At 60.0% G+C, this 56,336-nt stretch carries 56 protein-coding genes (2 of these 56 cut by a window edge); 24 read left to right on the top strand and 32 right to left on the bottom strand.

Annotation, left to right across the window (positions count from 1 at the left end):
* Positions 1–226, bottom strand: the 5' portion of a protein-coding gene (locus AC50YL_RS31535; RefSeq protein WP_494837295.1) for a hypothetical protein. The gene continues 890 nt to the left of window position 1, outside the view; the window shows 226 of its 1,116 coding nt (coding positions 1–226); it begins with the start codon at positions 224–226; the stop codon falls past the left edge of the window.
* Between the two features lie 184 nt (positions 227–410).
* The gene (locus AC50YL_RS31530; RefSeq protein WP_494837436.1) at positions 411–938 is read right to left on the bottom strand and encodes a sigma-70 family RNA polymerase sigma factor; all 528 of its coding nucleotides are present in this window, start codon (positions 936–938) and stop codon (positions 411–413) included.
* A 210-nt stretch (positions 939–1,148) separates the two neighbouring features.
* On the opposite strand from AC50YL_RS31530, the gene AC50YL_RS31525 reads away from it, so the two are divergent.
* From AC50YL_RS31525 to AC50YL_RS31510, 4 genes are all read left to right on the top strand, one after another.
* Positions 1,149–1,505, top strand: coding sequence for a DUF3243 domain-containing protein (locus AC50YL_RS31525; protein ID WP_494837293.1), 357 nt, complete (start codon positions 1,149–1,151; stop codon positions 1,503–1,505).
* Between the two features lie 332 nt (positions 1,506–1,837).
* Positions 1,838–2,776: an aldo/keto reductase family protein gene (locus tag AC50YL_RS31520; RefSeq protein ID WP_494837292.1), complete on the top strand. Its 939-nt coding sequence runs from the start codon at positions 1,838–1,840 to the stop codon at positions 2,774–2,776.
* A gap of 34 nt (positions 2,777–2,810) precedes the next feature.
* Positions 2,811–3,662, top strand: a complete 852-nt coding sequence (locus AC50YL_RS31515) for an NAD-dependent epimerase/dehydratase family protein (protein WP_494837290.1) — start codon at positions 2,811–2,813, stop codon at positions 3,660–3,662.
* Positions 3,663–3,726: 64 nt separating this feature from the next.
* Entirely contained in the window at positions 3,727–4,698 is a 972-nt protein-coding gene (locus AC50YL_RS31510) for an aldo/keto reductase (RefSeq protein WP_494837289.1), read from the top strand.
* Positions 4,699–5,097: 399 nt separating this feature from the next.
* On the opposite strand, the gene AC50YL_RS31505 is transcribed toward AC50YL_RS31510, so the two are convergent.
* Positions 5,098–5,700 (bottom strand): TetR/AcrR family transcriptional regulator, encoded by a 603-nt coding sequence (locus AC50YL_RS31505; protein ID WP_494837288.1) that lies wholly within the window; start codon positions 5,698–5,700, stop codon positions 5,098–5,100.
* A gap of 182 nt (positions 5,701–5,882) precedes the next feature.
* Between AC50YL_RS31505 and AC50YL_RS31500 the strand changes: the two genes are divergently transcribed.
* Both AC50YL_RS31500 and AC50YL_RS31495 read left to right on the top strand, forming a co-directional pair.
* Positions 5,883–6,242: a DoxX family protein gene (locus AC50YL_RS31500; RefSeq protein ID WP_494837287.1), complete on the top strand. Its 360-nt coding sequence runs from the start codon at positions 5,883–5,885 to the stop codon at positions 6,240–6,242.
* A gap of 153 nt (positions 6,243–6,395) precedes the next feature.
* Positions 6,396–6,833, top strand: a complete 438-nt coding sequence (locus AC50YL_RS31495; RefSeq protein ID WP_494837286.1) for a VOC family protein — start codon at positions 6,396–6,398, stop codon at positions 6,831–6,833.
* A gap of 237 nt (positions 6,834–7,070) precedes the next feature.
* Here the strand turns inward: AC50YL_RS31495 and AC50YL_RS31490 are convergent, their stop codons facing one another.
* On the bottom strand, positions 7,071–8,702 hold the full coding sequence (locus AC50YL_RS31490; RefSeq protein ID WP_494837285.1) for a helix-turn-helix domain-containing protein: 1,632 nt from the start codon (positions 8,700–8,702) through the stop codon (positions 7,071–7,073).
* Complete coding sequence (locus tag AC50YL_RS31485) at positions 8,695–9,726, bottom strand: ABC transporter substrate-binding protein (protein WP_494837284.1); 1,032 nt, start codon at positions 9,724–9,726, stop codon at positions 8,695–8,697. The genes AC50YL_RS31490 and AC50YL_RS31485 overlap by 8 nt, the downstream gene beginning before the upstream one ends.
* Before the next feature lie 280 nt (positions 9,727–10,006).
* Between AC50YL_RS31485 and AC50YL_RS31480 the strand changes: the two genes are divergently transcribed.
* Positions 10,007–12,946, top strand: a complete 2,940-nt coding sequence (locus AC50YL_RS31480) for an S-layer homology domain-containing protein (RefSeq protein WP_494837282.1) — start codon at positions 10,007–10,009, stop codon at positions 12,944–12,946.
* Positions 12,947–13,255: 309 nt separating this feature from the next.
* On the opposite strand, the gene AC50YL_RS31475 is transcribed toward AC50YL_RS31480, so the two are convergent.
* Positions 13,256–14,242: an aldo/keto reductase gene (locus AC50YL_RS31475; protein WP_494837280.1), complete on the bottom strand. Its 987-nt coding sequence runs from the start codon at positions 14,240–14,242 to the stop codon at positions 13,256–13,258.
* A gap of 210 nt (positions 14,243–14,452) precedes the next feature.
* Here AC50YL_RS31475 and AC50YL_RS31470 point away from each other — a divergent pair, with 210 nt between their 5' ends.
* A complete protein-coding gene (locus tag AC50YL_RS31470; protein WP_494837278.1) occupies positions 14,453–15,271 on the top strand; it encodes a helix-turn-helix domain-containing protein in 819 nt (272 codons plus the stop codon).
* 119 nt (positions 15,272–15,390) lie between these two features.
* Positions 15,391–16,479 carry an ABC transporter substrate-binding protein gene (locus tag AC50YL_RS31465; protein ID WP_494837276.1) on the top strand — a complete coding sequence of 363 codons (1,089 nt, stop codon included), beginning with the start codon at positions 15,391–15,393 and terminating at the stop codon, positions 16,477–16,479.
* An 80-nt stretch (positions 16,480–16,559) separates the two neighbouring features.
* Here the strand turns inward: AC50YL_RS31465 and AC50YL_RS31460 are convergent, their stop codons facing one another.
* On the bottom strand, positions 16,560–16,748 hold the full coding sequence (locus AC50YL_RS31460) for a hypothetical protein (protein ID WP_494837275.1): 189 nt from the start codon (positions 16,746–16,748) through the stop codon (positions 16,560–16,562).
* A 41-nt stretch (positions 16,749–16,789) separates the two neighbouring features.
* A complete protein-coding gene (locus AC50YL_RS31455) occupies positions 16,790–17,170 on the bottom strand; it encodes a hypothetical protein (RefSeq protein ID WP_494837273.1) in 381 nt (126 codons plus the stop codon).
* A 281-nt stretch (positions 17,171–17,451) separates the two neighbouring features.
* On the opposite strand from AC50YL_RS31455, the gene AC50YL_RS31450 reads away from it, so the two are divergent.
* Positions 17,452–17,775, top strand: a complete 324-nt coding sequence (locus AC50YL_RS31450) for a 2Fe-2S iron-sulfur cluster-binding protein (RefSeq protein WP_494837272.1) — start codon at positions 17,452–17,454, stop codon at positions 17,773–17,775.
* 134 nt (positions 17,776–17,909) lie between these two features.
* On the opposite strand, the gene AC50YL_RS31445 is transcribed toward AC50YL_RS31450, so the two are convergent.
* Positions 17,910–18,746, bottom strand: coding sequence for an RMD1 family protein (locus AC50YL_RS31445; protein ID WP_494837271.1), 837 nt, complete (start codon positions 18,744–18,746; stop codon positions 17,910–17,912).
* 180 nt (positions 18,747–18,926) lie between these two features.
* On the opposite strand from AC50YL_RS31445, the gene AC50YL_RS31440 reads away from it, so the two are divergent.
* Positions 18,927–20,360, top strand: coding sequence for a cytochrome P450 (locus AC50YL_RS31440; RefSeq protein WP_494837270.1), 1,434 nt, complete (start codon positions 18,927–18,929; stop codon positions 20,358–20,360).
* Between the two features lie 65 nt (positions 20,361–20,425).
* Here AC50YL_RS31440 and AC50YL_RS31435 read toward each other — a convergent pair whose 3' ends face one another.
* The 7 genes from AC50YL_RS31435 to AC50YL_RS31405 all read right to left on the bottom strand — a co-directional run bounded on the left by AC50YL_RS31435 (position 20,426) and on the right by AC50YL_RS31405 (position 26,271).
* The gene (locus tag AC50YL_RS31435) at positions 20,426–21,127 is read right to left on the bottom strand and encodes a tyrosine-protein phosphatase (RefSeq protein WP_494837269.1); all 702 of its coding nucleotides are present in this window, start codon (positions 21,125–21,127) and stop codon (positions 20,426–20,428) included.
* 347 nt (positions 21,128–21,474) lie between these two features.
* A complete protein-coding gene (locus AC50YL_RS31430) occupies positions 21,475–22,347 on the bottom strand; it encodes an AraC family transcriptional regulator (RefSeq protein WP_494837268.1) in 873 nt (290 codons plus the stop codon).
* A gap of 103 nt (positions 22,348–22,450) precedes the next feature.
* The gene (locus tag AC50YL_RS31425) at positions 22,451–22,981 is read right to left on the bottom strand and encodes a DinB family protein (RefSeq protein WP_494837267.1); all 531 of its coding nucleotides are present in this window, start codon (positions 22,979–22,981) and stop codon (positions 22,451–22,453) included.
* Positions 22,982–23,182: 201 nt separating this feature from the next.
* On the bottom strand, positions 23,183–24,085 hold the full coding sequence (locus tag AC50YL_RS31420; protein WP_494837265.1) for an aldo/keto reductase: 903 nt from the start codon (positions 24,083–24,085) through the stop codon (positions 23,183–23,185).
* A gap of 25 nt (positions 24,086–24,110) precedes the next feature.
* Positions 24,111–24,803, bottom strand: coding sequence for a M50 family metallopeptidase (locus AC50YL_RS31415; RefSeq protein ID WP_494837264.1), 693 nt, complete (start codon positions 24,801–24,803; stop codon positions 24,111–24,113).
* Between the two features lie 307 nt (positions 24,804–25,110).
* Positions 25,111–25,560 carry a YdeI/OmpD-associated family protein gene (locus AC50YL_RS31410; RefSeq protein ID WP_494837262.1) on the bottom strand — a complete coding sequence of 150 codons (450 nt, stop codon included), beginning with the start codon at positions 25,558–25,560 and terminating at the stop codon, positions 25,111–25,113.
* A 99-nt stretch (positions 25,561–25,659) separates the two neighbouring features.
* Positions 25,660–26,271, bottom strand: coding sequence for a hypothetical protein (locus AC50YL_RS31405; protein ID WP_494837261.1), 612 nt, complete (start codon positions 26,269–26,271; stop codon positions 25,660–25,662).
* Positions 26,272–26,444: 173 nt separating this feature from the next.
* Here AC50YL_RS31405 and AC50YL_RS31400 point away from each other — a divergent pair, with 173 nt between their 5' ends.
* Complete coding sequence (locus AC50YL_RS31400; protein WP_494837259.1) at positions 26,445–27,899, top strand: serine hydrolase domain-containing protein; 1,455 nt, start codon at positions 26,445–26,447, stop codon at positions 27,897–27,899.
* Between the two features lie 308 nt (positions 27,900–28,207).
* Here AC50YL_RS31400 and AC50YL_RS31395 read toward each other — a convergent pair whose 3' ends face one another.
* Together AC50YL_RS31395 and AC50YL_RS31390 are read right to left on the bottom strand one after the other, a co-directional pair.
* Positions 28,208–29,167 (bottom strand): D-2-hydroxyacid dehydrogenase, encoded by a 960-nt coding sequence (locus tag AC50YL_RS31395; RefSeq protein WP_494837258.1) that lies wholly within the window; start codon positions 29,165–29,167, stop codon positions 28,208–28,210.
* A gap of 241 nt (positions 29,168–29,408) precedes the next feature.
* Positions 29,409–30,260: a helix-turn-helix transcriptional regulator gene (locus tag AC50YL_RS31390; RefSeq protein WP_494837256.1), complete on the bottom strand. Its 852-nt coding sequence runs from the start codon at positions 30,258–30,260 to the stop codon at positions 29,409–29,411.
* Positions 30,261–30,407: 147 nt separating this feature from the next.
* Here AC50YL_RS31390 and AC50YL_RS31385 point away from each other — a divergent pair, with 147 nt between their 5' ends.
* Positions 30,408–31,139, top strand: a complete 732-nt coding sequence (locus AC50YL_RS31385) for an SDR family oxidoreductase (protein ID WP_494837255.1) — start codon at positions 30,408–30,410, stop codon at positions 31,137–31,139.
* A 243-nt stretch (positions 31,140–31,382) separates the two neighbouring features.
* Here AC50YL_RS31385 and AC50YL_RS31380 read toward each other — a convergent pair whose 3' ends face one another.
* The 4 genes from AC50YL_RS31380 to AC50YL_RS31365 are packed head-to-tail and all read right to left on the bottom strand — an operon-like array spanning position 31,383 to position 34,157.
* Positions 31,383–32,150 carry an ABC transporter permease gene (locus AC50YL_RS31380; protein WP_494837254.1) on the bottom strand — a complete coding sequence of 256 codons (768 nt, stop codon included), beginning with the start codon at positions 32,148–32,150 and terminating at the stop codon, positions 31,383–31,385.
* The gene (locus AC50YL_RS31375) at positions 32,151–32,912 is read right to left on the bottom strand and encodes an ABC transporter ATP-binding protein (RefSeq protein ID WP_494837253.1); all 762 of its coding nucleotides are present in this window, start codon (positions 32,910–32,912) and stop codon (positions 32,151–32,153) included.
* Positions 32,913–32,947: 35 nt separating this feature from the next.
* Complete coding sequence (locus AC50YL_RS31370) at positions 32,948–33,814, bottom strand: pentapeptide repeat-containing protein (RefSeq protein ID WP_494837251.1); 867 nt, start codon at positions 33,812–33,814, stop codon at positions 32,948–32,950.
* A gap of 13 nt (positions 33,815–33,827) precedes the next feature.
* Positions 33,828–34,157: a PadR family transcriptional regulator gene (locus tag AC50YL_RS31365; protein ID WP_494837250.1), complete on the bottom strand. Its 330-nt coding sequence runs from the start codon at positions 34,155–34,157 to the stop codon at positions 33,828–33,830.
* A gap of 260 nt (positions 34,158–34,417) precedes the next feature.
* Here AC50YL_RS31365 and AC50YL_RS31360 point away from each other — a divergent pair, with 260 nt between their 5' ends.
* From AC50YL_RS31360 to AC50YL_RS31345, 4 genes are all read left to right on the top strand, one after another.
* Positions 34,418–35,476 (top strand): hypothetical protein, encoded by a 1,059-nt coding sequence (locus tag AC50YL_RS31360; RefSeq protein WP_494837248.1) that lies wholly within the window; start codon positions 34,418–34,420, stop codon positions 35,474–35,476.
* Positions 35,477–35,678: 202 nt separating this feature from the next.
* Positions 35,679–36,125, top strand: a complete 447-nt coding sequence (locus tag AC50YL_RS31355) for a hypothetical protein (RefSeq protein ID WP_494837246.1) — start codon at positions 35,679–35,681, stop codon at positions 36,123–36,125.
* Between the two features lies 1 nt (position 36,126).
* Complete coding sequence (locus AC50YL_RS31350) at positions 36,127–36,348, top strand: helix-turn-helix transcriptional regulator (protein ID WP_494837245.1); 222 nt, start codon at positions 36,127–36,129, stop codon at positions 36,346–36,348.
* A gap of 77 nt (positions 36,349–36,425) precedes the next feature.
* Positions 36,426–37,388 (top strand): NAD(P)-dependent alcohol dehydrogenase, encoded by a 963-nt coding sequence (locus AC50YL_RS31345; protein WP_494837243.1) that lies wholly within the window; start codon positions 36,426–36,428, stop codon positions 37,386–37,388.
* A gap of 71 nt (positions 37,389–37,459) precedes the next feature.
* Here AC50YL_RS31345 and AC50YL_RS31340 read toward each other — a convergent pair whose 3' ends face one another.
* From AC50YL_RS31340 to AC50YL_RS31330, 3 genes are all read right to left on the bottom strand, one after another.
* Positions 37,460–38,485 (bottom strand): ABC transporter substrate-binding protein, encoded by a 1,026-nt coding sequence (locus AC50YL_RS31340; RefSeq protein WP_494837242.1) that lies wholly within the window; start codon positions 38,483–38,485, stop codon positions 37,460–37,462.
* 257 nt (positions 38,486–38,742) lie between these two features.
* Positions 38,743–40,314 (bottom strand): ABC-F family ATP-binding cassette domain-containing protein, encoded by a 1,572-nt coding sequence (locus tag AC50YL_RS31335; protein ID WP_494837241.1) that lies wholly within the window; start codon positions 40,312–40,314, stop codon positions 38,743–38,745.
* Between the two features lie 141 nt (positions 40,315–40,455).
* The gene (locus tag AC50YL_RS31330) at positions 40,456–41,619 is read right to left on the bottom strand and encodes a stalk domain-containing protein (protein WP_494837239.1); all 1,164 of its coding nucleotides are present in this window, start codon (positions 41,617–41,619) and stop codon (positions 40,456–40,458) included.
* Between the two features lie 301 nt (positions 41,620–41,920).
* Here AC50YL_RS31330 and AC50YL_RS31325 point away from each other — a divergent pair, with 301 nt between their 5' ends.
* Positions 41,921–43,576 (top strand): sulfatase family protein, encoded by a 1,656-nt coding sequence (locus AC50YL_RS31325; protein WP_494837238.1) that lies wholly within the window; start codon positions 41,921–41,923, stop codon positions 43,574–43,576.
* A 570-nt stretch (positions 43,577–44,146) separates the two neighbouring features.
* Here AC50YL_RS31325 and AC50YL_RS31320 read toward each other — a convergent pair.
* A complete protein-coding gene (locus AC50YL_RS31320; RefSeq protein WP_494837236.1) occupies positions 44,147–44,770 on the bottom strand; it encodes a hypothetical protein in 624 nt (207 codons plus the stop codon).
* Positions 44,771–45,481: 711 nt separating this feature from the next.
* On the opposite strand from AC50YL_RS31320, the gene AC50YL_RS31315 reads away from it, so the two are divergent.
* The 4 genes from AC50YL_RS31315 to AC50YL_RS31300 all read left to right on the top strand — a co-directional run bounded on the left by AC50YL_RS31315 (position 45,482) and on the right by AC50YL_RS31300 (position 48,010).
* Positions 45,482–46,858 carry a hypothetical protein gene (locus AC50YL_RS31315; protein WP_494837235.1) on the top strand — a complete coding sequence of 459 codons (1,377 nt, stop codon included), beginning with the start codon at positions 45,482–45,484 and terminating at the stop codon, positions 46,856–46,858.
* Between the two features lie 158 nt (positions 46,859–47,016).
* Positions 47,017–47,337, top strand: coding sequence for a hypothetical protein (locus AC50YL_RS31310; protein WP_161746189.1), 321 nt, complete (start codon positions 47,017–47,019; stop codon positions 47,335–47,337).
* Between the two features lie 38 nt (positions 47,338–47,375).
* Entirely contained in the window at positions 47,376–47,669 is a 294-nt protein-coding gene (locus tag AC50YL_RS31305) for a transporter (protein ID WP_161746190.1), read from the top strand.
* A gap of 143 nt (positions 47,670–47,812) precedes the next feature.
* A complete protein-coding gene (locus tag AC50YL_RS31300; protein WP_494837233.1) occupies positions 47,813–48,010 on the top strand; it encodes a hypothetical protein in 198 nt (65 codons plus the stop codon).
* Here AC50YL_RS31300 and AC50YL_RS31295 read toward each other — a convergent pair.
* The 3 genes from AC50YL_RS31295 to AC50YL_RS31285 form a co-directional block, all read right to left on the bottom strand.
* Complete coding sequence (locus AC50YL_RS31295; RefSeq protein ID WP_494837232.1) at positions 47,976–49,931, bottom strand: dihydroorotate dehydrogenase; 1,956 nt, start codon at positions 49,929–49,931, stop codon at positions 47,976–47,978. The genes AC50YL_RS31300 and AC50YL_RS31295 overlap by 35 nt on opposite strands.
* A 184-nt stretch (positions 49,932–50,115) precedes the next feature.
* A complete protein-coding gene (locus AC50YL_RS31290) occupies positions 50,116–50,394 on the bottom strand; it encodes a hypothetical protein (RefSeq protein WP_494837231.1) in 279 nt (92 codons plus the stop codon).
* Positions 50,395–50,599: 205 nt separating this feature from the next.
* A complete protein-coding gene (locus AC50YL_RS31285; protein WP_494837230.1) occupies positions 50,600–51,742 on the bottom strand; it encodes a copper amine oxidase N-terminal domain-containing protein in 1,143 nt (380 codons plus the stop codon).
* 231 nt (positions 51,743–51,973) lie between these two features.
* Here AC50YL_RS31285 and AC50YL_RS31280 point away from each other — a divergent pair, with 231 nt between their 5' ends.
* A complete protein-coding gene (locus AC50YL_RS31280) occupies positions 51,974–52,333 on the top strand; it encodes a DUF6864 domain-containing function (protein WP_494837228.1) in 360 nt (119 codons plus the stop codon).
* Position 52,334: 1 nt separating this feature from the next.
* Positions 52,335–52,649: a hypothetical protein gene (locus tag AC50YL_RS31275; RefSeq protein ID WP_161746198.1), complete on the top strand. Its 315-nt coding sequence runs from the start codon at positions 52,335–52,337 to the stop codon at positions 52,647–52,649.
* Between the two features lie 94 nt (positions 52,650–52,743).
* On the opposite strand, the gene AC50YL_RS31270 is transcribed toward AC50YL_RS31275, so the two are convergent.
* The 3 genes from AC50YL_RS31270 to AC50YL_RS31260 all read right to left on the bottom strand — a co-directional run.
* Positions 52,744–53,511 (bottom strand): YheC/YheD family protein, encoded by a 768-nt coding sequence (locus AC50YL_RS31270; protein ID WP_494837226.1) that lies wholly within the window; start codon positions 53,509–53,511, stop codon positions 52,744–52,746.
* Between the two features lie 352 nt (positions 53,512–53,863).
* Positions 53,864–54,502: a 2OG-Fe(II) oxygenase gene (locus AC50YL_RS31265; protein WP_494837225.1), complete on the bottom strand. Its 639-nt coding sequence runs from the start codon at positions 54,500–54,502 to the stop codon at positions 53,864–53,866.
* Positions 54,503–54,713: 211 nt separating this feature from the next.
* Positions 54,714–56,336: the 3' portion of a S9 family peptidase gene (locus AC50YL_RS31260; protein WP_494837223.1), read on the bottom strand. It continues 165 nt past the right edge of the window; the window shows 1,623 of its 1,788 coding nt (coding positions 166–1,788); the start codon falls outside the window, past its right edge — the gene reads right to left on this strand; its stop codon occupies positions 54,714–54,716.

Raw genomic sequence — 56,336 nt, 5'->3', positions numbered from 1 at the left:
TTCCGAGTCTGGGCGCATTCTTCCCGACCACCGTGATGTAAGTCATCTCTTCATCCGATTGGAATCCCGTGACCAGGATGGACCCCTCCCCGATCTTCAGCGATACCGGCTGTTTCAAGATATATCTCTCCGGAGGCACATTCGCGCCGTTGTCCTCAATGACTCCGATACCCGGCACGAATTGAAGCGCCCGCTGAATCGATGCCCATACTCTCGAATGATTCATGAGCAGCGCAGCCAATATAATGCTACCCGCCGCTGCAACGACGATCACCCTGCGCCTTATTCGCCCCTGTTTTCGCCGTAAGACTTCATGTCGCTCCCGGGCAGCTTGCCGCACGCCGAGCCGGCTTCGTTCGTGGAGCTCCGGGGGAATCGGAACCGCATGCAGTCGTTCTCTTACCTTATTATCACGCATATTCGTCCTCCTCCGCTCGCTGCCTCAATTTCCGTAAAGCCCGGTACAAGAGCGTCTTGCCCGTTCCAAGCGGAACGTCCATAATTTCCGCGGCTTCGCGAATCGTGAAATCATAGTAAAACCGCAGAAGAATGACATGCTTCTCGTCCGCGTTCAGACATTCGATCCACGCCTTAAGGGAAAGCGCCAGCGGAATGTCGCCATCGTAACCGACCGTCAGGGCGTCGTAGTTCTCAGGCTTCCAAGCTGCCTCCTGCTTGCGTTTGCGAAGCATATCGACAGAACAGCTCATGGCTATTTTTATCAACCACGTTTTAAAATGCTGGGGCTTCTTCAAAGCCGCAATCGATTTGAACGACTTGTAGGCCGTCTCCTGCACGACGTCGAGCGCGTCCTCCGGATTGCCCAGATACATATACGCCATACGGTATAAATCAGCTTCGTAATGCTGAAACAGCTCCAAAAACGCCGTTTCGTCGCCCTTCCGAGCCCGCTTCACCCGATCAATGATCATCATCACCCGCTTCAACGTTTGCGTCCGCTTCTATTCATTAGACGTTCGCGCTTCTCTTTTAGCTCTGCATTCGGCCAAGATTTTCGTTCACCCTGAAAAGCCGGCAACCCTTTCGCGGCGGTGTCCCGTGCCGCCGCGGCGGATTCGTCCCCGAACGCCCCGGGTAACAAGGAGAGTAGCTGCCTGCATGGCCATTCAAACAAGGAGGTATGCGCAATGAACGGAAACGATCAAATCTTCGGCTTGGACCGGGAGGTCCGGACGGAAAAGGTCGCCATGGCCGTAATGGCGATGAGCGGCGGCACGGAAGAGCCGATCCCGCAAGACTTCCACGCCTTCCGAGCCTATCTGGCCAAACGCGTCGAGATGGCCAGGGACCTGGGCTTCGGCGATGAACAGCTTGCCGGGATCGCCCAAAAGGTGGCCGGGTATCTGGCCGAGCATGAAGAACCTCGCAACCGCGAGGAATATCTGTTGCGGGAGCTGTGGAAGGCCGGCACGGAAGGCGAGCGGCATATGCTGGCGCAGCTGCTGGTCAAGCTGGCCCGGTCGATGCCGGACGCCGCAGGCTGATCGGTTGGATCGCGTTTAAGTCGATGCCGGGCCTCGACCGATGCCGACAGCAGAGAGGCCGGGAGTCCCTTTTGCGGGGATTCCCGGCCTTTGCCTTATCCGCCGCGCGCCGATTCTCAGCGCTTGACGGCTGTAGACGGCCGGGCGTTCGATCCACCGCCGCGACCACGAAGCACCTGCGCGGCGCTATTTTCGCGTCATCAAAGTATAGTAGATATACCGCGTATCATTAATTGAACATATATTCACTACTTTCGGTTCCCTAGGGGGAACTCTATACTTAGAGTGGGCTTTCACAAAGCTTACAATCGGATGAAATGAGGCTTGAAACCATGAACTATCGGAGATTGGGCGGCAGCGGTCTGAAGGTAAGCGAGATCAGCCTTGGGAGCTGGCTTACATACGGCGGCTACGTGGAGAAGGAAAACGCGGTGAAATCGATCGAGACCGCGTACGATCTGGGCATCAACTTTTTCGATACGGCCAACGTGTACGAGCGCGGCGAAGCGGAAATCGTCGTCGGCGAAACGCTGCGGGCCTATCCCCGCGAATCCTACGTGCTGGCCACGAAGGTGTTCGGTCAAATGGGCGACGGCCCGAACGACCGCGGCCTCTCGCGCAAGCATATCACGGAACAGGCGAACGCCAGCCTGAAACGGCTCGGCCTGGATTACGTGGATATCCTCTACTGCCACCGTTTCGATACGGAGACGCCGGTGCAGGAGACGCTGCGGGCCATCGACGACCTGATTCGCCAAGGCAAGGTGCTCTATGCCGGCATCAGCGAATGGACGGCGGCGAACATCGCCGAAGGCTTGGCCGCGGCGGACCGTTACCTGCTGGACCGCATCGTCGTCAACCAACCGATTTATAATATGTTCAACCGCTACATCGAGAAGGACATCATTCCGATCAGCGAGCAGAACGGCATCGGACAAGTCGTCTTCTCGCCGCTTGCGCAAGGCCTGCTGACGGGCAAATACAGCTCGGCTAACGACATCCCGGCAGGCAGTCGCGCGGCGAAGATCGACCGGATGAAGAGCAACATCACGGAGGAGAAGATCGCCAAAGTGAAGCAATTGACCGCGATCGCCTCCGAGCTCGATATCACGATCGGCCAGCTGGCGCTCGCTTGGATCCTGCGCCAGCCGAACGTCTCGAGCGCGCTCATCGGCGCGAGCCGTCCGGAGCAGGTCACGGAGAACGCCGGGGCCTCGGGCCTCGCGCTGTCCGCGGACGTAATATCGAAGATCGAGGGCATTCTAGCATAAGGAAGCAAACGCAGCATCAAAGGAGGACAAGCAAGTGGCAAAAGTCGTCGTAACCGGCGGAAGCGGCATGCTCGGCCGCTGGGTCGTCAAGCATTTCGTCGAGCAGCAATACGAAGTGGTGAACGTGGATACCGTGCGTCCGCAAGAATGGCTCTGTCCGACGATCGTGGCGGATCTGACCAACCTCGGCGAGGTCTATCAAGCGCTGGCCGGCGCGGACGCCGTCGTCCATCTGGCGGCGATTCCGGCCGCGCACATCCGTACCAGCGAAGTCACGTTCGAGAACAACGTCATGTCGACCTACAACATCCTCGAAGCGGCCGCGGGCCTCGGCATCCGCAAGGCGGTCATCGCCTCCAGCGAATCGTCCTACGGCATCGTGTTCGCGGTCAACCGCTTCGGTCCGTCCTACGTGCCGGTCGACGAGGACCATCCGCAGCTGCCGCAGGACAGCTACGGCCTGTCCAAGGTCGTGAACGAACAGACGGCGGACATGTTCCACCGCCGCACCGGCATGCAGGTCGTCTCGCTGCGGATCGGCAACGTCATTCCGCCGGAGCGGTACGAGCAGTTCCCGTCCTTCATCCATAACTCGGCCGAACGCGACCGGATCCTATGGAGCTACGTCGACACGCGGGACATCGCGGAAGCCTGCCAATTGGCGATCGAGAAGGACGGGCTCGGCTCGGTCGCGATCAATCTCGCGGCGGACGATACGAGCATGGCGATTCCGAGCCGGCAGCTGCTGGCCGAGCAATTCCCGGAAGTCGCCGAATTCCGAGAGCCGTTGAACGGCTTCGAATCGCTGCTCAGCAACAAGAAAGCCAAGCAGCTGCTCGGCTGGCAGCCGAAGCACGCTTGGCGGAATTACGCAACCGAAGCTTAAGCGCGCAGCCAAGCCTGCAGCGCAACCACCACACCAGACCTACCATACCGAGGAGGAACGAACCTTGAACTATAGAACGCTGGGCAGAACGGGCCTTAACATTTCGGAGATCGGCTACGGCGCATGGGGCATCGGCAAATCCGGCTGGATCGGCGCATCCGACGACGAGTCGCTCAAGGCGCTGAACAGAGCGGTCGAGCTCGGTCTTAATTTCATCGACACGGCATTGGGATACGGCGCCGGACACAGCGAACGCCTGGTCGGCCAAGTCGTCAAGGCGCAATCGCAGCCGATCTACGTCGCCACCAAGATCCCGCCGAAGAACGGCAAATGGCCGGCTCCGTCCGGTATCTCGCCGGATGACGCGTTTCCCGCGGACCACGTCATCTCCAGCACGGAGACAAGCCTGCGCAACCTGGGCGTGGAGACGATCGACGTGCAGCAGTTCCACGTCTGGTCCGACGAATGGGTCGGCCGCGGCGATTGGGCGGAAGGCGTGCAAAAGCTGAAGGAGCAAGGCAAGATCCGCTATTTCGGCGTATCGATCAACGACCACCAAGCAAGCAACGCCATTCAATTGATCGAAACCGGCCTCGTCGACACCGTTCAGGTGATCTACAATATATTCGACCAAAGCCCGGAAGACGGGCTGCTGCGAGCGTGCGAGAAGCATAACGTGGGCGTCATCGTCCGCGTCGCGCTCGACGAAGGCGGCCTGACGGGCCGGATCACGCCGGACACCACGTTCGACGCGAGCGATTTCCGCGGCAACTACTTCCGGGGCGACCGCAAGCAAGAGGTGTACGACCGCGTGCAACGCATCGCCGCCGATCTTGGCATCTCCGTCGACGAAATGGCGGAAACCGCGCTCCGCTACGTGCTGAGCAGCCCGGCCGTCTCGACGGTCATCCCGGGCATGCGCACCGTCGGCAACGTCGAGCGCAACATGAAGGTCGGCGACGGACAAGGATTGTCCCCGGAGAAGCTGGCCAAGCTCAAGGCGCATCGCTGGGACCGCAATTTCTACCAAGGCTGAGGAACGGAACGCGGCCGCTTCGGCGCGCGCGCATGGAAGTGCTTTAAGAGGAGCGCGCCCAAGAATTCTGGCCCCTTGACCTGGTGAGAGGTATCGTTTAAAATGCTGCGTTTCTGCAGGATTTTACGACGACTTCCCTTTTTGAAACAAACATGGCTGCAATGCTGCAGGAATTTCGCGAGCTAAGCTCCCGATGCCCCTGCGGAGGTGCGTATTGCTGTAGATGTACAGCAATTCTGCTCCTTCGGGTCTCCTTGCTTAGCAAATGATGCACTTTTGCAGGAATCCGTCCATGAAGGAATAAAAGGAGCTGCCCCCGGTCATTCCCGTGACCTTCGGGGCAGCTCCTTTTGATGTTCGGCATCGCGCGCGCTATCGTGCCGCAGCCGGTCGTCCGCGTTACGCGGTAACCGCAGCGCCGTCCAGTTCCCCGATCGACTGCGCGAGCGACGTTAGGGCGTGCGCGGCGAGTTCGTCCGGCGGCAGCTTGCGCCCTCCGGCGTTCCAGGCGTGCGTAATCCCGAATAAGCTCCACGCGAGCATCGTCGCCCCCGTCCTCGCGGTTTCGGCGCCAAAGCCGGCGCTCGGGCCGCTGTCCCGCTTGTCCATGAGGTGAAAGAGCACTTCCTGCAGCATCTGCTTAATCTTGACTTCCATGTACGGCCCCATGGAATCGTAATTCTTCTGGCATTGCGTGCTGAATTCCCGATGGAACTCGCACAGCGTCTCGATAATGCCCGTGAGCGATTGACGGCTGAACTCGGCATGGCACTGCAGCTTCTGCATGATGCCCTCCCGGAACATGCCCTCGAACGTCGAATCGAGCAGCGCGTATTTATCCGCGAAATGGGCGTAGAACGTCGCGCGGTTGATCTTCGCCCGCCCCGTGATGTCGCCGACGGTGATGTCCTTGATTTCCTTCTGCATGACCAGCGCCCTGAACGCGTCCATGATCAGCTGCCGCGTGCGCGATACCCGCGGATCCAGCTTTGATTCCTCCATGAGACTCCCCCTCCTTTGCCTGCAAACAAGCGCGAGTTTCCTGACAAAACGGCGATAATGTCGCGTAAACGATAAAACCGGAATATTGACGGTTGTTCCTTGCGTATCTTTATCATATCATAACTTACGCAACACATGTTGCTTATATCGGGATTACCCGAAAAACGAGGGGGATTGCCATTATGGCTATCGTAATCGAAATTTTGCTGGCCGTTGCATTTTTGTTCTCGGGCTTCACGAAAGTGGCCGGCGTCAAAATGCAAGTCGATAGTTTCAATAAACTCGGACTGCCGCAATGGTTCCGCGTACTGACGGGACTCCTGCAGCTGGTCGGAGTCGCCGGTCTCGTCGTCGGCTTCTGGACGACCAGCTGGTCCGCGTGGGCGGCCATCGGCATCGGCTTCATCATGGTGTGCGCGGTCATCGCCCACCTTCGCGCCAAAGACAGCTTCGGCCAAGTCGTGCCCGCGCTCGTGCTCGCGATTCTTGCGATCGTGCTCGCGATTCTGCAGGGTTCGGATCTGGGCGAATTCCCGAACTGACGCCGCACGGCACGGAGTTCCACGGCAACTAAGCCATCCCTTCGCGGGATGGTTTTTTTCTTGTTTTCAGCCCTGATTATAAGGAATATTTTGCCTGCTGCAGCCTGCCTCTGTTATGCTGATTCCGATTAGAAATTAGCGGAGGTGCCCATCATGCTGCACAATCGATCCGTACCGATGAACGTCATGCTTCCCCATGTCTACTACGAAGACGCGGCCGCGGCGCTGGACTGGCTGCAGGAAGCCTTCGGCTTCGAAGAGCAGTACCGCTTCAGCCTGCCGGACGGGACGCTCCACGGCGCGCTGATCCGTCGCGGAGACGCATGGGTGATGCTCAAGAGTTTAACCCAAGCCGCGGCCAGCCCGGCCCGAATCGGCGGCTGCACGCAGAACCTAATGCTGTTCATTGAGGACATCGAGGCGCATTACGAGCGCGCGCTGGCAGCCGGTGCCCGCATCTCGGAAGCGCTCAACGTGACGGAATACGGCGAACGGCAATACGTCGCGGAGGATCCGGAAGGGCATCCCTGGATGTTCGCCAAGCATGTCCGGGACGTGCCTCCGGAAGCTTGGGGAGCCGTGCCGAAGTGAATTTCCTGCTCCGAAGTCGCCTTGCAGGGCGGACTGCCTCAACGGACGGCGCGCGACGGCGATAGACCGCCTATACCTCGTGCGCGATCGCGGAACCGGCCGGCATCTGATCTTGAAGCGCGTTTTTCATCGAGAATGTTGTGCAAACGGAAAAGGCTCGCGGACGCTTGATCGATCAAGCGGCGCGAGCCTTGTTTTCGTTCGTCTGCGCGATCGTTCCCTCTCCCGGGCAGCCGTTCACCCGCGGAGGCCGAATATGCGCGGAACATCGTGCAGGAGACGACCGATCGGATCGGCCGCATGCTCGTTCCACGGCGATTCGAAGCACGCGCTGCCGGAGGCCGCGTGCACGCGGCCGGCATGCACGGCAGGCAGCTTCCGCCACGTCTCCGACTGGGACAGGCCGTTCCACCTTGCGGCTGCCGCGGCATTCGGCTCGACATGGACCACGATTCGGTCCGCATGCATCCCGGCCAGCTCCGCGGCCTCGAGCGGCTGCTCCCAATCGACCTCGACCAGCGCGGCCGGAATCGCCATGCCAAGATCGTCGTACAACACCGTGCCGGCTCTGCGTCCCCAGACCGACAACCGATGGCGCGTGACGACGAGGACCAGCACCGCGTCTCGGCCGACGAGTGGCGCCAATCGGTCGCGGACCGCGGCCGCTTGACGGTCGTAACGCCTCAGCCAGGCGGCGGCTTCCTCCTCCCGCTTCAGGAAAGCCGCCAGGCTCGTCAGATGGCTCCGCCAGCCGTCCCTCCAGCTCAGGAACAACGACGGCGCGATCTCCTTGAGCTTGCCCTGCTCCTCGGGAGGGACGAGCTCGCTCATGCCGACGATCCGGTCCGGCCCGGCCAGCCTCAGCGCGCCAAGATTGAAGTCGTAATGATGACTTAGCCGCGTCTTGACCTCGTAGCCGTACTTGCTCCGGTAATGGTCCGTCCAATACTGGTCCATCGGCGCCGCGGACGGTATCGTCCGCAGCGCGAGCAGCTGCCCGATATTGATCCAGCTGTAAGCGGCGATGCTCCGCTTCTGGTTGCGCTGGTAGACCGCCGGCGCGAAGCCGACCTGCTTCTTGAAGAGGCTGCTGAAGTAGCTCTCGCTCGTGTAGCCGATCCGCTCGACGATCTCCGCGAGCGGCAGGCCCGCCTCGCTCATCAAGCGCTTGGCTTCCGTCAGCCGGAGCTCGGTCCGGTACTCCATGACGCCTTTGCCGAAGCGCTCCTTGAACAGCCGCATGAAGTGAAAGCGGCTTAGTCCGGCGATCTTCGCCAGTTCCACGATCGTGATCTCGCTGGCGTACTGCCGCTCCAGCTCCATGCGGGCCGACTCGAGCGCCAGCTCGGTCTGCCGCTCCTGATGGCCGAGCGCGAGGCTCAGGAGCTCCAGCAGCCCGGCTTCGCACCGGAGCCGGCCCGAGGCCGAGGCCTGGCTCCAACCGCCGCTGATGGAACCGAAGAGCTGTCCGGCCGACATGCCGGACGGTATCGTCGCTTCGCCGAGGAAGGGAAAGCGCGGCGGCAGCGCCTTGGATGCCTCGGCCGACTCCTCGCCGGGCGGCGCGTAGGCATGGAAATAGAGGAGCAACAGTTCCAGCGGATGTCCCGCGTAATTGGTCCACTCGATCAGTTGGCCCGGCGCGCAGACGAACAGCGAGCCCGGCCGCAGGACATGCAGCCGCCCGTCGATGATCAGGCGGCCGCCGTTCGCGTTGGACAGGACCAGCAGATGCGACGGCGCCTCGATGAATTCCCGTTCCGCCCTCGGCCGCATCGGATCGTCCTTGAGCACGCGCACGTCGAGCAGCCTATAACAAAGGCCGACCGCAGCGGGAGGCAGCAGGTCGGCGGTCGTCTTCTTATTCATGGACATCCTTCAGGACGTCATCGATGATGAGCCCGTTCGCGATCGGGTTGGCGTTGAACCAGTGGCCGGAATCGGCGTCGAACACCTGATTGTTCTTCACGGCGGAGAGCGACTTCCACAGCGGGTTGTCGACCGGCGGCTTGCCCCGGCCCTCTCCGGAGATGACGAAGATGTAATCGACGTCCTTGAGATCGCCGAGCTTCTCGATCGAATACGTCTCGTAATCGCCCTTCAGCAGGGCGGGCGGCTGGAACCCGAGCGTCGTATAAAGCGTTTCGCCGCCGTAGAATTTGGTGCCGAACAGCTTGAAGCCCTTCTCCCCGTCGGCCTGCATCAGGACGGCGGTCCTCTCCTGCGGCAGTGTGCCGAGCTGGGTTTTCGCGTCCGCCACCTTCTGGTCGTACGTCGCCAGCGCCGTCTTCACCGCGTCTTCATCGTTCAACAGGGCGCCGAGCTTCTCGAGGTTGCCCCGCCAGTCCGATTCATTGTCGGACAGCACGAACGTCGGCGCGATCTTGGCGAACTGCTCGTAGCTGCCGTCCGCCAGATAAGTCGGCGCCAAGAAGATGATCAAGTCGGGCGAGTAAGACAACGCCTCTTCCGGCTTCATGCCGCCCTCCATGTCCAGGACGGGAACGTCTTTGAACTTGTCCTGCAAATAATGCTGCGGAACGCCGGCCGCGCCCCATTGCGCGACGGGCTTCATGCCGAGCGCCGAGAGCGGATCCTCCAGGAACGGCGCGATAATCCGCTGCGGGTGGGCGGGCACGCTGACGTCATGGCCCATCGCGTCCTTCAGTACGCGAACAGCGTCATCGCCAGCCGCGTTCGCGGTACCGGCCGGCTCGTTCCCGGCTTGATCGGCGCCCGTATTCGTATCGTCGGCGTTCGCCGGCTGCTGCGTGTCGGAATCGGCCGAGGACGTAGCTTTGCCCCCGTTGTCGTTCGCGTTGCCGCAAGCGGCCAAAACGGTGATCAGCAAAACAATGAGCGCAAGCTGCGCAAAGCGGGTACTTAATTTCATGTCGAGTGGCTCCTATTAAATGAGATTGATTATCATTATCTTCGTCTAGTATAGTGCCTTCCTCCCTGGTTGTGAATAACGGATTGTGCTGTCTTTTTGAAATCGACCGCATTTCGGCTTATTTCCTCCGAACGGCACGACATCCCAACATTATCCACCTTCATTAACAAACATCGCAGATTTAATAAATACCCCCCTTACACTGCGCCTGTACACTACGTCTATTGCCTCGTATCGCAATCATCATGCGGCAAAAAACCCAGACTGGCGGTGAATGATTTTGTTGTTCAATAAACAGTTACGCGTTCTGTTCCCGGTGTCGCTGTCGGTCAGCTTGTTGTCGACGGGCCTGGCGGCGCCGATGCCGAAGGCGGAGGCCGCGCAGAGCGCAGCGGACGCGGACAACGGCGGCGGACAATGGCTGACCGGCGAGTTTCACGCCCACACCTTCGAATCCGACGACGCCCAGAGCTCGCTGGAATCGGTGCTGGATAACGGATTGGACAAATACGGCCTTGATTTCATCATGCTGGCCGACCACCTGCGTTCCTCCAAGCGGGACGATACGGGCGCCGAAATACCGGGCGGACCGATTCCGCTGTCGCAAGGGATTCTCGATTACCAAGTCCCGAAGACGAAAGCCTTGCAGGCAGCAGGCAAATACGCCGGCAAAACGATCTTCTCCGGCTTCGAATGGGACATTCCTTCGCACGAGCACGGCTCGGTCGGCATCTTGTCCGACGAACCGGGCTCGCCCGCGGCGCTCAAGGCCGCGAACCAATTCGAGTACCTGTTCACGAACCGCGACGCAAGCTGGTTCGATCAGGCCGACGTGGCCCAATGGGAAGCCGACGACGACCGGGCGTTCTCCTCGCATGCCGACAGCTTGGCAGCGCTCGATTGGCTCAAGAAGAACTACCCGGACACGAGCTACATGATCGTCAACCATCCCTCCCGCGGCGTCGGCAAATACAAGATTTCGGATTTCCGGGACTTCAATAACGAAGCGCCGGATATCGCCTTCGGCTTCGAAGGCATGCTCGGCAATCAGATGGAGCCTGACCGGGGCGGATACAATACGACGTATAATATCGCGGACCCGACGGCCGACAACAACTATAAGAACCGTGCCTACGGCGGCGTCGATTACATGGTCGCGAAGGTCGGCGGCGTATGGGACGCGCTGCTCGGCGAAGGCCGCAAGTTTTGGAATTACGCCAACTCGGACTATCATTTCAAAACGATCGACGGCAACTCCAGCGGGTACTGGCCCGGCGAATACGCCAAAAACTACTTCTGGGCGGATGGCCGCTCCACGCAGGACATCCTGGACGCCATGCGTTCCGGCAAATCGTTCTCCGTCTTCGGCGATCTGATCAACGCGCTGGACTTCCGCATCGCGGATGACGGAGCGGATGCCGAGATGGGCGAGGATCTGCAGGCGACCGAAGGAGACAAGCTCAAGCTCACGATTCGATTCAAAAGTCCGGCAGCCAACAACTACGAGACGCCGATCAACAGCGGCATCTCGGGCAACATGAAGCCGCAGGTGGATCATATCGACCTCATCGCGGGCGATGTAACGGGTCTCGCGGAGCCTGGAACTCCGGCCTACGACAAGGATACGAACGACTCCACCCATGTGGTCGCCACGTTCACGAGCGAGGACTGGACGACGGACGCGGACGGCTACAACGTCATTACGTACGATCTGCCATCGGCGAGCAAGAACCAGTATTTCCGCCTGAGGGGAACGAATCTCGGCATGAACGTCCCCGGGGAAACGAAGGACGGCAACCCGCTGATCGACCCGAAGGACACGACGGCCGATCCGACCGCGCGTTTTAACGCCATTAACGATCGAAACTACCATGATCTCTGGTTTTATTCCAATCCGATCTTCGTCGATACGGCCGCGTACGGCGACGAGCAAGCCGTCGCGGATACGCTGGACAAGCTGACGCTGGGCGATACGAGCGCGGTTACCTCGGATATTACGCTGCCGGCCGCTGGCGAGCATGGCGCGACGGTGCAATGGGCGGAGACGGCCGATAGCGAGAGCGCGGTCGCGATCGACAACGGCATCGCCAAAGTCACCCGTCCTTCCGCCGGCCGCTTGGATGCGTCCGTTACGCTGACAGCTAAGGCCACGCGCGGACAGGTGTCCGATTCGAAGACCTTTACCGTCACGGTCAAGGCGCTCGCGAGCACGTGGGTTCCGTCGACGCCTTCGACGCCGACAACGCCTACGACGCCCGAAGCGCCGCCGACCTCGGTGCAAATCGACGTCGATCCCGCTCAAGAGAGCACGGGAAGCTTGAAAGACGTCGTCGACTTCAAGATTCCGGCCGGCGCCGTCTCCGAAGGCGGCAAAGTCACGGCATCCATCGTCGAAACCGGCAATCAACCGCCTTTCGGCAGCCTTCAAGCCCTGGGGCAAATCGTCGAGTTGTCGAGCACCGCGGGCGCTTCGCCGAATAAACCGCTCGCGCTGACCCTCGCCTACAAGAAAGATTCGGCGCATCCGAACGACGAGCCGGCCGTCTATTACTTCAACGAAGCGTTGAAGAAATGGATCTTCCTCGGCGGGAAAGCGACCGTGGATACGATCACGGTCGAGACGAAGCATTTCGCCAAGTTCGCGGTATTCAACCATGCGCCCCAAGCCTTCGCGGACCTGAACGGATCCTGGGCGAAACCGTATGCCGACCGGTTGATCGGGATGAACGTCATCGCCGGCTACGACGATTCGAAATTCCGCCCGGAACAGGCGGTCACCCGCGCGGAGTGGGTCAAGATGCTCGCAAGCGCGATCGCCCTTCCGAGCGCTGCGGGAACGACGGGCTTCGCCGATGACGGCCGGATCCCGGCTTGGGCCAAGAGCGAAGTAACGGCTGCCGTGAACGCAGGATTTATTACAGGCGCCTCCGTGAACGGAGAAACCTTGTTCAATGCCGATCGTCCGATTACGCGCGGAGAGCTGTCCGCCGTCGTCGCGAGGGTATTGGACGCGTCCGGAGCCGCTTCTTCCTCTGGCGCCGGCGCGGTCTTCGCCGACGCGGCTGCCATACCGGCCTGGGCGAAGTCCTTCATCGACAAGGCCGTCTCCGCCGGCATCATGAACGGCTATCCGGATAACACCTTCCGTCCGGACAATACCTTGACGAGAGCGGAAACCGTCAAGGTCGTCTACATGCTGCTCGAAGCGTTAAACATCTAAGAGATTAACGGCATAAAGGGATTAACAGCGCAAACGGATTAACGGCAAAAATGGATCAAAAGGCATAAAAGGAGTAAAGGTATAAAAGAATTAACGGCATAAAAACAAGCAAAGAAGCCCCTACGCGGAAGGGGCTTCTTTGCTTGTTGCTTGTCGTTTGTTTGCTTGTTACCTGTTTGCTTGTCGCTTGGTTGCTTATCGCGGATTGCCTATTTGCTTGCTTGGTTAGTTGCTTGGTTGCCGTTCGTTTCCTTGTTCGTTGTTCGACCCGGGTCGTCGACCGCTCCCTCGGCAGGCTTACCCGGCCGACTAGCGGTTGAGCGACCGCATGCCCGCTTCCGCGTACCGGCTGCCATGCGCGATGCCCTTCGGAGCGCTCGCCTCGATGCGCGCCAAGTCTTCCCTCGTCAGTTCGACCGCAAGCGCCGCGACGTTCTCCTCCAGGTACGTTCTGCGCTTCGTGCCCGGGATCGGCACGATGTCGTCCCCTTGCGCAAGCAGCCAGGCCAGCGCCAGCTGCGAGGGCTCGCAGCCCTTCTCGGCGGCGATTTCCTTGATCCGCTCGACGAGCTCCAAATTCTTGGCGAAGTTCTCCCCTTGGAAGCGCGGCGAGCTGCGGCGAAAATCACCCTCCGCCAGATCCTCGAACTTCCGGATCTGCCCGGTCAGAAAGCCTCGCCCGAGCGGGCTGTACGGCACGAAGCCGATGCCGAGCTCGCGGCAGACGGGCAGGATCTCGTCCTCCACGTCGCGGCTCCAGAGGGAATATTCCGTCTGCAGCGCGGCGATCGGATGCACGGCATGAGCCCGGCGGATCGTTGCCGGCGCGGCCTCGGACAAGCCGAGATAACGCACCTTGCCTTCGCGGACCAGCTCCGCCATCGCGCCTACCGTCTCCTCGATCGGCGTGTTCGGATCGACCCGGTGCTGATAGTAGAGGTCGATATGATCGACGCCGAGCCGGCGCAGGCTTGCTTCGCAAGCCGAACGAACGTACTCGGGCGTGCCGTTGATGCCGAGGCTCTGGCCGCTCGCGTCGCGCACGTTGCCGAATTTGGTCGCCAGCACGACCTCGTTCCGGCGGTCCTTGATCGCCCGGCCCACCAGCTCCTCGTTCCGTCCGACGCCGTACATATCCGCCGTATCGAGGAACGCGACCCCGAGCTCGAGCGCCCGGTGGATCGTGAGGATCGACTCCTCGTCGTCCCGCCCGCTATAGAATTCCGACATGCCCATGCAGCCAAGTCCCAGTGCCGATACCGTCAATTCGCTTTTGCCCAACATTCGCTTCTCCAACGCTCATTCCGCCTCCCGTGGGTTCGATGTTATGCCATTCCCGTTGACTCCTTTAGTTTACCGCTTTACCCGATCCGGAGCAAAAAAGCACCGTCCGCGGCGGCCCCGCATGTTTGTAAGCGGTCCTGAAGGAAAGATATAATGAAAGCTGCGATGCATGCCCCGCGGACACAACGCCGGCTCGACACTGGCGTCTTGGAGAGTGAAACGATGGCTTATCCCTATGAGCAGTTGGCACAGGAGTTCGTGCGGGTGCCCCTGGAAGTACACGGCGTTTACCGTTCGGCGCTGGAGCCCGGCCTCGTCTACGGCGGCCATGTCGACAAGCCGACGACGAAGTGCGCGATTATCGTAAGCCTGCGCGGACAGGCTGATTTCATCTTCGACGAGACCGCGAGATTCCGTCTGGAGCCGGGTAAAATCTTGCTTGGCGGCCTGCGGAAGCGGCTCGAGATTCATACGGGCCGGGAAGGCTTCGAATACGGCCTCGTGCATTATTTGCCCCAATGCGCCGACCTGGAGGACGCGCGGCTCCTGACGGAAGTTTCGCTGCTGCATGCCGCCCCCGATCCCGAGCTCCGGCTGCTGCTGAATCATCTGATCGAGGCGGCGTCCTCGCCGGACGGCATGATGCTGCTGGAGAAGAAGACGCTGTTTTACCGCCTCCTGAACAAAGTGCTGCAATCCGAGCGCCACGCGCGGAACCGGCACAGCTATCCGCTGATCGACGACGCGATCCAGTTCATTCACGCGCAATATTCGCAGCCGCTTACGCTGGAGGCGCTGTCCGCCCGTTACGGATTGAAGCCCAAGTACTTCTCTTCCCTCTTTCACAAATACGTCGGGATCGGGCCGATCGATTACGCGATCCAGTACCGGATCAACCGCGCGCACGAGCTGCTCATGACCGGGCAGTTCACGGTCGCCGCCGTCGCGCAGAGCGTGGGCTATGCCGATGCGTACTACTTCAGCCGCCTGTTCAAGAAGCATAAGGGCCTGCCCCCGGGCCATGTCGGACCTCACCGATAGGGAAATCATCCATCCCGGGAGCACGAAATTCTCTATTCTCATCCGAGCCGTGGGATGTTACATTTTAATTGATAATGAGAATCGTTATCGTATTAGTTGCAGCAGAGAGGATGCCGTTTATGAACTTCCGCCTTAACGCGATGCCCGTCATCGTCAGCATGATTTGTCTAGTATTGCTTCTGAACGCCTGCTCCGGGGCGAACGATTCGAAGGTTTCCAACGCTTCCAATGCGAACGTGAACGCCGGCGCCAATGCCGATGGCGATGCCGGCAAAGATAATGCGCAGCCTGACGCGGCGAACTTGGACAAGAACGCCGCCAACGCCGCGGCGCCGGCCTTCCCGCGCACGATCCAGACCGCTAACGGCGAAGTGACCATCAAGGAGCAGCCGAAGAAGGTCGCCGTGGTGCACTGGGGCTATATCGAACCGATGCTCGTCTTTCATCTCCCGTCGGTCGGGCTCGCCCTGCCGTTCACCGAGCGGCAGTCGTCGCTCGGCTCCGAGGCGTACAAGCCGTTCGTCGCCAATTTCCAGGACGTCGAGACCGTCGGAGAGAACACCCAGGTCAACCTGGAGAAGCTGCTCGCGTATGCGCCCGACCTTATCGTCGCCGGCAATGCCACTAACAAGGACATCGCGGCGGAGCTGGCCAAGATCGCCCCGACCGTCATGATCGACGAGCAGGCGACCGACGTATGGACCGACTGGCCGGCGCTCGTCACCGAATTCGGCGAGATTCTGGGTCAAGAAGACACGGCCGCGCAGTACGTGACGAGCTTCCGCGACGAATTGCAAGCCGCCAAGGAGAAGCTCGCCGGCCTGGACGGCTCGGTGGCCTTCGTTCAAGTCCGCGACAAGCAGGTTTGGCTGCAGGGCACGAAGTACATGCAGGAATATTACGGCGGGATGGGGCTGACGCCTCCCGCGTCCGACTTGATGACGGCCGATGGCGCGGAGATCAGCCTCGAAGGCTTGGCGAAGCTCGATCCCGACTATCTCTTCCTCGGCTACTTCAATTACGGCGACAAGTCCGTGCCCGCCGCTACGGACGAGTGGGAGAAGAGCGGCGTATGGAGTACGCTCAAAGCCGTGAAGGACAAGCATGTCTTCGGCTTCAACGGCGAGCTCGCGCTCGGCTACGGACCGATCGGCCAATCTTACGGCGTAAAGGCCGTTCTGGACGCGCTGGACCCGCAGGCGAAATAACGGGCGCCATCGGGCGGGGAGCGCACCGACTAGACGCGCATTGAACAATGCTTCATAAGCATAAATAAGGGAACCTTGCGTCATCGATCGATGAGCGCGAGGTTCCCTTTATTGACGGACGAATCAGGCGGCATATTCGCAATGGAGACATGCACGACGACCCGCCGGAGCAAGCGTGCCGCCGCCACCGCTGCCTCCGGCGCCTCCGCCGTCAACGGCGGCCAGAGCCGCGCCGCCAGTGGGGAAGCAATCCCCCGCGACCCTGCCAAGCGGACTCTTCTCCATGGCACGGCAAGCTTTGCGCCAAACTCTACAGCGCCCCCGCATCGCGGACGATGCGATCCGCCTGCTCGTAATCCGCTTCCTCGACGATCGCCACGAGCATGATATCCCGGCCGGTGACCCGGTTCTCCGGCCCGCCCGAGCTGTAGCCGCTGGCGCTGACGCTCGCCGCGGCCAGGATGCCCGCGTCCGGGCCGTCGAAATCGCCGCCGAGCGTGAGGTAGCCAAGGCCGGGGAAGCCGCCCCCCACGGTGGCGCCGAGCGTGTCCAGGCTTTGAATGCCCGGGCCCGCATAGCCGTCGATGCGCTCGATCGCATAGTCCACCAGCTTGAGCGACTTCAGCTGCTCCAGCGCCTCCTTCGCTTGGTCCGGCGTGTTGAAATACGCGAATACCGTTCTTTCCGACATGCAAAATTCCCTCCGTTTTTCCGAATGACGGCAAGCCATGCAAAAGACCCCAGTAGTGTACGCCGCATGAAGCGGGACTATGCGCAGTCCGGATGCTGCCGGATGCCGGCGACGGCATCGCCCCGGTTCATCGCTTCCTCCGGCGATTTCTGAAGATATCCAAAGATTTCCGAAGATTTCCGGCGATTTACGCTGCACCGCTTCCTATTTCAGCCTTGAAATGGTTTAATATAACTGGCAATCAGGTAAATAGGAATCAGAACGTACGAGGAGGAATAAGCATGCCGACGATTCAAATTGAGGGTAGAGAAGCCGTTACGGCCGAAGCGGGCCAAAAGCTCGTCCTGGCGCTGGAGGACGGCGGCGTCGACGTTCTTCACCGCTGCGGCGGCAACGCGAGATGCACGACCTGCGCCGTCGAAGTCGTATCCGGCCATGCCGGCGAGATGGACGAGGCGGAAGCGACGGTCCGCCGGAACAAAGGGATCGAGGACGAAGCGATCCGTCTGTCCTGCCAGATTCACGTGCACGGCGACCTGACGATCAAACTGATCAAGACCGCGTCCTCCACGGGCCTCGATGCCGGGCCGCGTCCCCAGGAATAAGGATCGGCCGGTGATCGACGCCGGGTGTCCTTTTCCGCGTAACGCTTAATCTGCAGACAACGCGAAGGCCGGATCCCCCCAGCGGGAGATTCCGGCCTTCTTGGCATGCTTGATCGGCCTGGCATACCGCTCGTTCAAGGCAGCACGCCCACGATCTGCAGCACCGACAGGACAACCTCGATGACGATCAGGATGACCACGATCCATTCCACGAACAGCCCCCGTATCGAATGGCTGATCGTAGAGAACCCTTCCATCAGGTGATACAGCACGTCGGTTTTGCTCTTCATGATCTTGTACCGGTCGTTCAGCTCGAAGAACTCCAGCATGCCGTCGTAAAACTCCCCCGCATGGCTGCTCGCCCACGTGATGTCGGGCTTATCCAAAATCATGATATACGACAGGGTATTGTATTCGTGCCGGATGATGTTCGCGGTCGTTCTGGCGAGCTCCTTGTTGCCGATGCGCAGCCTGCCCTTCTCCAGCCGGTCGATCATGTTTTCGAGCTTGTCGTGGATCTTGCCCAGCTGCTCCTCGATCTTCTCGAGGGCGACCGATTTGGCGAGCACGGTGGCGATCAATTCCGGATGGAACGCCTCGTAGGCCGGCACCACCACGTACTCGTCGGTCAGCTCCATCTGCTCGGAATCCCCGGTATGCAGGCTGTAATCATCCGAGTAGACGTCCCGCTGGTGAATGTCGATGTCGGGCTCGAAGGTTTTGACGTAGGCCAGGAACCGCACGATCTCGTCCATGTCCGTATAATTGACGAAGACGATGCTGCCGAACGAAAACACGAGCACCTGCTGCGATTCGCCCGCCTTCTTTCGCAGAATCGGCTGCAGGCTCTCCCCTCTCAGGATCAGGGGCTGCTCCCAGGTGTATTTCTTGGGGATTCCGCGGTGAATGGCGATTTTGTTGAGATCGATCTCGTTGGTTACCGCGTAAGCTTTAAACGTAATCGCCGTCATGGTCGTTATCACTCTTTCCAAACCGCTTTATATACAGATTATGCCGTTATTGTTTCCAATCATACGCCTTGTCCGCCGGCATCGCCACCCGAACCGTTTGAATGCGCGAGGCAAAACATGCTAGACTCAGGGGAAAAGGCGGCCCTGCGCGCAGACGGCCGTTCCGAAGGAGGCGCTCCCATGACGCGCGTCGTCGATATTCCCTCATCCCGGGTGTCCAACTTTTTTCGTTTCCAGCGCGATCCGCTCGGCTTTCTCGTCGATGCGCGGCCGCTCGGGGACGTGGTGTCGCTGCGGACCAGCTCGTTTCGCCCGACGTTCATCGTCAACGCTCCCGATTTCGTGCAAGAGCTCCTCGTCCATCAAGAGGACAAGCTGCGCAAAGGCCGCAGCGCCGGCGTCCTGCGCCGCACGATCGGCGACGGCCTGCTCACGTCCGAGCGGGACCCGCATCGCCGGCAGAAACGATACCTGACGCCGGCGTTCTACAAGGAACGGATCAATGCGTACGCGGAGATCGTAATCCAGGAGACGAGGCGGCTTGCCGACGCGCTGGAGGACGGCGTCCCCGTCGCGATGCATGACGCGATGATGCAGCTGACGCTCGGGATCATCGCGAAAACGATGTTCAACACGGAGCTCGCCCGCGACAAGGCGGCGCTCGCGAACGCCGTGGACGTGACGATCCGCCATACCGCCAGCACGATATTCTCGCCCGTCATCCTGCCCTTCGGCTGGCCGACGCCGGGCAACCGCGCGCATCGCCAGGCGATCCGGACGCTCGACGCGATGATCTACGGCGCCATCGCCGCGGCCAAGGCGCAGCCGGACGCTTATGCCGACAGCCTGCTCGGCCTGCTGCTCGACACGCGGGACGAGGAAGGACAGCCGATCCCCGACGCGGAGATTCGCGATCAGATGATGACGATGCTCCTGGCCGGCCACGAGACGACGGCGAACGCGCTCGTATGGGCGTGGTACGCCCTGGAGCGCTCGCCCGAAACCGCCGGCCGGCTCCGTCTCGAGCTGGACGCGGTCCGGCTGGGGGAGAAGGAAGCCGGCGAGTCCCTGTCGGCGGCCGGCTACTACCGGGAAGTGCCTTATGCGCGGCAGGTCGTTCAAGAGACGCTTCGGCTGTATCCGCCGGCATGGGCGATCCTGCGCGAGGCGGACCACGCCTTCGACATGCTGGGCGACGCGTTCCCCGCGCGCAGCAGCTTCTTGATCAGTCCCTATGCGATTCACCGCAACGACGGGGTATTCGGGGATGCGGAGGCTTTTCGCCCGGAACGGTTCGCGGACGGCGCCTCCGGTTGGACGCGCTTCGCCTATTTCCCGTTCGGGGGCGGATCGCGGGGCTGCATCGGTTCGCAATTCGCGATGATGGAGGCCGTGCTCATACTGGGCACGCTGGCCGAGCGCTTCGATTTCTCGTCCGTGCCCGGCCAAGGCGAGGCCGAGCCCGAACCGTTGGTCTCGCTTCGCATCAAGGGCGGCCGCATGATGATTCCGCGCCGCAGGACCGCGCAAGCACGGCAGGACGAAGCGGAGTCTTCGGAGGAGCGCCCCGGGGCCTCGGCTCCCGGCATGACAAAAGGCCAGGATTCCCGGTAGGACGGGTCTCCTGGCCTTCTCTATCGCAGCTTCTTGGCATGTGTACCGGTTCTCTGCCGCGCGGCTTACACGATTCCGCTCATCCTTGCTTCCAGCTTCGCCCGTTCCGCCGTGCCGGCCAATTCCTCGAACACCGCCATCCCCGCGCTCAGGTTCGGCTTGCGGATGAGGTTATGAGCGTCGGTCGCGAGCGTATGCACGAGACCCGCTTCGATGAGCCAGCGACCGAATTGCTGCGCTTCCGCGCCGAAATTGCCGACCAGGCTGTCCGCCGACACCTGCGTCCATACGCCCAGCTCGAGCAGCCGCATCAGCGGCTCGGGATTCTCCCGGAAGAAAAAATGCCTCTCCGGATGGGCCAGCACGGGCGTGACGCCCGCGTCGCGCAGCCGCTGCACGATCTCCGGCGTATCGTCGTCGTAGTCGGTCCAACGCTCCTCGAACAGCAGGTACGCTCCCGGCGTTCCCAGATAGGCGAACGAGCGTTTTCTCCAATGCTCGTCGAAGAACGCCTTGTTCTCCAGCCGGACTTCGTTCCCGGGGTGGAGGCGAATGCCGATCCGCTGCCGGTCCAGCTCCGTCTGCAGCTCTTCCGCTTTGCGATGGACGGTATCGGCGGTCGTCAGATACGTACCGTTGAAATGCGGCGTCACGACGATGTCCCGAATGCCGTCCGCATACGCGATCCGGGCCATGGCCACGGATTCCTCCAGATTCTTGGCGCCGTCGTCCACGCCGGGCAAAATATGATTATGCATGTCGATCATGCGAGCACCCCGTTCCGTTTTTTCCCATCGTAGCAGAGCCGACCGCAATCGGCAACGGAAAAATGGGGTCCTGCGGACGCGCCGGCACGTCTTCGTTTCCGCGATCTAGCGCGGGGCGGGAGCGTTTTTCAAGAGGGAACACCCGCCGCGCTCTTCCGCGCGACCTCCCCTATTCAGCACGCATAATCTCCATATTCCTTCTTCCTGTCAGCCCGAGAATGAAAAAGGGCCGCGACAGGCCGCTTGCGCGTACCTGTCACAGCCCTCGACCCGTATCCGGGCCGCATATCATGTTATGCAAAAATACGCATGCCCAGGGTCAGCAGACCTATGCGCGAACGACGGCGTTACCTCTTCGCCACCGGAATCCAGATCTCGCTTCTGAACGTCGGCGAGGCAATGTCCTTGTCCGCGTTCCAGAGGATTTCCGGCCCCTCGACCTGCTCATAGTCCGAGGACGGAAACCATTCGGAATAAATGCGCCCCCATACCGCCTGCAGCGTATCCGGAAACGGTCCGACCGCTTCGAACACCGCCCACGTCGAAGCCGGGACCTCCAGCTGCGCCAAGTCATCCGGACCCGCCTGCGAGGTCGCCGCCCCGATGTAATGGTCCAGCTCCCCTCGCTCCTCCATCCGGCCTTCCGAAAAATTCGTCGATGCGCTGATGATTCCCCGCGGTTCGACATCCGACAAGGCCTTAAGGGCACCAATCGTCACGCCGTCCAGACTCTCCCACATCTTGGCGATCTCGGGATTGACGCCGTCGAACTGAATCGGAACCCTGCGCTTCAAGCCGACGATGCGGAACGCTTCTTTCTCCGCTATGCGATAGTTCATCTCGCTGCCTCCCTGAATGGTTAGTTGGAAGGTCATGGGCGAATACGCTTTGAGCGAATGGCCGCTGCCGCGGGCTTCCGATGGCGTGATGCCATGCAGCGCCTGAAAAGCCCGCGCGAACGAATCCGGCGAACGATAGCCGTATTTGACCGCCACGTCGATGACTTTGGCTTCGCCGCCCCTAAGCTCGAACGCCGCCAGCGTGAGGCGCCTGCGGCGGATGTACTCCGAGAGCGGGATGCCGGCGAGAAACGAGAACATCCGCTGAAAATGGTAATCCGAGCATAACGCCCGTTTCGCCGCTTCCTTCACGTCGATCTCGTGCGTCAGCTGGTCCTCGATGTACGCGAGCGCGCCATTCATGTTCTTCAGCAAATCCATCGTCCGACCTCCTTCTTCCACAGGATAGCAGGGTTGACGCGCGGCCATCCGACATTCCGTGCCCGATAGTATCGGGTCGCGGCATGCGCGCGAACGGCACGCTTTATTTCCGCAAAATGCCCAGGTACGCGACCCACGGACCGACGTCCGCGCGGTACCGCTCCGCCATGACGCGCGCGATCTGCGACAGATGCGTCAAATCGTGGACCACCCATGTCGAGAGCAGCTCCCGTACCTTCACGACGCCGAATGCGGGATGCCTGCCGGTCCGTTCCAGCAGACGTTCGGGGTCAGGGCCGACGAGCGCTTTCAGCTTGGCGACGTTTTCGGTGCGAATCGCGGCGAATTCCTGCAGCTTCTGCGCAAGCGTCCGCTCGGGACCGTCATTCAGATGGGCGAAGCGGTCGAACGGCGGAAACGGCTTGCCGTCGCCTTCCCGCAGCATGAAGGCCAGCCGCGGCAGCCAATTCGTCTTCTCGCCCTCGATCAGATGCTCGACGACCTCGACGGGATTCCACGTGCCTTCGCCTTCATTGCCTTGCAGCCACCCCTCGGACAACCCGGTCAAATGCATCTCCAGCGCGCGCGGCGTGCGCTCCAGCACTTCGATTGCTTCTTGCAGCTTGAAGTTCATCGTCCTGCTCCTCTCCCCGATAAACGATAACCCGCCATGTCTTCCGTTCGAATCGCCGTAAAATGTCGGCTCGGGACGAATCCCGCGAATCGCCGCCGATTGGACCTGCAATTGCCGCGCAGGCGGATTCTTTCCTGCCCGGCAACCTCTTGTTCGGGCTGCATACCTCCCGACGGGACCGGTCGCCCCCCTTGCCCTCGATTAGCGATGCAGCTTATACAGATTCGCCTTGCTGATGCCGCGGATCGTTCGCGCTTCGTCCTCCGTCAGCTCGGGGACGTCCGCCGCCGCGACGTTCCGCAGCAGCTGCTCGCGCGAGCTCGCTCCCGGAACGGCGGCGGCGACCGCCGGATGGCCGAGCGAATAGCGGATCGCGAGCTGCGTGAGGCTTCGTTCGCCGTTCGTCAGCTCTTCCAGCCGTTCGCGGAGCGCGCTCAGCTCCTCCTGCTCGTAATCCGGCACGCCCTTGAGGGGCTGCCTGTTCGCAGCGAGCGCTCCGCCGGCGAGCGGCCCGCGCGCGATGACGCCGATGCCCTTCTCGTGCAGCAGCGGAAATACCGTTTCTTCGCCCCGCCGGTCCACGATGCTGTACGGGTTCATGACGCTGGCAATGCCGGATCGCGCGGCATATTCGCGGATGACGTTCGGACGAATCGACGAGATGCCGTATTCCCGGATCACGCCTTCCCGTTTCAGCTGCTCGAACGCTTCGATCGTCTCGTCGATCGGATCTTCGATCGTTCCCCCGTGAAGCTGGTACAGGTCGATGTAATCCGTGCCGAGCCTGCGCAGGCTTTCCTTGACCGCCGATAAGATGTAGGCCTTGCACGGATCCCAGGACCAGCCGTCTTGGCCGGGAATGCGTCGGTTGCCGACCTTCGTGGCCAGCACGACGCTCTCCCGCCGTCCCCGGATCGCTTTGCCGACGAGCTCCTCGTTGCGTCCGCCGTCGTAGAGATCGGCCGTGTCGAGCAGGTTGACGCCCCGTTCCAGCGCCTCGTGAATAAGCGCGACGGCGGACTCTTCCTCCGTGCCGAGCGACATGCAGCCGAGCCCGATCTCGCCGACGGGCAGCCCGGAAGCGCCGATGCGATTTTGTTTCATGGATGATTCAGCTCCTTGCGGTAGATTAGGATGATACGTGCTTGGGGAACGGCGCTCCCTTGCCCCTGCCTCTCCAAAGCACCGTCTTCGCGCTCAGGAGGCCCAGCGCGCAAGCCTGCAGCAGGAAGAAAAAGCCCCAGAAGGCGGTCGGCAAAATCGTCTCCCGCGCCAAATTCGCCGCGTCTCCCGCGCCGGCTGGCGTATACAGGCTCAGCCATAGGATCGCGAAGCTGCTCGATACGGATTCGGCCAGCACGAACACGAACAAGCCGATGGACAAGACGGCGGTCCATTTCCCCTTCCGCCACAGGGCGAAGCCGACCAGGCAGAGAAAAACGAGCAGCCACGCGATGCCGAACGGATTGCGCACCCAGAGCACCGCGTTCACGACGGAGACGACGGCGAACAGCCAGAGGACGACCGCATGCTTGCCTCTGGCGCATAGGACGGCCAGCAGCAGCGCGAACAGCGATGAGCCCACATAACCGGCGAGGCTCGTCAGGATCGATGCGAAGCTGCTGGGGGACAGCGTATACGTCACGCCCTCGGTATTGGCGAACAGCTGGATTTGACCGACCTTGCCTTGCAGCGCCAGCGTCATGACGGCATGGGACGACTCATGTATGAGCGTGTTGGCGATCCGGAAGAAGATGCCGATAAACGGCAGATGGATGACGATCAGCGCCAAAACGATATAGCCGGCGAATTTCCAGTTCATGCGTCAGCTCCGATCCGGGATTTTCTTCATTATAGCATGCGCGGCCGCCGTTTCGCCGTTGGACCGGAGACCGGCTACGGCCATCCGGGCGCGTATCGCCGTCAAGCAAATGTACGCGGACGCCTCGAACGTGCTGCGTTCCGACGGACGGCGCCTTCGGTCCGGCGGTCTGCCCGCGGCAAAAAGTCTGGGCACATCGCCAGCCTATCGCATGACGTTCTCGGTCCGTCCGCCTGCCCGCGGCAAAAAGACCAGGCGCATCGCCAACCTGACGACGACGTTCCCGGTCCATGAAGCGCGCTTCCCGCTAAGGCATGCTGCCTTCGTTCAGCGCAAGCACCGCCTTATCGATGCGCCGCTGACGGGTCTCGGCCGTCTTGGCTCCGTCGATCGACAGCACGATCCGCCGCCGGTTGCTGTACGACAGCCCGTCGAAGAACGACTTGGCCGCAGGCGCGCCCTCGAGCGCCGCGGCAACATCCGCGGGCACCTCCAGCTCGCGCGGCTCGGTATCCAGCTCGAGCTCGACCTCCACCTCGTCGCCCGCGGTTACGCCGGCTCCCTTGCGGTTCTCCGCGCTGAGCGGAATCAAGAAGCGGCCGCCCATCGTCGCGACCGTGCTGCGGTAGGTATACGCGTTGATCGTGACTTTCACGGCCGGCTTCTTGCCCGTCCCGAGCGCCGCCACGGCCTCCTCCGGTATCTCGATGCCGGTCGCGGTCTTGCCGCCAAGCTCGACCACGGATCGAAATTTCATCCTCCTGCGCCTCCTTATCGGTACCATTGCGTCTACCCTACGGATTCGCGGGCGCACTCCAAAGCTCCTGCTCCGCCAATCGAAAAAACCGCACGGTCGCTACATCCGCGCCGCCTGCAGGAGCGCGATCGCGGCCCGTTCCCGTCGCTCCGCATCCTCGCTGCCGAGCGCCGCCTTCAGCACGGCGAGCGCTTCCCGGAGCGTCTCCTCGTCGACCAGTCCGGTGCCGGCAGTCGGAGCCGGTCTTAGGAACAACCGCTCCAACTGCTCGCGCGTAACGGGCCTGCCGAACAACCCGACCTCGCCCTCCTGCGCGAGGAAAGCAAGCAGCTCCGGCTGCAAATCCTCGCGCTGCAGGCTTTGCAGCCAGGTTACTCCGCGCCTGTGCCCGCTGCGGTCATCGCCATTGTCGCAGTCATCGAGGTAATAATAATCGCCAAGGTCGCCGAGATACAGCTTGTTCCCGTCGTCGACGATGACGTAATCCCCGTCCTGCATGCCGTGCGCGAAGCACCAATGCTCCTCCAGCTGCCGCTCCAGCTCCCGCCCGTCCAGCCGGTGCGCCTGCATCAAGTTCGCCCGCAATTCCGCCTGGCCGAGCAAGCCCAGGTCGCCAAGGCCCGGCAGGCCGCTGCTGACGTAGTGATTCTCCAGATAATCCGGCAAGCCGCGGCTCCCCTCCGGCTCGGCTTTCATTCGAAACACCTGCATCGTCAAAATCCCTCCCTAAGACCGCTTTACACAATTATCCAACTACTATAACATGCTAACTGAGAACAGCAAACGAGACCCGCAGCAGGAAACGTTCGCTCATCGGTCGGAATCGCCAGTCATGAAAACGTCTTCATTCATGCTTCATTATGAATCCGGGAGGAAACGAAACCATGGAAAATCAAGCTCGTCTGCCGAGAACGACGCCGGAAGCGCAGGGCATCCCGTCGCAAGCGGTGATCGCGTTCCTGGACGCAATACGGGAGCGAGAGCTGGAGCTGCACAGCTTCATGCTGCTCCGGCGCGGAGAGGTGGCCGCCGAAGGCTGGTGGGCGCCGTACCGGCCCGAATTCCCGCATATGCTGTTTTCCCTCAGCAAAAGCTTCGCGTCGACGGCAATCGGCTTCGCCGCGGCGGAAGGATTGCTGTCGGTAGAGGACCCCGTCATCGGTTTCTTCCCCGATGAAGTCCCCGAGACGGTATCCGCGAATCTCGCCGCGATGCAGGTGCGCCATCTGCTGATGATGGGCACCGGGCATGCCGCGGACGTCACCGGCAGCGTACAGAAGGACGACAACTGGGTCAAAGGCTTCCTGGCGGAACCGGTCGAATACGCACCTGGCACGCATTTCGCTTACAACAGCGCGGCCACCTACATGCTGTCCGCCATCCTTCACCGGATTACCGGCCAATCCCTGCTCGCGTTCCTGGAGCCGCGCCTGTTCGCGCCGCTCGGCCTGTCCGAAGCTACCTGGGAAACCTGTCCGCGCGGCATCGCGACCGGCGGTTGGGGGCTGAACGTGACGACGGAGGACATTGCCAAGTTCGGCCAGCTGTACCTGCAGCGCGGCGAATGGGCCGGGCAGCAGATTCTGCCGCCGGAGTGGGTCGACGAAGCGACCTCCTTCCAGATCGACAACGACGACGGGCGCGCGAACGATTGGACGCAAGGTTACGGCTATCAATTCTGGCGCTGCCGTCACGGCGCGTATCGGGGCGACGGGGCGTTCGGCCAGTTTTGCGTCGTCCTGCCGGAGCAAGAAGCCGTGCTCGCCATCACGTCCGGCGTAGCCGACATGCAGGCCGTGCTGGACGTCGTATGGGCCGAGCTGCTGCCTGCCCTTTCCGCCTCCGAAGCCTTGGAACCGGACGAAACCGCACAAACGGCGCTCGAGGGCCGGCTGGCGTCCCTTCGGATCGAAGCGCCGCAAACGGGGCCCTCTTCGCCGATCGAAGCGCAGCTCGAGGGCCGCGTCTTCCGCATGGAACCGAACGAGCTGCAGCTCGAAACGATCGCCCTTCGCTTCTCGGAGCAGGGCGCCGAGCTCGTGATCGGCAACGAACGCGTCGGCGAACAGACCGCGCAATTGGGCCGCGGCGCGTGGAAAGCGAGCCGGATCCGCATCGAAAGCGTCAAGCAGGGCGCCGAGCAGCGCGTGGAGGGCGGCTTTACGTGGCGGGACGGCGATACGCTGGATATCCGGCTGCTGTTCGCGGAAACGCCGTTCACGTATAAGCTCGCGCTGCGCCCGGACGGTGAAGCGATCGAGCTGCAATTCTCGGCCAATGTCGCTTGGGAAGCCGGCCGGGTGTTGACGATTCGCGGCCAAGCGGCGGCGCTGGCCTGATCGGTCTCAAAGGCTGCCGTCGCGAATGCGGGACGTGACGAGAAAATACGGGACGCGCCGAGAGAACGCGAGCGTGATCAGAACCTGCAAGATGCGACAAAAAAGGACAACCCGGCGGGTTGTCCTTTTCTTCGCGGCATGCGGCGATCATGAATGGCCTGCTTCGGCCTTCCGCTCCGGATGCCGGAACGAACGACTTCGGCACTTCGCGCAGTTCCCGCGCGAGCGGGCGGTGCGTGACGGCTGCCAACCTCATGCCCGGTGCGCAGGTCGACCATGCGATGGACGCAATCCCAGCAGACAAAGAATCAGTAGCTTTTCTTGTAATCGACCAGATTGCGCAGCTTCCCGGGCTCGCCGGCGAGGTAAACGGCCAGGTTCGAGACGAACAGCCGGACTAGCCGCTCCGCGTTGCGAACGGTCATGCCGCCGGCATTATGCGGCGTCAGAATCACGTTCGGCATCGCCCACAGCGGATGATCGGCGGGCAGCGGCTCCTGCTCGAACACGTCGAGTCCCGCGCCCGCAATGACGCCCTCGTCCAGCGCCGCGACCAGATCCTCCGTCCGTACCGTCGCGCCGCGGCCGACGTTGATGAAGAACGCGCTGCGCTTCATGACGGCGAAGCGTTCGGCATGGAACGCATGATGCGTCTCGTTCGTCAGCGGCAAAATATTGACGACGTAATCGGCCTCCCGCAGCGCCTCGTCGAGACGCGACGTATCATAGACGACATCCGCTTCGGGCATCGCGCCGCCCGAACGGCGAACGGCGACGACGCGCATGTCGAACGCGCGCGCGACGCGGGCCACCCCGCGGCCGATCTCGCCGGCGCCGACGATCGCGACGGTGCCGCCGTTCACCTCGGCCAGCGTCGGCGGGCTTTCCCATACGCCCGTCCGTTGGTTGCGGACGGCGGCCGCGATGCCGCGCGAGAGGCCCAGCATCATGGCGACGGCCGTCTCGGATACCGATCGCGCGTGCACGCCGCTCGCGTCGGTCAACAGCACGCCGCGCTCTTCCAGCAGGGCGAGCGGCAGACTGTCGATGCCCGACGACCAGCTCTGCAGCCAGCGCAGCCGAGAGCCCTCGCGCAGCGCCACGTCCCTCACTTTAGCGTCCCAACCGAAAATGATCTCCGCTTCCCGGTAAACCTCGTCCTCCGTGTCATCGGCCCCGCCGAAAACGATCGATACGTCCGGCGCGGCGCGCCGCAAGGCCTCCTGCTGTTCCGCGGTAAAGCCTTTCAAGCAAAGCATGGTTGTCATGGGAGATAGCCTCCTTGTGTGTTGCGGGATTGTCCTTCAGCTCCTTAATTATCGCATAAACCGCGCCGGATGGGGCGACTCGGCTTGGAATATCTCGGCATCTGCAGCCCGCCGGCGATCCGTCACGGGCCCAATCGAATCCCCCCGCGTCTTGCGCAGGACCTCCAAGCCCAGTTAGAAGGACGTTCCCTCTGAAAAAAAGCCGCCCCTCGTCGGGGCGGCCTTAGCAAAAATGATTCTATTATCCGCCGATCCGCGGCTCCATGAGCTGCCTGATCCTTGCCTTCGTCACGCCGTCGTCGCGCGGCATATGGATGGCGATCTGAAGGTCGGCCGCATCGAGCGGCTGAAACGCCACATAATCGAAGGTCATCTCGCCGACCATCGGATGCAGCATGATTTTATGCGCCTGCGAATAGTCCATTACGTCGTGAAGCGCCCAGTAAGCGCAAAATTCCTCGCTCGCCTCGGATAACGCCGCCACCATCTCGCCCCACCAAGGATCGTCGACATGACGGGCGTAATCGGCCCGGAATTGAGCAACGGTCCGGCGGGCGTGCTCCTCCCACTGATCGCCCTTCATGCGGCGGAACTCCGCCGATGCGAACGTAATCCAGAGCAGATTCCGTTCCCGTTCGGAGCGCTGGCCGAGATCGCCGCTCAGCACGTACATCGCGGCATTCCAGGCGACTATCGTCATGCGGACGTCCATGGCGCAGGCCGGGCTCAATCCAAGCTCGTCGAGAAAACGCTGCAGCACCGGGCTCACCTTGCTTTGCGGGGCCGGCTTCTCCGGCGGCGGCTGGCGATGGGCGAGCAGGAACATATGCCTGCGCTCCGCATCGTCCATCTGCAGCGCGACCGCCAAGCTTTCGAGCACTTCCGCGGATACGTGGATCGGGCGTCCCTGCTCGAGGAAGGTGTACCATTCCAGGCTCACGCCGGCCAGCATGGCCACTTCCCCGCGCCGAAGGCCCGGCGTTCGCCGGCGGCCCGCTTCCGGCAGCCCCGCCTGCCGCGGGGTGATGCGCTCCCTCCGGTTGCGGAGGAATCCGGCCAGCTCGCTCGTCCGATTCATGTCCGTTTTGTTCAAAGACGCTCCGTCCTCCTGTCCGTCCGCGCAAGAGAGGGGAGTGGCGATACCAGTATAACCAGCCGCCTTCTTGTCGCTCTTCGTTCGCTATACACTAGCTTATGGGAAGACGGGCAAGAAATCAATTTCCCGAGAAGGAGCATGAATATGAAACTCAAGTCCAACACGATTCTTATTACCGGCGGCGCGAGCGGCATCGGCCTTGCGCTGGCCAAGCGGTTCCTGGCGGCCGGCAACAAAGTCATTATCGGCGGAAGAAGAGCGGACAAGCTGGCCGAGGCCAAAGCGGCCCATCCGGAGCTGTTGACATACGTCGTCGACGTGTCCAAGGAAGCGGAGCGCATCGCGCTGTACGAGCAAGTGACGAGGGAGCACCCGGACGTGAACGTGCTGCTCAATAACGCCGGCGTGATGCGGTTCATCCGGCTGGACGCGCAGGAGCCCTGGAAGGACACCGAGTCCGAGCTCGCGACGAACCTGGCCGCGCCGATTCATTTGTCGACGCTGTTCGCGCGGCATTTGGCGGGAAAAGAACAAGCGGCAATCCTGAACGTCACGTCGGGGCTTGCGCACGTGCCGATCGCCGCGGCACCCGTCTATTGTGCCACGAAGGCGGCGCTGCATTCGTTCACGTTATCGCTGCGCAAGCAATTGGAGCAGCAAGGCGTCGAGGTGCTCGAGATCTGTCCGCCGCATACGAATACCGACCTCGGCGTTCCGGGCGGCAACGCCGCCGGCATCCCGCTCGATCTGTTCGCGGACGAGGTGATGAAGAGCTTGGCCGAGGGCGAGCAAGAGGTAAGCTATGGCTGGTCCAAGCTGACCTCGCAAGCTTCGCGGGCAGAGCGCGACGAGATGTTCAAGCAAGTGAACGCGTAATCGCGCGTCCCGGCGCGAACGATTGTCGGATCTCATGAATCGTACCCGTTCATTTCAAGAAACCCGTATCCCTGTTCCCTAGCGCATGATACTGAAGATACCATCAAAAAGCAGCATCAAACCTCTGATCGGAAATGCCGATCAATTGATTTGATGCTGCTTTTTTTGCGTCCTTATTAAGGAATCGGCATCCGCTGCGATGAAAGTATCCCTAAGTGCGGTAATCAACGTCGGCGTTCCTTGTCACTCGCTCTTTTTATATACCCGCATGGCCATTAAATAGGCTGCGAACAAAATTCCGACGCACCACGCAAGGGCGATCCATATCTCATTGCCCACGGACTGGCCGGACAACAAGGCGCGGATGGCTTCGACGATGGACGTCACCGGCTGGTTTTCGGCAAAGACGCGAACGACCTTCGGCATGGAGTCGGTCGGCACGAACGCCGAGCTGATAAACGGCAGGAAGATGATCGGGTAAGAGAAGGCGCTTGCGCCATCCACCGATTTGGCGGACAATCCCGCAATGGCGGCAACCCAGGTCAAAGCCAACGTGAACAGCATGAGTATGCCGGCTACCGCCAGCCATTCCAGTATCCCGGCCGAGGAACGAAAGCCCATGATCAACGCGACGAGAATGATGACGACAACCGAGATGGCGTTGGATACGAGCGAGGTCAGCGCATGCCCCCACAATAAAGCGGAACGTGAAATCGGCATGGAGTGAAACCGTTCGAATATGCCTCGCTGCTTATCCATGAACAGGCGGTAAGCCGTGTAGGATATGCCGCTGGCAATGGCGATCAGCAGGATGCCGGGCAACAGGTAGTTCACATAGTTATCCGTACCGGTTTCAATGGCGCCGCCGAATACATAGACGAACAGCAGCATCATCGCGATCGGGGTGACGCAGACCGTGACGATGGTGTCCATGCTGCGGAAAATATGGCGCATGGAACGTCCAAGCATAACGCTCAAATCGTTGAAAAAGTGATTCTTTGTCGTCTCCATTTACTTTTCCTCCCTTTTGCCGATGACCGCGAGAAATATTTCCTCCAACGTCGGCTGTTTTTCGACATACTCCGCCTTTGCGGACGGGAACGATTTTTTCAGCTCCGCGAGCGTGCCGCTGGCGATAATCCTGCCCTCGTGCAGAATGGCAATCCGGTCGGCGAGCTGTTCCGCCTCCTCCAAATACTGCGTGGTGAGGAATACCGTCGTCCCGCTGCCCGCAAGCTCCTTCACGATCTTCCAAACCTCGATGCGCGCCTCGGGGTCGAGGCCCGTGGTCGGCTCGTCGAGGAAGATGATCTGCGGTTTACCGACTAGGCTCAAGGCAATGTCGAGCCTCCGGCGCATACCGCCCGAATAAGTAGCCGCCTTACGGTCGGCGGCTTCCGTCAAGCCGAAGCGTTTCAGCAAATCATCCGCGACCTGGCGCGGATTTTTGAGGTAGCGCAGCTTGGCGATCAGGATCAGATTTTCCCGTCCGGTCAAAATTTCGTCCACGGCTGCGAATTGCCCGGTCAGACTGATCGCCGCCCGCACGCTGTCGGGTTTCGACGCTACGTCGCATCCGTTTACGGCGGCGGTCCCGCCGTCTGGTTTCAGCAGCGTCGTAAGAATTTTGACAACCGTTGTCTTGCCCGCCCCGTTGGAGCCCAGCAAGGCAAAAATACTGCCCTTTTCCACCTCGAAATCGACGCCCTTTAGCACTTGATGCTGCTTGTAGGACTTTTGCAGTCCAGTGACTTGAATCGAATGAATCGGCATCCCTTATCCCTCCTAATGGTTTTGCAAGCCTATCCTTATCGAACCGTAACGTTGGACAACTCGGCCCCCATGCCTTTAAGGGCGGCATAGGTCAGTTTATCCATGACCGCGCCGTCAAAGCAGATGGTTTTGATGCCGCGGTAATACTTATTGGTCAAGGAGAAAAACGCCTGGAAAGACACATTCTTGAGCGTAGCGCCCCTAAACGAAACTTCGTTTACCGCCGACTTGTCGAATTTGACGCCGATCAAGGTTTGCCCGTCAAAACGCAGCCCGCTCAAGTCGGAACTTTCGAAGGCCACGCCGTCAAAGATACAGCCTTCAAAGCTTGTTTTGGTAAGGTCGGTCTTGGTCAGCCTGACGTCGGTCAGTTTTACGCCTCGGAAATTGGCTCCGTCGAGCCCCGAAACGCCGATGTCGGTGCGTACAAGGATCGATTCATTGAAGCTCGCGTTCGAAAGGTCATTGGCGGATAGGCTGCAATCGGTCAGATTCGCGCCGTCGAAATTGGCTTCGCGCAGGTCGCTGCTTTTGAAGGAGCTTCCGGTCAAGTCCGCGCCCGCAAAGTCGGAACCGCGCAACGCACTGGCATTGAATTGTCCTTTATGCGCAACCACGCCCGCAAAGTCGCTCTTCGCCAGATTGCTCGCGCTCAGGTTCGTCACCACCTGACGCTCCAGGGAGCGCGAGAGGTTGGCAACCTCCATTACCGTTTGCTCAATGTCTCCGATGCTGTCGATGGTCATCTCAAAAGCGGTTTCATCATCCTTGCCTTCGGCTTTAAGCTCGCGGTACTTCTCCTGTAAATCGGCGAGCAGGTCGGCTTTTAATTCGGCGACGCTTTTTACCCCGTCGTAGGGCGTAAATACGCCGTTCAAATAGTGGGTCAATTTCGGATTCATAACATCCAGCTCCTTATAATAGGTTTTCTAGCACGCGTTTGGAGTACTCCCAGTTGCTTTTGTTGCGGGTGTAAGCATCCTTGCCCTTTTCGGTAATTCTGAAATACTTGCGCCTGCCGCCCTGCGATTCATCGCCCCAGTACCATTCGATATCGCCGTCCGTCTCAAGCCGCCGGACGCTGGAGTACATCGTGGCTTCCTTTAATTCGTATTCGCCGTCCGAGCGCTCGGCGATCAGCTTGACGATCTCGTATCCGTAGCGGTCCGCTTCGGACAAGAGCCGTAAAATCATCGTATCGCTATGTCCGCGCAGCAGGTCGGATGTGATTTTGTTCTCGCTCATCTCGTCGCCTCCATAGTTGAATAATACGACACACTACTTTGTCTGTCAAGGTAGTTTTATAAATAAAATACTTTGCCTAGAAATTCCGCGAACGAGGCATTTTTTTCGAGCTAAAAACGATATAATAGTTACCGGTTGGTCGGACAAGACGCACTCGCCTCGCATCCGCAATACGATGAGGAGGCCGTTTTTTTCGTTTATTCCATCATCCGCTCGAGCGAATGTCGCCGGGCGCGATGATAACCGGGAGGTCATGGAGCATGAGAATCGGGGACGCGCGCGCCGCGGCGGCGGATTGGGTCATGCGGCACGCAAGCTTGGAGGCCGGGTTCAAGGGGGCTTATTACAGCGGTTCGACCGTGGGAAAGCCGGATGACGCGGAGCTGCCCGCTTCTTCCGACGTCGATGTCGTCGTCGTGCTCGACGGGCCGGAGCCCCCGCTCAAGCTCGGGAAGTTCGTCTACCGCGGGACGCTGATCGAGATCACGTACCTCTCCTGGGATCAGATCGGCTCGGCGGGGGAAGTACTCGCTTCCTATCATCTGGCAGGCAGCTTCCGCGCGGATACGATCATCGCGGATCCCACGGGACAGCTCCGCGGCGTGCAAACGCAGGTCGCCCGCGGCTTCGCGGACGAGGAATGGGTGCGCCGCCGCTGCGAGAACGCCAGGCAGCGGATCGAGAACGGGCTTCAGGGCTTCGATGCTTCCGCGCCCTGGCACGATCAGGTCACGTCCTGGCTGTTCCCGGCCGGCGTGACCACGCATGTGCTCCTCGTCGCGGCGCTGCGCAATCCCACCGTGCGGCTCCGTTACCTCGCCGCGCGCGAGGTGCTGGCGGAGTACGGCCGCAGCGGCTTGTATCCGGAATTGCTGGCGCTGCTCGGCTGCGCGAGCTGGACGCCGGAGCGCACCGCCCGGCACGTGGGCGGACTCGCCCGTACCTTCGATGCCGCCGCTGCCGCGGCCAAAACGCCGTTCTTCTTCAGCTCGGACATCACCGCCGAGGCACGGCCGATCGCGATCGACGGGAGCCTCGCGCTCATCCGGGCCGGCGATCACCGCGAAGCCGTCTTCTGGATCGTGGCGACCTTCGCCCGCTGCCACAAGATTCTCGCCGCGGACGCCCCGGATCAGGAGACCGCGCTCGCGCCGGCGTTTACCGCGGTCTTGGCCGACCTCGGCATCGCCGACACGGGGGATCTCGTGCGGCGCGCCGCAGCCGTCGCCCGGTTCCTGCCCCGGCTGCGGGACGCCGCCGAAGCGATCCTGCTGGCCAATCCTGAGATCTCGCGGCAGCCGCCCTTTGATCAAGGGTGATCGCCATCTTAAAACGCCTAGCCTACATAAATTGAACGCCAATCGAAAGGACCGGGTAACGCTTCGCCTCGGAAGCATTCCGCCGGTCCTTTCGCATTTCCGCGTTTTTAGATGTAAAATTTACTTTACATCGTGTATACTTTGTATTACATTGTGTATAGCATATTTGACTCATGAGTCGTCATAACAGGAGGAACCCGCGATGTCCTATCAAGAAAAGAAGCATCTCGTTACCGGAATCGGCAGTCTATTGTTATTTGCGGTCTATTGTTCGTTCGTGCTGCAGCGGCATGATGCGGAGAGCTTCGATTCCATCGCGTCCTTCCGCTTCTGGGCAGCCGCCATTCTCATCCTGATCCCGCTGTCGATCGCGGCGAAGATCATCCTGACGATCCTGTTCAACATCGTCTACCGCATGACGGATCGGGAGAAGGAGCCCTCCTTCTCCGACGAGCGCGACAAGCTGATCGGGCTGAAAGCCACGCGGAACTCCCATTTCGCGTTCGTGCTCGGTTTTCTCCTGTCGCTCGGTTCGTTGATTCTGAATGCGGAGCCCTCGGTAATGTTCGTCATGCTGATGTTCGCCGGAGTCGCGTCGGAGCTCGTCGGCGCGTTCACGCAGCTCTATCTGTACCGGAAAGGATTCTAAGATGGTCAAACTCCCGGTTCACAACCACATCCGAAAATTGCGCTTCGACCGCGATGAAATGACGCAGCAGCAGCTGGCCGAGAAAGTAGGCGTGACCCGCCAAACCATCGTCGCCATCGAGAAAGGCAATTACTCGCCTTCCTTGGAACTGGCGTTTCGCATCGCGCTCGTCTTCGGCACGCCGCTCGAAGAGGTATTTTATATCGAGCTACCCGAAGCATGAGGCTTCTGCTTGCCGTTCCCTGTTCCATGCGCGCTTGTCCACTGGCATAGCCCATAACGTTCGAGGAGGAAGCTTATATGAAAGCCGTGATTTGCGCAACGTACGGCACGCCTGACGTGCTGCGGTTCGCCGAGGTCCCCGCCCCCGTTCCCGGAGACGGCCAAATACGGGTGCGCGTCCGCGCCGCGGTCGTCACGCCGTCGGACTGCTCCTTTCGCAAGGCCGATCCGTTCATCGTCCGGTTCGTGTACGGACTCGCGAGACCCAAGAATCCGATCCTGGGGGTCGAGCTGGCCGGGGACGTCGAATCCGTCGGCAGGAACGTGACCGCCTTCAAGCCCGGCGATCGGGTATTCGGCGTCAGTCCCCGCACCTTCGGCGCGCATGCCGAGTTCAACTGCCTGGCCGAAGACAGCCCGCTCGCGCTCATGCCGGCCAATCTGACGTACGAGGAAGCCGCGGGCCTCTGCGACGGCGCGCCGACGGCATTGACCTTCCTGCGGGATATCGCGGCGATCCGGCCCGGACAGAAGCTGTTGATCAACGGCGCCTCCGGGGCGGTCGGCGCTTACGCGGTGCAGCTCGCCAAGCATTACGGCGCGCACGTGACCGGGGTATGCAGCACGGCGAATCTGGCGCTGGCGCGATCGCTTGGCGCCGACGAGGTCATCGACTACACCCGGACGGACTTTACCGCAGGCGGGCAGACCTACGACGCGATCTTCGACGCGGTAGGCAAAAGCTCGTTCCCGCGCTGCGCAGTCGCGCTGACGCCGCAGGGCGTCTATCTCTCCACGAGCCTCAAGCCGGCGATGATGATCCATACGCTGCGAACGGCCAAGCACGAAGGCAAGAAGGCCCGCTTCGTCGCCGCGGGCTTGCGGCAAACCCGGGCAAACTTCGACTTTCTCCGCGAGCTTGCCGAAGCCGGCCGCATCCGACCGGTCATCGATCGGCGCTATCCGCTCGAACAAGCGGCCGAGGCGCACCGGTACGTCGAGACGGGACGCAAGAAGGGGAACGTGGTTCTAACGTTGTAAAGCAGGCGGTTCGAGTCACGCAGACCGGTCAAAAAACCGGGGAGCCCCGCTCGTAAAGGGCTCCCCGGTTCTTATTGCGGCGCCATCGCCTTGCCGAGCTCGTCGAGCAGCCGCTCCCGCGTGACCGGGTCGTCGTAATTCCAGCGGCTGTTCATGACGTACACATGACCGTTCTTCACGGCCGGCAGCGTCGACCAGATGCGGCTCGCCAGCAATGCCTTCGTCGCCTTCGTCGTTTCCTCCGTCTCGTCCGTCAAGATATAGAGCTCGTCGCCGACATAATCCGGCATCGCCTCCTGCGAGATCAAGCTGAACCGTTCGTCCTTATCGATCAGCTTCTGCACGTTAGCCGCAGGCTGCAAGCCCAGCATATCGTACAGGGAAACGGACAATCCCTGATGCCCCATCACGTATAGATCCTTGCCCAGCTGCAGAAGCACGGTTGCCGACTTTTCCGGTTGGACCTTATCCTTGAGCGCTTCTTTCACTTGCTCCGCCTTCGCCTCGTAGCTCGCCTTGTACGCGGCGGCTTCCGTCTGCTTGCCGAGCAAATCCGCGAAGCGGTCCATGCGCTCAAAGGTGCCGTTGCCGCCCATCACGACGGTCGACGCGATCTTGGCCAGCGGATCGAGCGCCTTCTCGTCCCAGTCGCTGAACAGGATGAGATCCGGCTCGAGCGCGAGCACCTTCTCGATATTGGCCGGATAGCCGATATCCTCGATCCCTTCCAGAAGGTCGGGATAGGCGACCTGGGTTCCGATGACGCTGAGCGATGCGCCGATCGGCTTCACCCCAAGCGCCAGCAGGTCCCCGGGGTCGCTGCCGACGTAAACGATCTTCTGCGGTCTGGTCGGCACCTCGACGCTCCGCCCCTTATCGTCCGTATACGTCCGGGTCGCCGCTTGCCCCGCTTGCGCTTCTTGCACAGCCGATGCATCCTGCTCCGCCGCGGCGTTCGTGCCTTCATCGGCGGACGGAACCGACGACGTCCCGCCCGTGCCGGCGCCGTTTTCCCCGTTCTTGGCCCCGCAGCCCGACAAGACGACGAACGCCGTCAGGATTAACGCAATTACATTCGCAAACCTTGCACCTTTCAAAAGAATATCCCCTCTCGCAATTTAAATGATAATGATAATCAATATCAATATAATCATAGAGGCGACCGCTGTCAAGCGCGTCCATCTACTGGTTCGGCTGCCGCTACTCCCGGAATTCCCCGATTTTGGCCGTAAAAAAAGGCCAACCAGCAAAAACTGGTTGACCCCATAACACGGAAGGCCGCGATGCCGTTAGCACCGCGGCTCTCTATTAACCGCTCGCATGCAACCGATTGTCCGAATACCAGTCGCTAAGCCTACAAATTCTGCTCGCTGACGCCTTTCTCCGGGTCGAAGCTCAGCATCTTCGTGCCGATCTTGTCGATAAAGAACCGGTCATGGCTGACCGTTACGACCGCGCCGGGGAAATGGATCAGCGCCTGCTCCATGACCTGGATGCTCATCAGATCCAGATGGTTAGTCGGCTCGTCCAAGACGATGACCGCGGCGCCGGAAAGCAGGCATTTCGCCAGCGCGACCCGCGCCTTCTGCCCGCCGGAGAGGTTGCCGATGAACTTGCTCAGGTCATTCTCCGAGAATTGCAGCATCGCGAGGAACTTGTTCACCTTCTTGCGCGGCGCGTCCAATCCCAGCCCGTACGTATTGACCGCATGGCTCACGGTATCCTTCGGATCGAGCTCCTCCCACATCCGGTTGAAATACGCGTAGCCGACGCCTTTCTCCCAAAACACCTCGCCGGATTCCGGCTTCTCTTGCCCGGTCAACGCCTTGATGAGCGTCGACTTCCCGCTTCCGTTCGGTCCGACGATGACCAGACGGTCCTCCTTCTGGATATCGAAGCTGACGTTGTCGAAGATCCGGCGCCCGTCGTAGGTTTGCCCGATGCCCTTCACCTCGCACAGCTTGTCCGGGAACCGCAGCCGCTCGTAAATGTCGGTGATCAGCACGTTGACGGGATGCGGCTCGATCCGCTTCTTGTTGTCCGCGAGCTTGCGGGAGAGGCGGTCCTTGGCGGATTTGCGGCTCGCGCGGGTGTCGATGGCCTCCGCCTCCATGACGAGCAGTTCTTCCTCCCACTCGAATTGGCGGTCGAGCTCCTTCTTGCGCATCTTCTTCTTGCGGACGTAATCGGTGTAGTTCCCCTCGTACGCCTGAAAATGGTAATTCTCGATCTCGATCGTCTGCGTCACGACTTTATCGATGAACTCGCGGTCATGGGACACCAGCAGCATGGCGCCCTTGAAGCGGAACAGCCACTGCTCGAGCCACGCGATGCCCTCGATATCGAGGTAATTCGTCGGCTCGTCGAGCAGGACGACGTCGGGCTGCTGGATCAGCATCTTGGCAAGCGCGGCGCGGTTGCGCCAGCCGCCGGACAACTCGTCGACGGGCTGGTTGCGCGAGCGGTCGTTAAAGCCCAGCTTCGTCAGCACCGTGTTGATCTCGACGGAGACGTTCCAGCCGTCCAGATGCTCCATTTGCTCGAACAATTCCGCCTGCCGCGCGAGCAGCCGTTCCATCTCGCCGTCGTCCGTGACCAGGCCCATCTTCTCCCCGACGTCCTGCAGCTCCCGCTCGATCAGCGCCACCTGCTCGAAGCACAGCTCCAGCTCCTGCTGGACGGACAGGCTCCCGTGCAATTCCGAGAATTGCGAGAAATACCCGATCTTGACTTCGGGATCGACCTCCACCTTCCCGGACGTCGGTTCTTCTTGACCCAGGATCAGCTTGAACACCGTCGACTTGCCGGCGCCGTTCCTGCCGATCAGGGCGATGCGCTCCCCTTGGCTCAAGCGAAAATAAATATCGCGGAAGATCAGCGAATCTTCGTATTTCTTCGTGACGTTCTCCAACCGAATTACGCTCATGGTTCTCTCCTTCTCGCTTTTGCGGCACTTGCAGTCTTGTTCGATTATACCACTACGGGAGGCCGTGCCGTGCGCAGGCCGACAATAAAAACGGGACGTCGGCCCGATATTCGCCGTTGTCCCGTATGCGCAACCGATCGCCTACTTCTCGATCTTGCCCGTATCCACCGCTTCGAAATCGCTGCCCTTGATCTTGCCGAGCGCATGCAAATCGTCGTCGTCCCAGCGCGGATCCGGCGCGCCGCTGAGGTAGAGGTCACTGCCGTTGTCGGCGACGATCATGCCGTACTGCTTGAGCGCGCGCAGAATCGCTTGATTCGTCTTGGAATAGCCGGCGATATCGAAGTCCTGCCGCAGCCGCAGCCGCAGCCCCATCGGCGGCAGGTTAGGGTCCGTGCTGCCCGACGCATAATGGCTCGCGGGCGCGATGAAGCCCTTCTGCGTCTTGCTTACGGTGAACCGCAAGGCGTGGTCGATCTCGCCCGCGGCCGCTTCGTCGTAGCGGACGAGCCCGGGGAAGATCGGCAGGCCCGCGGCATCCGCCGAGGTCCAGCCCTTCGGCCGCTGCGCGTTGGACTGCAGGTCCCACTTGGCGCCGCCGGAGGCCGTCCAGCCCTTGCCCGACGGGCGCGCGTTGAAGAGCTCGTACAGCACCAGGTTGTCCTTGTCGACCACGATGACGTGCCGGTCGCCGTCGCCGCTCGGACCGCCCTCGATGGGCGCGTTCGGGGGAATCGGATACGGACCCGGATCGCTCTCGTCGCCGTAGTCCGTGAACGTCACGTTCACTTTCGCCTGGTCGCCGCCGACGACCGTATACGGAATGCCGATCGGCGCGCCGTCCCATACCGTGCCGAAGTCGGCGTGCATGCCGACGCCGGCGCCGATGGAGGCGATATACGGCTTGGAATTCGCGTTCACCGGATACTTGGAGATATCCGTATTCCACGCGTTGTCCTTCGGAAACGCTTGCAGTCCCGCCGGGTTCGACGGCTGGTTCGCCGGCGGTTTGGCCGGGGGCTTCGCCGGCTTGCTGCCGATATAGACGGAGTTCGTCGCGTTCACCCATTCCACCGGCTTGCCGAGCGACTCCCCGATGAAACGGAGCGGCACGTAAGTCGTGTTTTTATAGACAAAACCTTGCGCATCCTTCGACGGCTGCTTGTTCACCCCGTCGAAATAATACTGAATGCTGCGAAAATCGACGGTAATCGAGCCGGTCGCCGCATAGCTGAGCCCGGAGAAAAACACCGCTCCGCACGCGAAACCGATCGTTGCCGCCTGCCAGCTTTTCCGCTTTCCCATGTTGTTCACTCCTCGTGCAGGTTATGGACCTCATTGTAGCGGCGCTGGAACCGGTCAGCCATAGGGCGCGGAGCCCTTTTTGGATGAGAATTTTCTTATGGTTGATGCGTCGCGGTTGAAAGCGGCACGACAATCCGGTTGTCGAGGCACAGCGCCGGTTGAAATGGCATCATGCCCAGGCGAGTTTTCCGTGCCCGCCGGAAGCCGCCGTTCCCGAAGGCGGTTCTGTTATCCGGCGGCCGGTTATTCTTCCGGATTGCCGCATAATCTTAGGTAGGACTCTTTCCCAGGGGGCGATCAGGTGAACCGTGCCAAGCCGAACTTCCTCGTGCTTCTCGTCGACGAGGAGCGTTATCCGCCCGTTTACGAATCGGCCGCGCTCCGGCAGTGGCGCTCGCGCCATCTGGTCGGGCAGCGATTGCTGCGGGAACACGCGCTGGAATTCCACCGGCATTATATCGGAAGCGCCGCTTGCTGCCCGAGCCGCGCCACCATGTTCACGGGCCATTACCCGTCGTTGCACGGCGTCACGCAGACGACGGGCTTGGCCAAGGAAGCTTTCGATTCCGATATGTTCTGGCTGGACGCGAATACGGTTCCGACGATGGGCGATTATTTTCGCGCGGCCGGCTACCGGACGTACTACAAAGGAAAATGGCATATCTCGGACGAGGACGTCATCATTCCCGGCACCCATGACAGCCTGGCCAGCTACAACCCCGTCACCGGCGCGCCCGATCGGGAAAAGGCGCAGCTGTACGCGCGCGCGGGACGGCTCGAGCGCTTCGGCTTCTCCGACTGGATCGGCCCCGAGCCGCACGGGCGCAATCCCCGGAATTCCGGTTCCTCCGCGGCGATCGGCCTCAGCGGACGGGACGAGGTCTACGGCGCCGAGGCCGCGCAGTTGATCGAAGCGCTCGACGGCGAACGCAAGGCCGGCCGCCATGCCGAGCCCTGGCTCGTCGTCGCTTCCTTCGTCAACCCGCACGATATCGTGCTGTACGGCGATCATACCGCACGGCTGAAGCATGCGTTCCGCTTCGAGGCGGAGCCCTCGATCCCCGATATCCCCCCGCCGCCGACGATCGACGAGTCCCTCCTGACGAAGCCGCGCTGCCAAGCGAGCTACCCGCTGGCGCTCCAGCCGATCAGCGACGGCGGGTTCTACCGCAGGCTCTATTATCAGCTCCAGCAAAATGCCGACCGTCAGCTAACGGCCGTATTCGAAGCGCTGACTCGCTCGTCCATGTACGAGGATACGATCGTGATCTTCACGTCCGATCACGGAGACCTGCTCGGCGCGCACGGGAATCTGCATCAGAAATGGTACTGCGCCTACGAGGAGGCGCTCCATGTGCCGTTCCTGATTCATAATCCGCGCATGTTCCCGCAGCACCGGGACGTCCATGCGCCCACCAGTCATCTCGACCTGCTGCCGACGATGCTCGGGCTGGCAGGCGTGGACATCGAATCCGCGCGGCAAAGGCTGCAGCCCTGCTTCAGCGATGCCAGGCCGCTCGTCGGGCGCAACCTGGCGCCGTCCATCGAAGGCGCGCAACCGTCCTCGCTTCCGGACGCGCCGGTTTATTTCATGACCGAGGACAATCCGACGCAGGGCCAGCATCAGGTGAATCCGTTCGGCCGTCCTTATCAGTCCGTCGTCCAGCCGAACGGCCTCGAGACCGTAATCGCGCCGATCGTCCTGCAAGGACGGAAGCAGCTCTGGAAGTTCTCGCGCTACTATGACAGTACACCGCATGCCGCCTCGGGCGGAACGGCCCCGGTCCAAGACGAGTTCGAGCTGTACAACATGACCGAGGACCCGCTGGAGACGCGAAACCTCGCGCATGCGGGGCTCGCGACCCCGCATAGCCGCAGCGTCCAGTCGCGGATGATGCAGTTGCTGGCGGATGAGCGGAAGCGGAAGCAGCTGACGCCCGCGAGGCGCGTAACTTGATTTTTTCGGCGTTCCTCAAATAGCCTCTGCGGGGAGATTCCGCCTGCTACGGTCGTGTCTGGTTTTCGCTATTGTCGGCTGACTATAAAGTCTTAGACTGAAATCGTTGATTTAACGCGGTATTTTGGATTAGACTACACTTCACTATAACGAAAGGCAGTCTGAAGACTTGGTAAATAAAGTCTTAGACCGCCTCTTGTTATTGAGCTATTATACCTGTTAATGCAATAATCAGCACCTGTCACTTCAGATTAGCCTCATATAATTTTCTATAACATTATGTTCTATATGTTATTTAAAAAGTACCACTTGCTTATATTACGTTTTCCGATGTTCTTGTTGCCTCAAATATGCCAACCCTGCGATCAATGTAAGAATCACTATCAAATACCAGTAGTTATGGTTTATACCCAATCTATTGAGAATTATGTCAGCTGCTGCTAAACCAATGCTTTGAACAGTTATTACAATGAGAACAGTTTTTTTCAATTGATTATACCATCCGAATCGTGGATTTTGATGCACATTATTCAACAGTTGGCTTAGTGAAACTTTTTGTTTTCCACTCCATTATTTTAAGACAAAATGGCCTCCTACATAATTGTCATTTTGTAAATATTTTTGCATAAGTTCATTGGAAATCATCAGGGCTTGTTCCCGAGTAGTAGCTGGCCCTGCAAACATTAAGCCGTCGCTCCCATTCCATTCACCGCCATTTGAACCATCCTCGGCTTCAACTTCTCTCATTTTCAGAAACGTAACCGAGCTGAAATCGGCATTCGCGAATAAAACGCCATAGGTGTAGACTCTTGGCAAAGCAACCCCGGAATATGATATTTCAGAGTAGACGTATATTATCGATCCATATCCGTTCTTATCGAAACGAATAGTTGTCTTCTGACTCTCTTTCGGGACAGGAATCGTCTCGTGCGCGAATGTAATCGTTCCCGTAAATTTTCGTAAACCATTCAAGCTTTGAGACCAATTACCTTTAATTCTGACTGTTTCCGGTTGAACGTTGTTTCCGTTGTCAGGCCCTAGTTCGTAATTAACTCCTTGTATCGACACATCGATCGAACGGCTATACATAGTAAAAGCTATATAAACGAGAGCTATGATGAATGTCGGGATCAACAACAAAATAATAATATTTTTTATCTGTTTCAGAATTGTTCTAGATGCAATAAAATTCACGCCTCCCAAGTACTAGCTGATACTTTACCTTCTTTTTCTACGCAATCGTTAGCCGGACAGATCGCCGATCCTGCGGCGTATTTGGTCCGCTTTTCGGACGTAATGACTTGTAATGAGCATTAATGAACGATGCGTGATTATCTTGGTCAATAATAATTGTATTTTTCAACTGTAATTCCAACTGTTTACTGCAATTCGATTTATCAAAAGCCACCTTCACAAGTATTATTAAGATTAATTCCACACATTATTATTGCAATCCTGCCCGTAGCGCAACTAAGGGCCACCAAAGTGGCAGCCCTCAAAATGTTGAACACGTAAATCATTTTACAACGGATAACTGCCAGTTAATTCAGCGCCGTCGGTGAGCGTCTATTACTTTATTGTCACTGAACAGCTATTGTCCGCTGACTGTTTAGGTCCCGTTGCAAACCACAAGTATCCGCAAGCAACAGCAAACGCCAGTAAAACGACGCTTAACAAAGCGTGCCCCAGGACTATGCAGGACAACAAGAAAAAAGCCAAAAGCATGGCCACGATCGTTCCGAATAAACAGATGGAGCATTCTCTGATTATACGATCCATGCCCCCAATAATCGCATTATTAATTTATCGCAAATCTATCATTGACACTGAATGCCCAATGATAGTATATTCCTACTAATTCACTATGTTTTATACACATTAACTGTTATAGGGGGCTTCTCATTGATGACCGTTTTATCTGCCAAACGCAACACGTTTCTCCTGACTGCCGCGCTGTCCGCGGCCTTGCTCGTCGCCGGCCAATCCGCGGCGTACGCTTCCCCGGCCGAAGCAACCGCCGCGCCGACCGCGGCCAAGGAGATCAGCTCCGCGGAATACGCGGCTTTCTTGAAGGACAAATTCGACGTGGCGCTCTCCGGCAGCGTGACCCGGGGCGAGTTCTTCGCCGATCTGGTCCGCTCGACGCAGCTGGCGCCGACCGACGAAGCGGTAACCTTTAAGGACTTGAACGCTTCAAGCCCTTACTACAACGCCGCCAAAGCGCTCTTCCAAAACGGCGTGATCGCCTCGGACACCGTGAACGCCGCGAAGCCGCTCGGCGCCGCGAACGCCGTGCAGGCCGCGATCCGCGCAGCCGGACTGAAGGAATTGGCCTACTCGTATCCGCGGGCCAAAGCGGAACAAGCCGTCGCCAAGCTGCCGGTCAAAGCCTCCGCGCTGGACCTGAAAACCGTTCAGGAGCTTGCCGCCGCCGTCGACACCGGACTGCTGCCGGCCGATTATTACAATCAGCTGCAGCCCAACGCCGCCGTCACCGCCGACCTGGCGAACCTGCTGATCGGCAAGACGCTCGTCTTCAAAGGCCAATTCAAGCATTACCTCGGCTATGTCGGCGATGCCGATATTTATACGAAGCTGACGGACGCATACAACGAATCCGCCATCATCAAATCCGACGAGCTCCAAAAGATCGTCGATACCGCCCTCGAGAAAGGGCTGGTCACGGGCTATAACCTGAAGGACAGCCATTTCGAGCCGAATTTCGTCGAATCCCTGTCGCTCGTCTACGGCCACTCCGACCTCAATCACGCCCTGCAGCTGATCGGCCTGCTGCGAAGCGAAGGCCTCGACGCCAAAGTCCAGTTCGAGCCGAAAACCTCCGCTTTCGTCTACCTGAAGGAATGGGGAGAGCCCGGCGTATCGGAGCAATACGAGGTGAAGCAGATCGCCAACGGCAACTACATCGAATACGCGAAGGAATACGACATCGCCTTCGAATTCGCGACGGCCGACGACAAAGCGAGCTTCAACGGCGTCGTGAACGCCTACGCCAAGAAGAACGAGGAGAACCAGCAGGGCTTGCTTGCCGGCTCGTGGTGGCAGCCGCTCTACTATTCCCTGACGCCGCTCGCGGATTACAAGGAAATCACGAACAACAAGATCGCGATCGGCCGCTATTACGCGCAGTCCTTCTCCCTGAAGGAACAGTCCCAGGCGGTCATCGACGGGTTCAAGCAAGTGGATCCTTCGGTCAAGGTCGAGAGCTACGATTTCTGGACGGATGTGCCGTTCTTCAATTATTTGAACGGCGAACCGCTGTAAAGTTCTACGCATCGCGCAGGTCTATATCATGCATCGACAAGGGGTTGTCCGTTATGGGCAGCCTCTTGTTGTCGTTCGCGGCCGCTCGCGCCGTCCAGTCACGCCCAACTGGGCTGGTGCATAGGATACTCCATGTTCAATATGGAGGTCATTCAACCATGAGCTCGAAAACCAATGTACAACATGAAACGACGCCCATCTATACGTGCGATTCCAAGGTGCATCATACGTTAAAGACCGTCCACGACCACCTGCATCAATTATGCTGCGGGCATACCCACCGGCTGGTCAAGGTGGAGACCATGGACGGCGACGTATTCGAAGGGCATATCGTCCACTGCGACAAGAGCATTCTCTACATCCGGTTGTCGAACGAAGGCTGCAACCGCGCGTTTTTCCCCGGCCCCGTGAGCCCGTATTACAATAACTTCGTGCTTCCGCTCGTCCTGTTTAATCTGCTTGCCATCTCGCTGCTCTAAAGCAAGCACGGCAGCCAATTCATGAAGGAGTGATCAGCATGGCTTTTATGCCTCCCGTCGGACCGCAAGGCACGCAGCCGCCTCCGTCTTCGCCTCCGCCGCAATCGGTTCCGCCAAAACCTTTATCCGCATCGACGCTTGCCATCGATCCGGGAGCCATCTCCCGCTGCTTGTTTCGCAATACGTACATTTGGCCGCGCAGCGGCCAGGGCTTCTGGTTTTATCCGATCTTCGTCGGCCGCACGTCCATCTCGGGCTTCCGCTGGAACGGTTTCTTCTGGATGTTCTCCGGCTTCGATCTGCAGCGGATCGATGCCTTTACGTGCGTATGACGCACTGATTCTTCGCAAGACCGCAGCCGGAGGACCCCCATCCAGGGGGGACTCCGGTTTTTGCCGTTCGGTTGACATCGGACAAGAAGGAGGAAAATAGACTCTTCAAGTAGGGTTCGCGAGAAAGACGGGGGGCTTAAAATATGGGGAACAAGCAGGAGTTCGTGGTCGTGGTCGTTCCGTTTTCCGAAATCAAAAAATTCGTCGTGATCGATATCGTGGGCGGAACGGTGCTGTATTACATGCTGCTGCTCCCGCTTCACTCGGTAATCGCCGCCATGACCGGCAGCATGGTCGGTCCGCTGCTCATCCGCCGGACTTTGAAGAAACGGCCCCGTTGATCTCGCTTCGCATGAGATACGGATAGAGCAGCGCAAGCCCTGCTATATATAGCGCAAACACGAAATAAGCGGGCAGCAGATGAACGAAATCGGTATAGCCGATCATGAAGTGCACGCTTAAACCGGCGACGAAGCCGGGCGCACCGCCCCAGAGGAGCGTCCACCACATCCATTTGGCGCCCTGCTGCAGCCCCCATAACGCGAAAATCAGTATCATGACGGCGTCCGAGAACAGGGCGCCGCCGAATCCGGCACGGTCATGGGCGATCAGCGGAATGAGCCGCGGGTTCGCGAGATCCAGGCTTTCCCGCGCCATGCCCAGGTAGCGGATATCCTCGGGCACGAAGACGTTCGTGACGCCTACGGAAGCGATCACGATGCCGCCGACGCACAGCGCGGCGCCGACAACGACGAAGCACAGCTGTCCCCAAAGCGCCCGCCGCCAGGCCAAGCTGTTGCGCAGGTTGACCGGGTCCCGGTTGAGACGGTCGGGATTGCGCCGCATGGCGAGCAGAAACATCGGTAAAAGCACGATGGCCGCCGCGGCATGCACGGGATCGAAGAACCCGTAGCCGAGGTAGAGGAAAAAGCTCGGAAACCCGGCCGCGCCCGAAGCCAGCAAGGCGACCCGCGCCCAGTGCAAGCCGTATCGAAGGCCGTGCTTCGCCAATTGGTAGTACAGAATGCCGATCGACAGCATCGTGCCGGCCAGCGTGATCCGGTCATGCGACATGAAATGCAGCAGATGCGGGTCGATCGCGTTTACTTCATCCCATGTCATACCGAGAAAGGCTTCGTCGTAGGGAAGTAGCACCGAGGTCGACGCGATGAACCAAGCGATGATGCCCCCGATGATCATGCCGATTCCGAGCAGGCACATCCAGCCCCAATTTCGCCAGAAGGATTGGCCGGCCGGAGGCTCCACCTGCACCAGCTTGCGGTGAATGATGGCTTCGTTGACCCGCTTCGGCAGTCCCGGACCGGAGTAGACGAACCCGCTGTGCAGGAGTACATAGTCGGCGCCCGCTTCGATCTGATCCAGCGCATCCGCAGGCTCGTGAACGCCCGCGGATGCGAATAGGAGGGGCGTTCCTACGGCTTGCGCTCGGATGGCGCTTAGCTTCGCGATGGAGGCTGCTTTCCCGGTACGGCCTACTGTCGCGCCTGCCGGACCGTTGGTGTAATCGCCAATGAAGAAGCCGCTCCACGTCTCCGGATCGGCTGCGCCGACCAGCGCGGCTAACTGCGTCTCCGGGAGCTCCAGGGGGATGTACAGCAGTATCGCCTTCTCGCGGGCCGGCTGTTCCCGGATACAGGGGGCGAGCTCGCGGAGGATCCGTTCGTTCTCATCCCGGCTTCTTCCTTGCGCTGCCGCTTCTATGATAAGGGCCGACACCCGGCTCTCGTTCATGAATCGGTCCAAGAGCGAGCGCAGCTCGTCGATCGCCTGTTCCGGGCCAGCATCCGGCATCGGGGCAATGCGCGCGAGCTGCGGCAGCCGGTGACCGGGGTTGCGTATGCGGCGAAGGGCCGCTTCCGCGCCGACGTTCTCGTACGCGCTGGGATAGACGATCGTCTCCTCGCGCCGATCCATCCGAATCGGCGACGCGTCCGCGATCGGGTCCGGCGTAATCGGACCCACTTCCACGAAGCCGAAGCCGAGCTGGGCGATCGCGCGCGCGGCGATGCCTTCGGGATCCACCGCGCCCGACAGGCCGACCGGCGTCGGCAGCGTCGTTCCGGACAGGCGGCTCGCGAGGATAGGAGCCGGCTCCATATGGCCCAGTGTTTTGATTAACAAGGTGCCGCCAGGCAGCAGGCTTACGTTTCGCATCGCGCGAAGCGTCAAGCCCCGAGCCCGTCTGGCAGGCAAGCGGAACAAGCCCGGGCGAAAAATCGTTTGATAGGACCAGTCAGGCATGCCGGACTTCACCGCCTTTGCATCTGCATTACCCAAATAGTACCAGCGACGTATGCTCTTCGTCGACAAGTTTTAAGGGGAATTCGGTCTATTCCTGCAAGGCTATCTATGGAAAGGACCCCTAAACGCCAAATCAGAACCGGGCGGCTGCCCGGTTCTGATTCGGCTTGCATCTTACTTGCGATTACAGATAGCGGATCGCCGTGCCGTACACGTTCACGGCCCCGGCCGCAAAACCGGGCGTGATCATCATGCCGATGACCGCGTCGCACTCCGGAACCGCCCCGCCCGCGCGGCCGAGCTGCTGCAGGACGTTTAGGGGCGAATTATTGCTTACTTTGCCTGCATAAACCACGCATAGCACTTCATAGGCCTGAGGCAGCGAGTGCACGGTAAACACCGGGACAACCCGTTCCGACGCGGCCGCCGGCTCTTTCGACGGCGTATTTTTGTTGCCGAACATGGACGAATCCCCCCGATTGTGTCGTAGTGGAATCAATCATAGCAGACTGACGCGCGTCGCGGTAGTTGGGCCGTCGATCCTCCATAAAAGCTAAACCCGCAGGTGACTTTTCTTGATCAATAAGAGCCGGCAAGCGCCTCAAACGAGGGGCTTGCCGGCTCTTCGACGATTCGGAACGAGAAAGCAACGGAATCGGTCAGGCCGACTATTCGGTCACGACCTCCGTATCGGGAGTCAACGTCGTATAGTACTGCGGCGCCTCCATCTGACCGGTCGCCGTGAGGTACTCCTCCACGAGCTGATCCGCATCGATCGATGACGAAGCGAGCCAATCGGCATATAAATTGCCGAATCTCGCATACAGCCAGTCGGACGTATACGCATTGCTGAAGCTGAAGATGTCATAGATCTCGCCGACGGTGTTGACATGCTTCCTGCCGGCCTCGTCGGTCCAGGTCACCTTCTGATTCAAGTTGACCGTGCGGATATCTTCGGTCTGGACCGAGAGATAGCGGCCGTCGTATTTAAAATAGATGCGGATCGACTTCTCGTACGGATGTCCCTTCAGGATCTTCCACCCGGCCATGTCTCCGGTCGCGGCAACCTCGTACATGCCGGTCGTATTGGCCGGCTTCGGCTTCTCGGCATTGACGATCAGCCTCGCGGCGCCCAGCGAGAGAATCATCCGATAATTCGCGGCATCCCATTGCAGCCCGGCTCCCAACGCTTTCACGAGAACGTCGGCCGTGAACAACGTCTGCCCCTTGTCCACGATCGGGGCGCCTTTCATGACGAAGGCTTTGCCGTCTATTTTCGCCTTTGCGGTTCCTCTCGCGATGGCGATTTTCGTCTTTCCGATTTGAATGCCGTAATTTTTCGTCGGAGCATCGTAGCTTACCGTTCCGCCCAAAGCGTAAATGACCGGCGTCAGCGGCAGGTACGTCACGCCCTTGATCACCTTTGCCCCTGCCACGGGCTCGGCTGCGCTGGCGCTGATCTTCACGGACCGCGTTTTACCGCCGGCTTCGACGTTAATCGTGGCTTCTCCTACGGCCGTCGCTTTAATATCGTCGTTATCCAGAAATTTAAGCATATACGGCTTGTCGATCCAGATGCGGGCGCTATCGAGATCGGAGGATACGGTGCCGTCGGCATATTGGATCCAGATCGAAAAATCGCTGGTCTGCCCGACGTTAAGCTTGACCTTGGATACTTTAACGGAGAGATCCGTTACCGTTGCCGTGCCGGAGTCTTCCCCTTCTTCGGCAAACGCCGCTGCCTGCATCGTGAAGATGGACAAACACAACAGGAGGAGCAGCGCTGATAATTTAGTCCTAGAAACGTTCAAGATTCATCCCTCTTCCAAAATAAATAATGATTTACAAGGGAATTATATCCTATTAAATCTCGCTATATGTATATTTTTCATGCGCGGCTCGACAGTATTCGAGCTGTTCGCTCGCAGCCGTCAGCCCAAACCCGCTCCAGCCCCAACCCGCCACGTCCGGTTATTGACATGAACCCCTCCCCGTGCTCGTACACTATAGAAGGAAGCTCGTTCGACGACGGAGGGATGACGATGAAAATTACGTCCGGCGGATTCGAAGCGGTGTATTACGGCCGCGTGTTCGCCTATGGGATGAACCCCATCGAGATCGTATTGTCGGAAGAAAACGACCCGCTCACCTTCGTATTCTGCATCGAGCGCGATCCCGAGCGGGACGAATTCACGACGGACATCCGGCTTGTCCGCTACAACGAGGTCAGGATCGCGTGCGTCAACTTTCCGCGCGGGAAGCCGACCGGCAACCAGGACATGATCCACCTCGGCGTCCTGCACAACCGCAAGCTCTCCCTGCGCTACGAGGTGACGATCAATTCCGACGCGACGTCTTGGGCGCTGACGTTCACCTTCTTCTCGGGCGAGGGGGTCGCGTAGCATGAACAAGATCGAGATTCAGGACCCGAAGGTGGCCAGCAAGATCATCGCGGCGAATGCCGAGAGCGACAAGCGGAAAGCGGAGCTCGGCTTCCTCGGCAAATTCTTCGGCTCGGGCGAGAACGTGCGCCTGTACATCGTCGGCACGATCGCGCTCGGTATCTTGCTGATCGCCCTCGTCTATACGCTAATGCCCGATCGGTACCGGTCGGCCGACTTCGGCCTGAAGGAAATGTGGACGCTCTTCGTGCTCCCCGTCGAGTCGACGATCATCGGCTACTTGATCGGGTCGCGGTCCAAGGATGCCGGAAGCTGAAGCGGCCGAAGAGCGCCGCAGGCAAGGGCGCAGCTGCCATGGCCGGTCGCCCCCATGCCCCGAATGCGTTCTTCGAATGCCGCGACTCCGACGCTTATCTCGTTCGCCCGTACTGTCTGCCGTACCGCATCACGGTCCGGTGGAGCCGCTTGTCGCCAAGCGACTTGAGCGCATTGAAATTCGGCCGCGTGTTCACTTCCAGAATCCACAGCCGGCCCTGGCGATCGAGCGCCACGTCCAGGCCAAGCTCATTGAACCGGGTGCTGTGGCGGTCGAAGCAGCGCGCCGTCTGGCGGCCCAGCGTCCGCAGGCGCCGTTTGTACCGGTTGATCTGGACCGGGCTGCAGCCGGACCGGCGCAGCGTCGGCTCGATCAACGCCAGCTTGCCGCCTTGATGATAGTTCGTGACGACCTTGTTGCGCTTGCCCAGCTTGACGAACAAGGCGGAGGGCACCCATTTCCCGCTTCCGGACCGCTGCATCGTCATCCGTACGTCGAATGGCCGTCCGCCTGACGTCTGCAGGGTAATTCCCTTCTGCAGCAAGTAACTTCGCCCGCGGGCGATGCCCGTCAGCCGGCCGTACAGGGAACCGGCGGAGGATACCTTGAAGGTACGCATGTCTTTTTTGACGCTGAACCTTCGCGAAGACAACCGAACGATGCGCGCGATCCCGCTGCCGCCCGTTCCGTCCGTCGGTTTGAAATACACCGTCCTATAGCGTCCGGTCATCGCCATCAGCGACGAACGGCTGAACCGTCTTGTCTCGGGAACGAACCGTCTCAATGCGCGGTCCGCCCGCAACCATTTGGTCTTCGTCCATTTGCTCTTGACCGACATGCTGCCGCTGCCTTTTCTACGCATGCTGTTCCTCTCCTTCGCGCCTCTCGGAATAGAGTACTTCTCCGCTGCGGGAAAGGACACGGCAGGTATCACGGTCATGCCGGAGCGGAACCGGTTTATTGGGTGGAACTTGTTCCACCTCGAAAAGAACGGAGCATGGCGGAATTGCGCCGTGCTCCGTTTTTGTAAAGCGCGTATAGCGCCGGGCGGAAAGCATTTTTACGGCGCATCGCTTAAAGATACCCCCGGCGTTACTGCTCGCCGAGCCGTGCAGCTGCTTGCACATGCCAAAAGACCGCAACAACCACCTTAAATCGGCAGCATTTACGGCCTTTGTAAACTGTTCGACTCTCATGCGCATGATATCGGCGCCCTAGCGGACATCGCGATAGCGCTGCCTGCGCATCCACTGGGTCGCGACCCATTTCTCCCCGGCCGCGACCGGGTTTCCCGCATGCAGCGTGAGCTCGTTGAATCGGGGATCGTTATAGAAATACTCGAAATAAACGGCGCTCCCTTTTCTCGGCATGACCGTGAACTGAAGCGAGGGAAAATACGTTTCGCCGCCTTCCTCCACGTCGTTCAAGTACATCACCAGCGTGCTGATGCGATTGTTGACGACGTTCTCCGACGCGAAATAGTCCACATGCGGCCGATACTGCTCACCGGCTTGATAATGCAGGATTTGCAGCGGCTCGGCATGGGAGACCGGAATATGCATCAGCTCGGAGACGCGGGCTTCGACGGTTTGGATCAGTCCGTTCTCGCTTTCCTCGACGAACATGCCGCTGCTTGTCCGAATATCGCTGACGACGTGAGCTTTGCCGATCTTCGCCCGCTGCATCTTGTCCTGCGCGAAGCCGATCAGCGCCTCGCACTCCGCACCGCTTAAAACGTTGGCCAGGATCAGAATAAGCGGTTCCTCGATTCGGCCGATAATCGAAATTTCGCGGTCCGCCGTGCGGATTCTGTTTCCGCCTGCCTGTAAAATCGCCTGCTCTTTAATGCTCATCGTAGCATCCTCCATTCCGGAATGTTGAGGAAGAAGCGAATCAACATTAGGTCAGTCGTTTTACTAATTCTTCACGAAAACAGAAATCCCTTCCATTTCTTAAGATTGCAAGCCCCTCTATCTCTAGCCGCATCCGCATCCGCGCAACAAAAATACAGCGCGCGAAGGTCAACCCTCCGACGCGCTGCGGGTTCATTGCCATCCGACTCGCCTAAGCCTGATGTTTGTTCAAAAATTCCAGCATCCGCCGGTACACGGCGATTTCATTGCTTCGTTTCGAGAAGCCGTGCCCTTCGTCCTCCAGCACCAAATACTCGACGTCCGTCCCCTGCGCCTGCAGCGCGGCTACGATTTGATCCGATTCGGCCTTCACGACCCGCGGATCGTTGGCGCCCTGGATCACCAGCATCGGCTTGACCATATCCTTCAAGTAGGTAATCGGCGAATCCTTCGTCAGGCGCTCCTTGTCCCGCTCCGGATGGCCCAGCCAGCGCTCCATGAGCGGCTTCCAGTCTTCCGGCACGGAGTCGATGAACGTAAATAAATTGCTCGGTCCGAAGATATCGACCGCGGCCCGGAAGTAATCCGAATGCCGGCCGGCCAGAAGCAGCGTCATGTAGCCGCCGTAGCTGCCGCCTACGACGAACAGCTTGTCGCGGCTCGAGATGCCCTGATCGAACAACCAATCCATGCCCGCCAGGCAGTCGAGACGCGGTCCTTCGCCCCAGTCGCCCTCGACCATTTTGACGAATTCGGAGCCGTATCCCGTGCTGCCCCGGAAATTCGGCGCGAAGATGTTGTAGCCGTAGGCGAGCATGAACTGGAACATCGCCCGGAAGAACTTCCCCTCCGCCGCCTGCGGCCCGCCGTGCGGCCAGAAGATCGTATACCCGTTCGCCGCTTCGGCTTTGGCCAGGAAGAGCAGCGCTTCGATCTCCAAGCCGTCAAAGGACGAATACCGGATCACGTCCGGATCGACCAGATCCTCTTCGGACAGGCCGGTTACCCGGTTCTGCGTCAGCCGCTTCCATTCCCCGCCCGCATAGCTGTAGATGTTAAACGGCTGCACGGCGCCGCGTCCCAGCACGTATACCGTACCGGATTCGGCGACGACCGCCTTCTCCACGACATCTACCGGCAGCGCAACCGGAACGGCATCCCCGCCCGCAAGCGGCTTCGCGTACATCCGATGCTCCGTGCCGCGTTCCGTCCAGATGTACAGCTGCCCGGAAGCTTTGTGCCATTTGACCGAGGAGACCGCCTCGTCGCTGAATTGGCACACCACCGAATACGCGCGGCTCGCAAGACTGTATTGCATCACGTAGGCGAATTCGCTGTCCACGTCGGTGACGTACACCAGCGTCTCGTTGTCCGTGAAAATAAAATTGTGGCTGAGCTGCACCGCCTCCGGGTCCGGGGAAACGACCGTCTCTTCCCCCTCCGCCACGACGACGGCCAGCTGATGCGTATTGGCGAACGTCTTCAGCACGACGAACCGGTTCTCCTCCGGGCTGACCGCCTCCAGAAACGTCGGTTGTTCGCTGCCTTCGCGCAGCAGCTTGTCCGCTCCGGTCGACAAATCGAACACGCGCGCGTTCAGAAAGCTCGGATTCTCCCGCGAGGTCACGTAATATAGGCGTTCTCCGTCTGTCGTCAAATGAATCGCGTAAAACTTCTCCTGCGGCGTTCCTTCGATCAACGGAAGCGGATGCCCGCCTTCCGCCGGCAGGGCATAGATATGATAGTTCTCGTCCCCGTCCCGGTCGAAGCCGGCGAGAATGAAGCGTCCTAGCGGATCGACCTCGATCGCGTTCGCATTCTGGTTGTTGTACGT

It is taken from the genome of Paenibacillus sp. J22P277, from assembly GCF_059383675.1.
Note: the sequence above shows the minus strand (reverse complement) of the source record. Positions and strands in the feature narration are given on the sequence as shown.

Excerpts from the sequence above, each read along its gene's own strand:
- AC50YL_RS31420 (WP_494837265.1), bottom strand. The coding sequence starts at position 24,085 with ATGAAACAAAATCGCATCGGCGCTTCCGGGCTGCCCGTCGGCGAGATC.
- AC50YL_RS31525 (WP_494837293.1), top strand. The coding sequence starts at position 1,149 with ATGAACGGAAACGATCAAATCTTCGGCTTGGACCGGGAGGTCCGGACG.
- AC50YL_RS31415 (WP_494837264.1), bottom strand. The coding sequence starts at position 24,803 with ATGAACTGGAAATTCGCCGGCTATATCGTTTTGGCGCTGATCGTCATC.
- AC50YL_RS31495 (WP_494837286.1), top strand. The coding sequence starts at position 6,396 with ATGCTGCACAATCGATCCGTACCGATGAACGTCATGCTTCCCCATGTC.
- AC50YL_RS31490 (WP_494837285.1), bottom strand. The coding sequence starts at position 8,702 with ATGAATAAGAAGACGACCGCCGACCTGCTGCCTCCCGCTGCGGTCGGC.
- AC50YL_RS31275 (WP_161746198.1), top strand. The coding sequence starts at position 52,335 with ATGAACAAGATCGAGATTCAGGACCCGAAGGTGGCCAGCAAGATCATC.
- AC50YL_RS31355 (WP_494837246.1), top strand. The coding sequence starts at position 35,679 with ATGTCCTATCAAGAAAAGAAGCATCTCGTTACCGGAATCGGCAGTCTA.
- AC50YL_RS31300 (WP_494837233.1), top strand. The coding sequence starts at position 47,813 with ATGGGGAACAAGCAGGAGTTCGTGGTCGTGGTCGTTCCGTTTTCCGAA.
- AC50YL_RS31400 (WP_494837259.1), top strand. The coding sequence starts at position 26,445 with ATGGAAAATCAAGCTCGTCTGCCGAGAACGACGCCGGAAGCGCAGGGC.
- AC50YL_RS31265 (WP_494837225.1), bottom strand. The coding sequence starts at position 54,502 with ATGAGCATTAAAGAGCAGGCGATTTTACAGGCAGGCGGAAACAGAATC.
- AC50YL_RS31270 (WP_494837226.1), bottom strand. The coding sequence starts at position 53,511 with ATGCGTAGAAAAGGCAGCGGCAGCATGTCGGTCAAGAGCAAATGGACG.
- AC50YL_RS31295 (WP_494837232.1), bottom strand. The coding sequence starts at position 49,931 with ATGCCTGACTGGTCCTATCAAACGATTTTTCGCCCGGGCTTGTTCCGC.
- AC50YL_RS31425 (WP_494837267.1), bottom strand. The coding sequence starts at position 22,981 with ATGAACTTCAAGCTGCAAGAAGCAATCGAAGTGCTGGAGCGCACGCCG.
- AC50YL_RS31435 (WP_494837269.1), bottom strand. The coding sequence starts at position 21,127 with ATGATCGACATGCATAATCATATTTTGCCCGGCGTGGACGACGGCGCC.
- AC50YL_RS31410 (WP_494837262.1), bottom strand. The coding sequence starts at position 25,560 with ATGAAATTTCGATCCGTGGTCGAGCTTGGCGGCAAGACCGCGACCGGC.
- AC50YL_RS31370 (WP_494837251.1), bottom strand. The coding sequence starts at position 33,814 with ATGAATCCGAAATTGACCCACTATTTGAACGGCGTATTTACGCCCTAC.
- AC50YL_RS31450 (WP_494837272.1), top strand. The coding sequence starts at position 17,452 with ATGCCGACGATTCAAATTGAGGGTAGAGAAGCCGTTACGGCCGAAGCG.
- AC50YL_RS31290 (WP_494837231.1), bottom strand. The coding sequence starts at position 50,394 with ATGTTCGGCAACAAAAATACGCCGTCGAAAGAGCCGGCGGCCGCGTCG.
- AC50YL_RS31430 (WP_494837268.1), bottom strand. The coding sequence starts at position 22,347 with ATGGATTTGCTGAAGAACATGAATGGCGCGCTCGCGTACATCGAGGAC.
- AC50YL_RS31385 (WP_494837255.1), top strand. The coding sequence starts at position 30,408 with ATGAAACTCAAGTCCAACACGATTCTTATTACCGGCGGCGCGAGCGGC.
- AC50YL_RS31310 (WP_161746189.1), top strand. The coding sequence starts at position 47,017 with ATGAGCTCGAAAACCAATGTACAACATGAAACGACGCCCATCTATACG.
- AC50YL_RS31405 (WP_494837261.1), bottom strand. The coding sequence starts at position 26,271 with ATGCAGGTGTTTCGAATGAAAGCCGAGCCGGAGGGGAGCCGCGGCTTG.
- AC50YL_RS31455 (WP_494837273.1), bottom strand. The coding sequence starts at position 17,170 with ATGTCGGAAAGAACGGTATTCGCGTATTTCAACACGCCGGACCAAGCG.
- AC50YL_RS31520 (WP_494837292.1), top strand. The coding sequence starts at position 1,838 with ATGAACTATCGGAGATTGGGCGGCAGCGGTCTGAAGGTAAGCGAGATC.
- AC50YL_RS31465 (WP_494837276.1), top strand. The coding sequence starts at position 15,391 with ATGAACTTCCGCCTTAACGCGATGCCCGTCATCGTCAGCATGATTTGT.
- AC50YL_RS31395 (WP_494837258.1), bottom strand. The coding sequence starts at position 29,167 with ATGACAACCATGCTTTGCTTGAAAGGCTTTACCGCGGAACAGCAGGAG.
- AC50YL_RS31440 (WP_494837270.1), top strand. The coding sequence starts at position 18,927 with ATGACGCGCGTCGTCGATATTCCCTCATCCCGGGTGTCCAACTTTTTT.
- AC50YL_RS31335 (WP_494837241.1), bottom strand. The coding sequence starts at position 40,314 with ATGAGCGTAATTCGGTTGGAGAACGTCACGAAGAAATACGAAGATTCG.
- AC50YL_RS31305 (WP_161746190.1), top strand. The coding sequence starts at position 47,376 with ATGGCTTTTATGCCTCCCGTCGGACCGCAAGGCACGCAGCCGCCTCCG.
- AC50YL_RS31345 (WP_494837243.1), top strand. The coding sequence starts at position 36,426 with ATGAAAGCCGTGATTTGCGCAACGTACGGCACGCCTGACGTGCTGCGG.
- AC50YL_RS31445 (WP_494837271.1), bottom strand. The coding sequence starts at position 18,746 with ATGACGGCGATTACGTTTAAAGCTTACGCGGTAACCAACGAGATCGAT.
- AC50YL_RS31505 (WP_494837288.1), bottom strand. The coding sequence starts at position 5,700 with ATGGAGGAATCAAAGCTGGATCCGCGGGTATCGCGCACGCGGCAGCTG.
- AC50YL_RS31380 (WP_494837254.1), bottom strand. The coding sequence starts at position 32,150 with ATGGAGACGACAAAGAATCACTTTTTCAACGATTTGAGCGTTATGCTT.
- AC50YL_RS31485 (WP_494837284.1), bottom strand. The coding sequence starts at position 9,726 with ATGAAATTAAGTACCCGCTTTGCGCAGCTTGCGCTCATTGTTTTGCTG.
- AC50YL_RS31330 (WP_494837239.1), bottom strand. The coding sequence starts at position 41,619 with ATGGGAAAGCGGAAAAGCTGGCAGGCGGCAACGATCGGTTTCGCGTGC.
- AC50YL_RS31500 (WP_494837287.1), top strand. The coding sequence starts at position 5,883 with ATGGCTATCGTAATCGAAATTTTGCTGGCCGTTGCATTTTTGTTCTCG.
- AC50YL_RS31360 (WP_494837248.1), top strand. The coding sequence starts at position 34,418 with ATGAGAATCGGGGACGCGCGCGCCGCGGCGGCGGATTGGGTCATGCGG.
- AC50YL_RS31315 (WP_494837235.1), top strand. The coding sequence starts at position 45,482 with ATGACCGTTTTATCTGCCAAACGCAACACGTTTCTCCTGACTGCCGCG.
- AC50YL_RS31470 (WP_494837278.1), top strand. The coding sequence starts at position 14,453 with ATGGCTTATCCCTATGAGCAGTTGGCACAGGAGTTCGTGCGGGTGCCC.
- AC50YL_RS31375 (WP_494837253.1), bottom strand. The coding sequence starts at position 32,912 with ATGCCGATTCATTCGATTCAAGTCACTGGACTGCAAAAGTCCTACAAG.
- AC50YL_RS31280 (WP_494837228.1), top strand. The coding sequence starts at position 51,974 with ATGAAAATTACGTCCGGCGGATTCGAAGCGGTGTATTACGGCCGCGTG.
- AC50YL_RS31350 (WP_494837245.1), top strand. The coding sequence starts at position 36,127 with ATGGTCAAACTCCCGGTTCACAACCACATCCGAAAATTGCGCTTCGAC.
- AC50YL_RS31365 (WP_494837250.1), bottom strand. The coding sequence starts at position 34,157 with ATGAGCGAGAACAAAATCACATCCGACCTGCTGCGCGGACATAGCGAT.